The following is a 57,247-nucleotide window of genomic DNA, read 5'->3' as shown; positions in this document are numbered from 1 at the left end:
GATGGTGCATGGAATTGCCTTGTCCCGGTCATCGCCTGCGTTTTTGGGGCGGTTGCCAGCGAGTGGGTAAAAAATCATACGGGAAAAGAACATAGTTGGAGGATCCGGGCCCTGTTGGCAGAGACACTGGTTTTGCTGGCAATAGGCTATGTGCCTGCGTCTGTGCCGGACAGCTGGGTCAATACGACTTTGTCGTTTGTTACGGGATTTCAGCTGTGCTTATTCCGTGTCAGTCGATGGGGTGCGCACAATACCACGATCTGTACAGGAAATCTGCGGTCGGTAGGACAGTTCCTATACGGTGCGTGCCGGGAGCGAAGCCGTGAAAACTGGATCCGGGCGATAGGCTACACGCTATTGGTGTCCGCTTTTGTATTGGGGGCGGCGGTGGGCGCACAAGCCTGTTTGCGGGCAGGTTCCCGGGCGGTCTTGGCCGGTGGCCTGCTGAGTGCGGTTTTGACAGGAGCTTTGGCCGGAGAGCGCATACATGTTACAATTACCTGCTACCCTGCGGTAGTAGAGGAAGGACAGTGACGGCGTTGAGGGATAAAACTGAGCTTTGGCTGCTTTGTGAGCAAAAACATTTGCTTTCCTGGACGCAAAATTATATCTGCTTACTGACACATGACGCTTTGTATATGTGTAAAAAGAGCAGAAAAATCAAACTGCGTTGGGAAAATCGGCAGGCAATTTTGAGTTTGGATCGGAAAACGTTTATGGAAGATCCCAGACTGAGAGTTTATCGGCGGGAAGATGTGGAGGAATATAGTTTCTTTGTTTCTTATAATGAACGGGAACCGGATATAACGCCCATAGATGAAGCGGAAAAATATGCGACGATCTCATTCCGGGATAAAGCGTCTGGGAAAAAGATTACGCTGCGCTGCGCGTGTGAGATACAAGAGATGGAGCGAGCAGCAAACCGGATTTTTGCCGAGTGATCAGGCCATAGCTTTTTCCTTTGGCCCGGCAATAAAAAGTCAAGGGGGACGGAGCGCGAGGCTTCCGTCCCCCTATAGTTATTTCTTGCTGAAGGTATCGCACCATGGCCGCAGGACACACTTTTCACAGTAGGGTACCCGGGCCGTACACACGGCCCGGCCGTGGAGCACCAGCCGGTGGCAGAAATCATTGGATTCCTCACCGGGAAGCACCTTGCGCAGCTGCTGCTCCACCTTGCCCGGATCCTTGGTGCCATCGGTGAGGCCCAGCCGCCCGGATATGCGGATGCAGTGGGTGTCGGCGATGACCACCCCGGGGGTGTTGTATACGTCCCCTAAAATGAGGTTGGCCGTCTTCCGCCCCACGCCGGGCAGCTTCAAAAGCTCCTCCATGGTGTCGGGAACCCGTCCGCCATAGTCCCGCAGGAGCATTTGCGCCGAACCCACAATGTCCTTGGCCTTGGCCCGGAAGAACCCGCAGGAGTGGATCAGCTCCTCCACCTCCCGCACCTCTGCGTCAGCGAAGCTTTCCAAAGTGGGGAAGCGGGCAAAGAGGGCGGGGGTGACCTGGTTGACCCGCTCATCGGTGCACTGGGCGGACAGCCGCACCGAGAACAAAAGCTCGTAGGGCTTGGGATATTGAAGGGAGCAGATGCCCTCCGGATACTCCTTTTTTAATGCCTCGACAATAAGGGCGGCGCGTTCTTTTTTTCTCATGACCTGATCTCCCCTTGAAAAATCGGTGAAAATATTGTATCATAGAAAATCGAAAAATGCGACAGGAAAATACCACAAGGGGGAAAGAATTATGCTGAAAGAGATGATGGACTACATCGCCGCCCGGGATCCCGAGCTTGGAGAGGCTGTAAAGGCTGAGTACGCCCGACAGCAGCGCAACATCGAGCTGATTGCCTCGGAGAACTTCACCAGTCCGGCGGTGATGCTGGCCCAGGGCAGCGTGCTGACCAATAAGTACGCCGAGGGCTATCCCGGCAAGCGCTACTATGGCGGCTGCCAGTGTGTGGACGTGGCGGAGGAGCTGGCCCGAACCCGGGCGAAGGCGCTTTTCGGCGCCGATCATGCAAATGTCCAGCCCCACTCCGGAGCCCAGGCCAACTACGCCGTCTACGCCGCCCTGTGTACCCCCGGTGATACGGTGCTGGGCATGGATCTCAGCAATGGCGGCCACCTGACCCACGGCTCCCCCGTAAACTTCTCCGGCAAGAACTACCGCATGGTCTTCTACGGCGTGGGAGAGGACGGCCGCATCGACTACGACAAGGTTCGCCAGATCGCCAAAAAGGAAAAGCCTAAAATGATCATCGCCGGGGCCTCCGCCTATCCCCGGATCATCGACTTCAAGACCTTTGCCGACATCGCCCACGAGGTGGGGGCGTATCTCTTTGTGGATATGGCCCATATCGCCGGTTTGGTGGCGGCGGGGCTCCATCCGAATCCCGTGCCCTACGCCGATGTGGTCTCCACCACCACCCACAAGACCCTTCGGGGGCCCCGGGGCGGTATGATCCTCTGCAAGGAGGAGCACGCCAAGAAGATCGACTCCGCCATCTTCCCCGGCAGCCAGGGCGGCCCGCTGGAGCACGTCATCGCCGCCAAGGCCGTCGCCCTCGGGGAGGCGCTGAAGCCGGAGTTCAAGACCTACCAGGAGCAGATCGTGAAAAACGCCTCCGCCCTGGCCAACGCCCTGCTCTCTGAGGGATTCGACCTGGTTTCCGGGGGCACGGACAACCACCTGATGCTGCTGGATCTGCGGCGCATGGGACTCACCGGTAAGGAGCTGGAGCGGCGGCTGGATGAAGTGCATATCACCGCCAACAAAAACGCCGTTCCCAACGACCCGGAGAAGCCCTTTGTCACCAGCGGCGTGCGCCTGGGTACGCCCGCCGTCACCAGCCGAGGCTTTCAGGAGCCGGAGATGGCGGTCATTGCCCAGTGCATTGCCCTGGCCGCCAAGGACTTTGACGCCAAGGCCGACGAGATCCGCTCCATGGTGGCCGCCCTCACCGCCAAGTACCCTCTTTACGAGGGCTGAGCGGGGAAAAACCACCTTTACAATCTATCGAACGTATGTTAGAATGGGGAGGAAATTTTCCTCCCCATTCTTGCCTTTGGAGGTGAAAGCCATGGCATACCGCCCCTTAGCGGACGAAATACGCCCTGAAACGTTGGATGAAGTGGTAGGCCAGAAGCATATCCTGGGGCAGGGAGGTCTTCTCCGGCGGATCATCGAGACCGGAGATATCCCCAACCTCATCTTCTACGGCCCCTCCGGTACGGGGAAGACCACGGTAGCCAACATCATCGCCAAACGCACCAACCGGGCCCTGCGGCGGCTCAACGCCACCACTGCGTCCCTGTCTGATGTGAAGGAGATCATCGGCCAGGTGGGCACTCTTCTGGCCCCTGAGGGGGTGCTGCTGTACCTGGATGAGATCCAGTACTTCAATAAAAAACAGCAGCAATCTCTTCTGGAGGTCATTGAACGGGGAGATGTGACCCTGATCGCCTCCACCACGGAAAATCCGTACTTCTACGTCTACAATGCCGTCCTATCCCGTTCCAGTGTTTTTGAGTTCAAGCCCCTCACCGCCGACGATTTGAAGCCCGCTGTGGAGCGGGGCTTTCGCCTGATGTCGGAGCGGCTGGGCGCCAAGGCCAAGCTGGAGGAGGGGGTGATAGACCACCTGGCGGTGGCCTGCGGCGGAGATTGCCGCAAAGCCATGAACGCCGTGGAGCTGCTGATGAACTCCGCGCCCAGGAAGGGAAAGACCCTCACCGTCACCTTGCCCGACGCTCAGACGGTGGCCCAGCGCTCCGCCATGCGTTACGACAGGGAGGGGGACGACCACTACGATATCGCCTCCGCCCTTATGAAGTCTCTTCGGGGTTCCGACCCGGACGCCGCCCTCCATTACCTGGCCCGGCTTTTGGAGGCGGGGGATATGATCACCGCCATCCGGCGGCTGCTCTGCTCAGCCAGCGAGGATGTGGGCATGGCCTACCCCCAGGCGGTGGCTATCGTGAAGGCCTGTGTGGACAGCGCGCTGCAGCTGGGCCTTCCCGAGGCGCAGCTTCCCTTGGCCCAGGCCGCTATTTTACTGGCCACAGCGCCCAAGTCCAATTCGGTGGTGGAGGCCATCGGCGCCGCCCGGGCGGACGTGAAGGCGGGGAAGATCGGGGACTATCCCCGCCATCTGCAGAATGTCCACGCAGACTCGGCGGGGATGGAGCGGGAGCAGGGCTATCTCTACCCCCACAGCTTCCCCGGCCACTGGGTGGCCCAGCAGTACCTGCCGGATCAGCTTGTGGGGACGCGGTACTACTTCTATGGCGATAACAAGACGGAGCAGGCCGCCAAGCAGTATTGGGACAAGATCAAGGGGGAGGAAGGCTGAGTCAGGCCGCATCCCCGGAAGAAAAAAGCGAGAGGAGCGCGTCAAATGAAGCAGCAGAGAAGCGTTGGTATGTGTATCGTCCTGTCCATCATCACCTGCGGTATCTATGGTCTCTATTGGGTGTACTGCATCCACAATGATGTTCAGGAGGTCAGCGGCTATCCCATGGGCGTGGACGGAGGCATGGTCATCCTGCTGACGATCATTACCTGTGGGATCTATGGCCTATATTGGAACTATAAGATGGGCCAGATCCTGGATGAGGCCCGGGGCACTCCCGGCGGCACCCAGGGGATCCTCTACCTGGTGCTCGGCCTTTTCGGGCTGGACATCATCTCCCTTGCCCTTATGCAGAGCGAGCTGAACAAATTCCAGGGCTATGGCGGCCTCTGAGGCACGGCTGAGGCGCCTGCTGGCCTGGCTGACGGCGCTTCTGCTTTTGGGCCTGGGGTATGCCTGGGCAATGGCGCGCCTGGGGGTGGGACTGCCCTGCCCCTTTTACCGCTTGACAGGCTTGCTCTGCCCCGGCTGCGGGGTGTCCCGGCTGTGCATTGCCCTTCTCCGGGGAGACTGGGCCGGGGCTTGGGCGGCCAATCCCGCCCTCTGTCTGGCGTTGCCGCCGGTGGCCGTGCTGCTGGCCTGGCGGGGGATAGGCTATGTGAAGGGGAGAGGGCCCGCCCGTTGGGAGGATCGAGCCTGGCTGACCCTGGCCATCTTGCTGGTGATCTTCGGCGTAGTCCGCAATTTGTGAAAAAACAGGCCCGGAAGCGTTTGGATGCTTCCGGGCCTGTTTGTCATTGGAACACAGTCTCGCCGCCGGCTTTCAGGCATCCCGCCGGGGCGTACTGCCAGCGCTCCAGCCGCCCCTGGGTGATAAAATACCGGGGCGGCTCCGGGAGCGGTTTGTCGGGGAGAGGGTCGATGACTAGCAGCTTCAGCTTCATCCGCTCCGGCAGGATGGACTTGATGTAGACCGACACCCGGCCGCCCTCCCGCAGCCCCTCCTTACATTCCGCCAGGCCCGAGAGGTTGGCAGTCAGCTCCACAAAGGCGCCGTAATCCTTGATGCCCCGCACATATCCCGGCACTGTCATCCCCGGGCGGAACAGGGCGGCGTTTTCCTCCCAGGTGCCCAGCAGCTCTCGGTGGGTGAGGAGCACCCTGTGCTGGGCTTTGTCAACGCCCAGCACCGCGGCGTAGATCTCCTGGCCCAGGGTCAGCCGCTGATTTGCGTGGGCGATACGGGAGACGGAGAGCCGCTCTACTCCGATCATGGAGGGGACGCCGCACCCGATGTCCACGAAGGCGCCAAAGGGTTCCAGATGGGTCACTGTGGCGGGGACGACCAGCCCCGGCTCCCAGGCCTCCAAAACGTGCGCCATCGCCAGCTCCTGGGCCCGCCGCCGGGAGAGGAGGAGGCCGGGCTCCGCTTTGGAAGTCTCCACGGCCTGAACTGTAAAGGAAATCGCCTTCCCGACCTTGGATAAAATAGCGATATCACGGGTCGTGCCCTCAGCAATTCCTAGGGCCGCCTCTTCCCGTGGAATACGGCCTGTGAAGGGGCCGACCCTTACTAAAAGATCATGATTTTCGTCACTGAGAAGGGCGATCCCCTCCAGGATCGTCTCTTCCTCCATGGCCTGGCGCAGGCCCTGCAGCGTCCCGCAAAGAGCCTTGTTCTCCTCTGTCTCCAGCAGCCGGCCCTCCGGGAGAAATCGCCTCGTCAATTTCACCAAATCCTTTCCGCTGTTGCCCTGTAATTTTCTGGATGAGATATGATATGCAAAGGGACAAGAGGAATTGACAGGGAGAAAAAGGGCACCTATAATGAGGATAACTGAACAAAAAGGGGAGAAGCGGTCATGGACATCCGTGTGGGCGACCGACTGGAACTGAAAAAGCCCCATCCCTGTGGAAGCCGGGAATGGCAGGTGCTCCGCGTGGGTATGGATTTCAAGCTTCGCTGCGTCCAGTGCGGGCACGAGCTTATGATCCCCCGGGCCAAGGCGGAAAAGAACGTGAAGAAGATCATACGGACGGAGGCGGAAGGATGAAAGAATTGTGGAGTGAGCGCTGCCGGGGCCTGACCCCCTATATTCCCGGCGAGCAGCCCAAGGACGGCGGGCACTATATCAAGCTCAACACCAACGAGAATCCCTATCCCCCTTCGCCTATGGCGGTAAAGGCCATTCGGGAGGCTGCCGGCGACGGCTCTCTGCGCCTCTATCCCGACCCTGCCTGCACCCAGCTGCGCCGGGCCATTGCCCAGTCTTTGGACGTCAGGCCGGAGCAGGTCTTTGTGGGCAATGGTTCCGATGAGGTGCTCTCCCTGGCCTTCCCGGCCTTTTTCGATCCTGACCGCCCCATCCGCTTTGCCGATGTGACCTACTCCTTCTATCCCGTCTTCGCGGACTTCTACGGCATCCCCTATGAGGAGATCCCCCTGGACGAGAACTTCTCTCTCCCTGTGGAGCCCTTCCTGGCCCCCTGTGGCGGCGTCGTCCTGGCCAACCCCAACGCCCCCACGGGCCGGGAGCTGGATGAGACCGCCCTGCGCGCCATCATTGAAGCCCACAGTGACCGGGTGGTGCTGGTGGATGAGGCCTACATAGATTTTGGCGCCTACTCCGCCGTGAAGCTGGTCAGCCGCTATCCCAACCTGCTGGTGGTGCGTACCCTCTCCAAGGGCCGCTCGCTGGCCGGGCTCCGGGTGGGCTTCGCCATTGGCGGCGAGGGACTTATCGCCGCGCTCAATACGGTGAAGGATTCCTTCAATTCCTATCCCGTAGACCGGCTGGCCCAGGCCGGGGCCATCGGCGCGATAGAGGATGTGGCCTACTTTCAGTGCACCGCAAACAAGATCATCACCACCCGCGCGTATACTGCCAATGAACTGGAACGCATGGGCTTCCACGTATGCGATTCGGCGGCCAATTTCCTTTTTGTCAGCCATGACAAGGTGCCCGCCAAGAAGCTGCTGGACGGCCTTCGGGAGAGGGGGATCCTGGTGCGCTGGTGGAACAAGCCCCGAATTTCCAATTACCTTCGTATCACCATTGGCACCGATGAGGAGATGAAAACCCTCTGTGCCGTTTTGCGGGAGCTTTTGCGGGAAGACCTGTCATAAACCGGCGCCGATTCCATTCAAGTTCCCCGGAGCGCAGCGCTCCGGGGAATTTTTGCGTCTTCGGGAAAAAACATTTGTAAAAATTCTGCGTCTCCCCCTATGCAAAATTGGAAATCTATATTAAAATAGGAGCGATGAACCACACCATTATCAAAGGGGGCGCGGATATGGCAAAACCGGCATATCACAGAGTTCTGCTGAAGATCAGCGGGGAGGCCCTGGCAGGGGAAGTGGGCCGCGGGCTGGACTTCGACGTCATCGGCCGGGTCAGTCAGGTCATCAAAAAATGTATTGCCCAAGGCGTTCAGGTGGGCGTCGTGGTGGGCGGCGGCAACTTCTGGCGCGGCCTGAAGGACGGCGGCGACCGGATGGAGCGCACCCGGGCCGACCACATGGGTATGCTGGCCACCACCCTTAACTGCCTGGCCGTGGCCGATGTGCTGGAACAGAACGGCGTGGAGGTGCGGGTGCAGACCGCCATCGAGATGCGCTCCATTGCCGAGCCCTACATCCGCTCCCGGGCCATTCGGCACCTGGAGAAGGGGCGGGTGGTCATCTTTGGCTGCGGTACCGGCAATCCCTTCTTCTCCACAGATACCGCCGCAGTGCTTCGGGCGGCTGAGATCGACGCCGACGTGATCCTTCTGGCCAAGAACATCGACGGTGTTTACTCCGCCGATCCCAAGAAGGACGCCGCCGCGGTGAAGTTTGAGGCCATCACTTACGACGAGGTGCTCTCCAGGCACCTGCAGGTCATGGATTCTACTGCCACCAGCCTCTCTATGGACAACAAGATCCCCGTCCTTCTCTTCGCCCTGAAAGACCCGGAGAATATCTACCGGGCGGTGATGGGAGAAAAGATCGGCACTGTCATTCGGGAGTAAAAGCACCCATAAAGTACAATGATCGGATTAAGGAAAGGAAGGCTTATCATGCAGGAATTCAATCAGGAATATGACGCCAAAATGCAAAAGACCATGGATGTGGTCATGAGCGACTTCGCCTCCGTCCGGGCCGGCCGGGCCAACGCTGCCGTTCTGGACAAAATCGCCGTGGACTATTACGGCACGCCCACCCCCATCCAGCAGGTGGCCACTATCTCTTCCCCCGACCCCCGGAGCCTGATGATCCAGCCCTGGGATACGACGCTGCTGAAAGTCATTGAGAAGGCCATTCAGACCTCCGACTTGGGTATCAACCCTCAGAACGACGGCAAGGTCATCCGCCTTCTCTTCCCCCAGCTTACCGAGGAGCGCCGCAAGGAGCTGACCAAGCAGGTGAAGAAGTATGCGGAGAACGGCAAGGTTGCGGTGCGCAATATCCGCCGAGACGCCATGGATAAGCTGAAGGCGGAGGAGAAGAAGGGCGAGATGACCGAGGATGACCGGAAGCTCTGCGAAAAGGAGCTTCAGGAGCTGACCGACAAGTACTGCAAGCAGCTGGACGAGATGAGCGCCAAGAAGGAAAAGGAGCTCATGGCCGTTTAAGTTTTGGTTTCCCGCCGGCTCTCCGGCGGGAGATCCTTTGCCTTTGGAAGGGGGGCTTTGCCGTGCCTCTGTTCGGAAAAAAGACTGAGGCCAAGGTGGATTTCAGCCGCCTGCCCCGGCATATCGCCATCATCATGGACGGCAACGGCCGCTGGGCAAAGGCCCGCGGCCTGCCCCGGACGGCGGGCCACGCCGCCGGTGCGGAGACCTTTCGCACCATCGCCACCTATTGCCGGGACATCGGCATCGAGTACCTCACCGTCTACGCCTTTTCCACCGAGAACTGGAAACGTCCGGCGGAGGAGGTCTCTGCCATTATGGGCCTTTTGAAGAAATATCTTTTGGAGGCTGTCCGGGATATGGAGAAGGAGAAGGTGCGCTTTACCTTCTTTGGCGACCTGACCCAGCTGCCGGCGGAGCTGCGGGAGCTGTGTCGGACAGTGCAGCGCGACTCCGGCCGCTTTGAGGGCTGCCAGGTGAACATCTGCGTCAACTACGGTGGCCGGGACGAGCTTGTCCGGGCCGCGCGGGCCTTTGCCGCCGACTGCGCCGCAGGCCAGAAAAAGCCGGAGGAGTTGACACAGGAGGATTTCTCCCGGTATCTCTGGTCTTCCGGCCTTCCCGATCCGGAGCTGGTGATCCGCCCCGGCGGGGAGGAGCGCACATCCAACTTTCTTTTGTGGCAGTCGGCTTATTCCGAGTTCTATTTTACCGACGTGAACTGGCCCGATTTCAGCAAAGAGGAGCTTCGCAAGGCGCTGGCGGCCTATCAGGGCCGCTCCCGCCGTTTTGGAGGGATTTGATTTGTTCAAACGAGTCATGGTAGCGGTGGTCTTCATCCCGCTGATCCTGCTCATCGTCTATGCTCTGCCGGAGGTGGCCGTCTCCCTTGCCCTGGCGGTGGTCTGCGCCATCGCCGTATACGAGGCTCTGTGCGCGACGAACTTCCTCAAGCATACCCGCATTGCGGCCTATTCCATCGCGCTGGGCGCGCTGATCCCCCTGTGGGAGTACAGCGGCGCCAGGGCGGAGTACGCTCTGGCGGGGCTTTTCGTCTATGTGACCCTCCTTTTCGCGGAAGCCATATACAGCCGCAATACCCTGGGCCTGGAGCGGCTGGGTGGAGCCTTCTTTTTGACGGTGTTCATCCCCTGGTTCCTCAGCTCCCTGGTGCGGCTGCGGCTGCGTGGGGACTGGCAGATGACCATTCTGCTTCCCTTTGTGGTGGCGTTTCTCTCTGACGCCTGCGCCCTCTTTGCCGGGCTGCTCTTCGGCAAGCACAAGCTGGCCCCTGACCTCTCGCCCAAAAAGACGGTGGAGGGCGCGGTGGGCGGCCTTGTGGGGGCGGTGGTCTGCACCATGGCCTACGGCCTTCTTTGGGAGAAAGGCTTTGGCCTTGACCGCAGTGTCAACTATGCCCTTTTGGCCCTCTATGGCGCCGTGGGCAGCGTCGTCTCCCAGCTGGGCGACCTGTCCTTCTCCTGTATCAAGCGGGAGTACGGTATCAAGGACTTCGGCAATATCCTCCCCGGCCACGGAGGCATTTTGGATCGCTTTGACAGCGTCATCTTCTGCGCCCCGCTGATCGAGCTGCTTCTGCGTCTTCTGCCTATCCTGAAATAAGATAAGGTGATCCCATGAAAAAGACCGTCTCCCTCCTGGGCTCTACCGGCTCCATCGGCCGGCAGTCCCTGGAGGTCATAGAAGCACTGGGCCTCCAAGTTTCCGCACTGACGGCGAACCGCAGTGTGGAGCTGTTGGAGGCCCAGTGCCGCAAATATAAGCCCCGGCTGGCCGTCTGCATGGATGCCGCGGCCGCCAAGACCCTGCGGGTCAAGCTGGCGGATACCGGCGTGAAGGTGGCCGAGGGGATGGAGGGCCTTGTAGCGGCCGCCACGCAGGACGAGGCCGATATCGTACTCACTGCGGTTATGGGCATGGTGGGCCTGCGCCCCACGCTGGCGGCGCTGGAGCAGGGGAGAAGGGTAGCCCTGGCCAACAAGGAGACCCTGGTCTGTGCCGGAGAGCTGGTGATGGACACCGCTCGCCGCTGCGGGGCTGAGATCATCCCTGTAGATTCAGAGCACTCCGCCCTGTTTCAGTGCCTGGAGGGCAACCGCGACCGGGGAGAAGTGAAACGCCTCATTCTAACCGCCTCCGGCGGGCCTTTTTTTGGAAAGACCAAAAAGGATCTGGAGGCCGTTACCCTTCAAGACGCCCTCAAGCACCCCAACTGGGCCATGGGGGCCAAGATCACCGTGGATTCCGCGACCATGATGAACAAGGGCCTGGAGGTCATCGAGGCTATGCGGCTCTACGGCATGTCCCTTGAAAAAATTTCTGTGGTGATCCACCGGGAGAGTATCATTCACTCTCTTGTGGAATACTGTGATAACGCCCTCCTGGCGCAGCTGGGCGCGCCGGATATGCGCCTGCCCATCCAGTACGCCCTGACCTATCCCCGGCGTGTCCCCGGCCCAGCGGAGACGCTGGATCTGTTCACCTGCCCCAACCTCACCTTTGCCCGGCCGGACTTGGAGACCTTCCCCTGCCTCGCCCTGGCCAGATCGGCGGCGGAGACGGGGGGCACCGCCACTGCCATCCTGAACGGTGCCAACGAGGCGGCGGTCTCGCTGTTTTTAAGCGAGAAGATCCCCTTTTTGTCCATTTTTGACCGGGTCTTGCAGGCCCTTGATACAGTCCCTGTGACGCAAAAACCTTCCCTGGAGGACATTCTGGCGGCGGATGCCGCCGCGCGCCGGGCCGTTCTTGGGGCATAGGACTTTTTGGTTGTGCAAGGCCGCGCTGTATTTGTCCAGGCCCGTGTGAAATATTGGCTCTGATTTTTGGAACGGAGGCCCGCTATGCTCTATATCCTCGCCGCTATCCTCATGTTCGGGATCCTCATCGCCCTCCATGAGTTTGGCCACTTTGCAGCCGCCAAGCTCTGCGGCGTCAAGGTCAATGAGTTTGCCATCGGGATGGGCCCGCTGCTTCTCCACCGACAGGGTGGGGAGACGGAGTACTCTCTTCGCGCCCTGCCCATCGGCGGCTTCTGTGCCATGGAGGGGGAAGAGGAGGGGATATCCGATGATCCCCGGGCCTTTCCAAACCGGTCCTGGTACCAGCGGCTCATCATCCTGCTGGCCGGAGTGTTTATGAACTTTTTGACCGGCTTTTTCATCATCCTGTGCTTTTTTCTGCCCCAGGAGCGATTCTCCACTCCCGTGGTGGCAGAGGTCAGCAGCCCCGCCGCCCAGGAGCTTTTGCTGCCGGGTGACCGCATTTTGACCGTGGACGGCCATGCCATCCATCTCACTGCGGACATCTCCCTTTTTATCGCCAGGGGCGGCGACGACCTGGTGGATCTGGAGATTCGCCGGGATGGAGAGCGGCTGGCACTGAAGAATTATCGGCTTGTCCGCAGCGGAAATGAGCTGCTGCTCGGCGTTCGGGTGAACACGGAGGCCAACAGTCCTTTGGTGCTGCTGAAAAACACCTGGTATCAGGCGGTGGACTACGTCCGCATGGTGTGGATGAGTTTAGGCGACCTGGTCACCGGCAGCGTGGGCTTCCGGGACATGTCCGGGGTGGTGGGCATCGTGGACATGGTGGGAGACATCGGAGAGAAAGGGGCCCAGGACGCCCAGGAGGACGGAAGATCCGCCTTTTTGGGGGCGATGACGGAGATCTTGTGGTTCGTGGCCTTTATCTCCATCAATCTCTCGGTGATGAATCTTCTGCCCATTCCGGCACTGGACGGAGGGCAGGTGCTGTTTATGGCCGTCAACGGCCTCCTGCTGGCCCTTCGGGGCCGGAAGCTGGAGCCCAAGTATCAGGGATGGGTCTCCGCGGCGGGCTTTGCCTGCCTTATGGCACTTATGCTGGCAGTGACCATCAGCGACATTTTGAAACAATTTGGGATGTAGGCTGTGCGCGGCCTGCCGTTTTCAAGGAGTATGGGAACATGACGAGACAAATTAGGGTCGGAGACGTCCCCATTGGCGGGGGCGCGCCGGTCACCATCCAATCCATGTGCAATACCCCCACCCAGGACGTGGAGGCCACCGTGGCCCAGATCAAGGGCCTGGAACACGCCGGGTGTGAGATCATCCGGGTGGCTGTGCCCGATATGGCCGCCGCCCAGGCGGTGGGGGAGATCAGAAGCGCCATCTCCATCCCCCTGGTGGTGGACATCCACTTTGATTATAAGCTGGCGCTGGCATGTGTGGCCCAGGGCTGCGACGCGGTGCGTATCAATCCCGGCAACATCGGCGCCCGTGACCGGGTGGCCGCGGTGGCCGGGGCCTGCAAGGAGCGGGGCATCCCCATCCGCATCGGCGTCAACGGCGGCTCGCTGGAAAAGCCCCTGCTGGAAAAGTATGGCGGCGTGACGGCGCAGGCCCTGGTGGACAGCGCCTTTGGCCATATCAGGCTTTTGGAGGATTGCGGCTTCGAGGATATCTGCGTCTCTCTCAAGTCCTCCTCCGTGCCCATCACCATGGCTGCCTACAAGCTGATGAGCGAGAAATGCGACTATCCCTTACATATCGGCGTGACCGAGACGGGAACGCCCAAAATGGGGATCCTGAAGTCCGCCGTGGGCATCGGGGGTCTGCTGGCCCTGGGCATCGGGGATACCATCCGGGTGTCCCTCTCCGCCGACCCGGTGGAGGAGGTCTATGCCGCCCGGGATATTTTGAAGGCCGCCGGCGCGCGCCGGGAGGGCCCGGAGCTCATCTCCTGCCCCACCTGCGGCCGCACCCGCATCGACCTCATCGGTCTGGCCAACGAGGTGGAAAAGCGGCTGACGGGAGTGGACAAGCCCATCACCGTGGCCGTGATGGGCTGTGTGGTCAACGGCCCCGGCGAGGCCAGCGCCGCCGATGTGGGCATCGCCGGCGGCGTGGGGGAGGGCCTTCTCTTCCAACGGGGGCAGATCGTGAAGAAGGTGCCCCGGGAACAGCTGGTGGAGGAGCTGTTCCGCCTGATCGATACGCTCTGACTGGCCGGAGAGGGCCGAAGGGGAGCGAAGGGATGAATTTTAGGGCGCGCGAGGCCCTTTTACCAAGGAGTTTGAGAGCATGGCACAGGAATTCCCCTCATTTTTGAAATTGTTCAGTGCCTACCGTCCGGAGCGGGACGTGCTGGTGCAGGTGGTGAATTGGCGGGTGGAGAAGGCGGTGGTGGACAAGGCCGCCCGCACCATTCGCATCAAGGCCAACTGTGACCGGCCGGTCTTCCACGAGCTGAGCCAGCGGGTGCAGGCTGAGCTGGCCGCCGCCTATGGTGTGGCCAAGGTGGAGCTGGAGCTGCTGTGGGAGGAAAGCGCCGGAGGAGAACCTTCCGCGGCAGAGGAGCAGCCCCCCCTGCCGGAGCCTCCGCCGGAGGAGCTGCCCACGCCGGAGCCGCCCGCGGAGGAGACAGAGGGCATGGACGCCTTCCAGCGTACCGAGGCCATTCGCCGCCAGACCCTGGCGGCTCTGCGCAAGTCCTCCTCCGGCAAGGGAGGAGAGAAGAAGGGCTCCGGCAAGAGCGGGGGCAAGCTCATCTATGGCCGCCGGGAGATCAAGGGCGAAGCGGTGGAGATGAGAAATCTTAACCTGGATATGGGCGCCGTCATCGTCAAGGGAGACGTGTTCTTCGTCAACCACCGGGAGCTGAAAAAGCGTGGAGCCTGGGTGGTGAGCTTCGACATTACCGACTACACCGGCTCCATCCGGATCAACAAATTCTGTCTGGCGGAGGAGGCAAAGAGCCTGGTCAATGGCGTGCGGGAGGGGCAGACCCTTGTCATTCAGGGCAAGATCAACTACGATAGCTACCTCAAGGACATGGTGCTGGAGCCCTATGCCGTTATGGAGACCAAAAAGGAGAAACGGGTGGACTCCGCCGGCTGGGAAAAGCGGGTGGAGCTCCACCTCCATACCACCATGTCCGCTATGGACGCCCTCACCCCCACCAAGGCGGCGGTGAAACGGGCAGAGGACTGGGGGCATCGGGCCATTGCCATCACCGACCACGGGGTGGCCCAGTCCTTCCCTGAGGCTTGGCACGCTGCCAAGGATATCAAGGTGCTCTATGGCGTTGAGGCCTATTTCCTCAACGATGTGGACGACCGGGTGGCGATACACGGAGCACCCAAACAGGATTTCCGAGGAGAGATCGTCTGCTTTGATATTGAAACCACGGGCCTGAGCAAGCGGGATGACGTCATCATCGAAATCGGCGCGGTGGTGCTTCGAAACGGGGAGGTCTGCGAGCGGTTCAACACCTTCGTAAGCCCTGAGCGCACTCTGCCCCGGGAGATCGTAGAGCTCACCGGCATTACCGATAAGATGCTCATTGGAGCCCCCAGTCAGGAGGAGGCGGTGAACGCCTTTTTGGACTTTGCCGGAAACCGGCCGCTGGCGGCCCACAACGCCGAATTCGATATGGGCTTCATCGCCGCTGCCTGCCAGCGGATGGGGCGGGAGCTGCCAAACCCGTGGATCGACTCCCTCATCCTGGCCCAGAACCTGCTGCCCGACCTGTCTAAGCATAAACTGGATGCGGTGGCCGACCGGCTGAACCTGCCTATGTTCAACCACCACCGGGCCAGCGACGACGCCGCCACGGTGGGTTATATGCTGCCGCCCTTCTTCCAGATGCTCCGCGACATGGGCGTACATACCCTTCAGGATATCAACCCCGCCATGACCGCCCTGCGGGGCAAGGGAAAGGCCAAGCGTCAGCCCAAGCACCTCATCGTCATCGCCAAGAATCAGCTGGGCCTGCGCAATCTCTACCGGCTCATCTCCGATTCCTTCCTCAAGCACTATAAGCGCTATCCCATCATGCCCAAAAGCGAGATCGAGAAGTACCGGGAGGGGCTCATCCTGGGCTCCGCCTGCGAGGCGGGAGAGCTCTACACCGCGGTGAGCCAGGGAAAGGACTGGGAGGAGCTCAAGCGCATCGCCTCCTGGTACGATTTTCTGGAGATCCAGCCCATCTGCAACAATCTCTTCCTCCTTCAGCCCGACAAGCGCACCGGCCGGCCGGTGGCCAACACCATCGAGGATCTGAAGGAATTCAACCGCACCATCCTGGCCCTGGGCAAGGAACTGGACAAGCCGGTGTGCGCCACGGGAGACGTCCACTTTCTGGATCCGGAGGAGGAGGCCTACCGCCACATCCTGCTGGATACGAAGGGCTTTGAGGACTGTGACAAGCCGCTGCCCATCTATTTCAAGACCACCAATGAGATGCTGGAGGAGTTCGCCTATCTGGGCACCGAGGACTGCCGCCGGGTGGTCATTCGCGACCCCAATATGATCGCAGACTGGTGTGAACGCATCGATCCCCTGCCCCAGGGACTGTTTGCCCCCAAGCTGGAAAATTCCGCCCAGGAGTTGGAAAAGCTGGTCTATGACAAGGCTCACAAGCTGTATGGGGAGGAACTTCCCCAGGTGGTGCAGGCCCGTATCGACCTGGAGCTGCCCGGTATTATCCGGCGCAAGTACGACGTCATCTATATGTCCGCCCAGAAGCTGGTGCAGAATTCCCTGGAGCACGGCTACCTGGTGGGCTCCCGTGGTTCGGTAGGCTCCTCCATTGTGGCGTTCCTCTCCGGCATCACGGAGGTCAACTCACTGCCCGCCCACTACCGCTGTCCCAAGTGTAAGCACGTCGACTTTGATTTCGGCAGAGTCAATCACTACGGCTGCGGCACGGATATGCCCGACGCGGTGTGCCCGGTGTGCGGCACGCCCTATGTGAAGGATGGATTTGACATCCCCTTTGAGACCTTCCTGGGCTTTTCCGGCGAGAAAGTGCCCGATATCGACCTGAACTTTTCCGGCGAATATCAGGCCAAGGCCCACCGGTATACCTTTGAACTGTTTGGGGACAGCCACGTCTTCCGGGCGGGCACCATCGGCACCGTGGCGGAGAAGACCGCCTATGGCTATGTAAAAAAGTACATGGAAAAGCGGGAAATGCACGCCACGGGGGCGGAGGAGAACCGGCTGGCTCTGGGCTGTACCGGGGTCAAGCGCACCACGGGCCAGCACCCCGGCGGCATGGTGGTCATTCCCCAGGACAGGGAGATCTATGACTTCTGCCCCGTTCAGCACCCCGCCGACGACCCCAACACCGACATCATCACCACCCATTTTGAATACCACTCTATGGAGTCCAATTTGCTGAAGCTGGATATGCTGGGCCACGATGACCCCACCATGATCCGCATGCTGGAGGATCTGACGGGGGTCAACGCCCGGACGGATATCTCTCTGGACGACGCGGACACCATGAGCCTGTTTACCTCCTCGGAGAAGCTGGGGTATGTGGACGACCCTGTTTTGGGGCCGACGGGGGCTGTGGCCATCCCGGAGTTCAATACCCGCTTTACCCGGCAGATGCTGGTGGACACCCAGCCCCAGGACTTTAACACCCTGGTTCGGCTCTCCGGCTTTTCCCACGGCACCGACGTGTGGGCGGGCAACGCCAGGGATCTGATCCTGGACGGCACCGCCACAGTTCTGGAGACGGTGGGCTGCCGTGACGACATCATGCTCTATCTGATCCAATGCGGAATGGAGCCGAAGGTGGCCTTTAAGATCATGGAGGCGGTACGAAAGGGCAAGGTAAAGAAGAACGGCTTTGAACCGGGTTGGGCGGAGGATATGCGGGCGCACAATGTGCCGGATTGGTACATCGACTCCCTGGCCAAGATCGGTTACCTCTTCCCCAAGGCCCATGCGGTGGCCTACGTGATGATGGCCTTCCGCATCGCCTGGTTCAAGGTGCACCGGCCTCTGGCCTTCTATGCCGCGTTCTTCTCCATTCGGGCCAAGGCCTTCGACGCCACCATTATGTGCCGGGGGATGGAGACGGTGAAGGAGAATATGAAGCGCATTAAGGCCAAGATGGACGAGAAGAAGGCCACCGCCGTGGAGGAGGATACCTACACGACGCTGGAGGTCGTTTATGAGTTCTACCTGCGGGGCTTCAAATTCCAGACGGTAGACCTATACCGGTCGGGGGCGGTGGAATTCGTGATAGAGGGAGAGGATACCCTGCTCCCGCCCTTCACCTCTATTCCCGGCCTGGGAGAGACGGCGGCCCAATCCATTGTGGAGCAGCGGGTGGGGAAGGAATTTGTGTCCGTTGAGGAATTTTCCGACGCCTGCCCCAAGGTCTCCAAGACCCATATCGAACAGCTCAAGGCGGCCGGCGCCTTTGACGAGATGCCGGAGACCAGTCAGATCATGCTGTTTTGAGATAAAAACGGACAAGCTGTGAAAACATGAGAACGGAGAGAAATTATGCTGGATACTGCGCAGGAGCTGAGATTTTGCAAGGCCAGGAGAAAGGTCATCGAGGGGGAGTTCCTCCACTTGAATCCGGAGCAGCGGCGGGCGGTGCTCTCTACCGAGGGGCCGCTGCTGCTTCTGGCGGGGGCGGGGAGCGGAAAGACCACCGTGCTCATCCACCGGGTGGCCAATCTCATCAAATACGGAAAGGGCTCCGACTGCGATATGGCTCCGGATCAGGTTACCGAGGAGGATCTGGCCTTTTTGGAGGGCTATGCCGCCCAGCCTTCAGAGCAGGGGAGGGCCCGGGCGGAGGCGCTGTGCCGCTATGAGCCTGCCGCTCCCTGGTCGATTTTGGCCATCACCTTTACCAACAAGGCCGCCGGAGAGCTGAAGGAGCGGCTTTCCAGGATGCTGGGCGCCTCGGCGGGCGATGTGTGGGCGTCTACCTTCCACTCCTGCTGCGCCCGTATCCTGCGGCGGGATATCGATAAGCTGGGGTATTCTACCTCCTTTACCATCTATGACACCGCTGACTCGGAGCGGGTGGTGAAGGATGTGATCAAATCCCTGAACATCGACGACAAGGCATTTCCGCCCAAGACCGTGCTGGGGTACATCTCCCGGGCCAAGGACGCTATGCAGCTGGCCCCGGATTACGCCGCCCAGTGCGCCAAGATGGGCGACCGGAGACTCATGCGCATGGCGGAGATCTACACCGAGTATGAAAAACGGCTCAAGGCCGCCGACGCGCTGGACTTTGACGATCTGATCCTGCGCACGGTGCTCCTCCTCCGTCAGGACGAGGGGGTGCGAAGCTATTACCAGCGGAAGTTCCGTTATGTGCTGGTGGACGAGTATCAGGACACCAACAATCTGCAATACCAGCTCTCCTCACTGCTGGCGGGAGGCTATGAGAATCTTTGCGTGGTGGGCGACGACGACCAGTCCATCTACCGGTTCCGGGGGGCTACCATTGAGAACATCCTCTCCTTTGAGAAGGAGTATCCCGCCTGCCGCACCATCCGGCTGGAGCAGAACTACCGCTCCACTCAGAACATCCTGGAGGCGGCCAATAAGGTCATTCAGAACAACCAGGGCCGCAAGGGTAAGGAGCTGTGGACGGAAAAAGGGGCGGGGGACAAGCTCCAGCTGTACACCGCCATGGATCAGGATGATGAGGCCCGGTATGTGGCGGCGGAGATCTTATCGGGCTACTCCGGGGGGCGGCACTGGAAGGACTTCGCCGTCCTCTACCGGATGAACGCCCAGTCCCGCGAGCTGGAAATGGCCTTCAAGCGCAACGGCGTGCCCTACCGCATCATCGGCGGCACCCGGTTCTTTGACCGGGCGGAGGTGAAGGATATGCTCTCCTACCTCTGCGTGGTGAATAATCCCGGCGATGACCTGCGCCTGCAGCGCATCATCAACAATCCCCCCCGGGGAATCGGTCAAAAGACCATCGATACCGCCCAGGCCCTGGCCGTTCAATATGGCCGCTCTTTGTGGGAGATCATCTCGGAGGCCAGGCAGTACCCAGACCTTCAGAAGGCGGCGGGGAAGCTGGCCGCCTTCTGCGAGCTCATTCGCAAGCTGCAGGAGCAGGCGGAGGAGCTGGAGCTCACCGATTTCTACGACGTAGTGTGCGCTGACAGCGGCTATGCCATCGCCCTGGAGGCCAAGGACACGGTGGAGGATCGCACCCGGCTGGAGAACGTGCGAGAGGTAAAGTCCTCTATCCAGAGCTATCTGGACAACGCCGTCGAGCCGTCTCTGGCGGGCTTTTTGGATGAGATCGCCCTCTACACCGACCTGGATAACCACGATCCCAATGAGGAGAGCGTGGTGATGATGACCATGCACTCGGCCAAGGGACTGGAGTTCCCCGTGGTCTTTGTGGTGGGGGTAGAGGAGGGGATCTTCCCCGGTATCCGCTCCATTGGCGACCCTGAGGAGATGGAGGAGGAGCGGCGGCTGTGCTATGTGGCGATGACCCGGGCCAAGGAGCGGCTGTACATGACCAGCGCCCATCAGCGGATGCTCTACGGCCGCACCTCTGCCAACCTGCCCTCCCGCTTTTTGGGAGAGATCCCGGAGGAGCGGGTGGAGCGCTCGGGAAGGAGTCCCATGAGCGCCGGGGCCTGGCAGGTGGAGGAGCGCACCGGCGTCAGACGGAGCTTTGGCTACGACCAGTGGGAGGAGGACGAGGCGGACAGCTTTTCGCCCCCTTACGGCGGCAGGAGCTATGAACGCCGGGACGTCAGCGACCGGAAGATCGGCGGCTGGGCCCAGAGCGGCCGCACCCCCGCTGCGCCCCGAAAGCCCGCGCCCAAGCGGAAGATCGTCCGGGCGGCCCAGCCGCCCCTGCCCGACTTCCACAAGGGGGAGATGGTGCTGCACAAGGCCTTTGGCAAGGGCATGATCCTCACCCTGACCCCCATGGGGGGTGACGCCCTGATCGAGGTGGCCTTCGACAATGTGGGCACCAAGAAGCTGATGCTTCGCTCGGCGGAGCAGTACATGGAAAAGCTGTAAAATGAAGGAACGCTCTTCCCGGGGGAAGAGCGTTCCTGTAACGGTTCACAGAAGCTCGGTGAGACTCTTTACCGCCAGATGACAGCTTTTTCGGATGTCCTCCCACTGTTTGGCGTAAAAATCGTCGTAGACGCCCACCACTTGGAAGCCCACAGAGGCAGCGGCAGCACAGTTGTGGGGGGCGTCCTCCAGAAGGACGCAGCCTTGACAGGGTACGGCGAACCGCTCTGCCGCCATGCGGTAGACCTGGGGATCCCGTTTTTCCAGACCCGCCTCCTGGGCGAAGAAGAGGCCGCAGAAATACCGCTCCAGTCCGTGCCGCTCCACCGCCGCCATGGCCAGGGCGGGCAGACCGGCGGTGAGAAGGGCCATGGGGCGGCCCTCTGCCTGGAGCTTATCCAACAGCTCACGCGCCCCGGACTTTAGGGGGATCGTATGGGCGTAAGCATTCCTGGCCATGGCCTGCCACTCATCCATGATGGTTTGGGGATCGTCGGGGAGATGGTAGTATTCCTTGGTAAACTGGGCGGCCACAGGGAAGATGGAGTGGCCCACCACATATTGGTATTCCTCCGTTACCTGAAGGCCCCGGCGGCCCAGAAAGTCGTGATCCACCTGGAGCCACACCCCGTTGGAGTCGATCAGAGTGCCGTCCAGGTCGAAGAAGATCATGTCAGGCGTCATAAATAGAACCTCCAGGGAAAATCTACGGCCTCCTCGGCGTAGTCGATGCCGATACGCTTGCTGACGTGAATGGATTTGGGCCTTTCTCCGACATCCACAACATAAAGCGCATCCCCCAGCAGAGAAAGGCCGTTCTGCTCTTTTGTAAGGGAAAGGGCTTTACAGAGCTTGCCGGGGCCATTGAGGAAATTTTTCCTTTGATAGAAGGACATTTCCGCCGGCGTACAGTGAAAACGCCTGACAGACATGATCCGCTCGTCGCTCTCACTTACCGCTTCGCCGGCCCGGAGGAGGACGGCGGCGGGCTCGTTTTCCGCCTCGGTGACAAAGTTGAGACAGTGGTACATGCCGTAAATGAGGTAGATATAGGCCGTCCCCGGCGGGGCGAAGAGGGTCTCGGTACGCTTGGTGCGTTTATAGTTGTAGGCGTGGCAGGCCTTGTCCACCCGGCCGATGTAAGCCTCGGTCTCGGTGATGCGCAGAGCGGTGGGGACACCGTCTATGACCCGGATCAGGTGTTTTCCCAGCAGTTCCCGTGCCACCACAAGGGTGTCCCGGGCATAGAAGTCCTGTGTGAGCTTGTCCACATTTTCACCCCACTTCGTCTATTATGATATCATATTCAAGGAGTTGTGACAATGGTCAGTGAAACAATGATGCGCCGGCTGGCAAAGCCTATGCTGTTCGCGGCGGCCCTTATCTGGGGCTCCTCCTTCTTCATGATGAAGGGGGCGGTAGACGTGATCCCCACCTTCTTTCTCCTTGCCCTCCGTTTTACCGGAGGAGCCGTCCTGCTGGGGCTTTTCTGCTGGAAGAAATGGAGGGGATTTACCGGGGATTACCTGTGGAGAGGAGCTGTCATAGGCGGCTTTCTCTTTGCCGCCTATTCCGTTCAGACCTTTGGCCTGACCCAGACCACCCCGTCCAAAAGCGCCTTTCTGACCTCGGTCTACTGCGTGCTCGTCCCCTTTCTCCACTGGCTGGTGATGAAGCGGCGGCCGGACATATATAATCTTTTGGCGGCGGTTCTCTGTGTGGCCGGGGTGGGGCTGGTGTCCCTGAACGAGGGCTTTTCCATCACTGTGGGCGATATGCTGACGCTGGCGGCGGCGGTTCTCTTTGCCGGACATATCGTGGCGGTGGCGAAGGTGTCGCCGGACAGGGACATCTATCTGCTGACCACGCTCCAGTTTGCCTTTGCGGCCCTCTATTCCTGGATCGGCGGGTTTTTGTTCCAGGAGATGCCCCCGGCCTCGGTCATTGACGGGGATCTCCTGCTCCAGTTGGGGTACTTCATCGTCATGTGCACCACTGTGGCCCTGCTGTTTCAAAATGTGGGCCAGGTCTGGTCTGACCCGGCCTCAGCGGCTATTATCCTCTCTCTGGAGTCGGTGTTCGGCGTGCTCTTTTCCGTGGTCTTCTATCACGACCCGGTGACGGCGCGGCTGTTGGCGGGCTTTTCCCTCATTTTTGTGGCCGTAGTGTGCTCGGAGACCAAGCTGAGCTTTCTTCGCAGGAACAAAGGGACGGAAGGGAAGGCTTGACTTTTCTTGGGAAATTGCGTATACTACCAGTCAAAGGCAATGATGGGGAGGAGTACGCCCCGGGGAAAGCGGAGAGAGGAGCCGGACGGTGCAAGGCTTCATGACCCCGGTGCGGAAGGTCGCCTTGGAGCCGCGGCGCCGAATGGGAGAGTAGGCGCTGCCGTTTCCCGCGTTAGGGGAGAATGAGCGCAAATTCAGGTGGTACCGCGGAGAGCTTCTTCGCCCTGAGACCGAACGGTCTCGGGGCGTTTTTATTTTCGTAAAGGAGGCGCGTGCAATGGATTTTGAAGTGAAGACCGTGCTGGACGCGAAGACGCTGGTAGATTATCAGAAAATTGCGGGGAGGACAGTGCTGAAGAAAAAGACGGTTTTGACCCGGGGGGCTCTTTTCCTGGCGGGGCTGCTGGGTCTGACCATCTGCGCCATCGGCGTGGCCACCTCGGGGGCCAATGCCACCGTGATGCTGGGTACTCTGCTCAGCGGCCTGTGCGTAGCCTTGGGGGCGGTGTGGTATAATTACACCACCTGGCGGGTGAGCCGGAAGACCCCCAGCGGCCTGGAGCAGACGTTCTTTTTCAGTGAAGAGAACCTGGTGGCCGCTGCCGGGGAGCGGCGGGTGGTGCACGGCTACAGAGACTTTGTCTCCCTGGCGGAGAGTGGAGAGTACTTTGTCCTCTTTCTGAACGTCAGATCGGGGTACATCCTGCCTAAAAGTGGATTTTTAAAGGGAACGCCGGAGCGGTTCGGCGCCTTTATTGAGGAAAAGACGGGGAGAACGCTTGCCCCGGCAAAACTGTAAGGAGGAAGAGGAAATGGGAAAGGAACTGCCGAAGGCCTATGAGCCCCAAGAGGTGGAGGGCCGTATTTATGAGATGTGGGAGAAGGGCGGATGCTTCCAGGGCCACCGGGATCCGGACAAGAAGCCCTTTACCATCGTCATGCCGCCCCCCAACGTGACGGGCCAGCTCCACATGGGCCACGCCATGGACTGCACCCTTCAGGACATCCTGACCCGCTTCAAGCGGATGGAGGGCTATGCCGCCCTTTGGGTCCCCGGCGCCGACCACGCGGGCATCGCCACCCAGATCAAGGTGGAGGAGGCCCTGCGGGAGAACGAGGGGCTCAGCCGCTACGACCTGGGCCGGGAGAAGTTCCTGGAACGGGTGTGGGAGTGGAAGCACAAGTACGGGGCCCGCATCGTGGAGCAGCAGAAGAAGCTGGGCGTGTCCTGCGACTGGGATCGGGCCCGGTTCACCATGGACGAGGGCCTTTCCAAGGCGGTGCGGCATGTGTTCGTCTCTCTCTACGAGAAGGGGCTGATCTACAAGGGTTCCCGCATCATCAACTGGTGTCCCCACTGCGTCACCGCGCTGTCTGACGCGGAGGTGGAGTATAAGGACAAGCCCGGCAACCTGTGGCATATCCGCTATCCCATCCAGGGAGAGAAGGACAAGTACGTCATCGTGGCCACCACCCGGCCGGAGACCATGCTGGGCGACACCGGCGTGGCGGTGAATCCCAATGACGAGCGGTACCGGGACATGGTGGGCAAAAAGTGCATCCTGCCCCTGGTGGGCCGGGAGATGCCCATTGTGGCGGATGAGTACGTGGACGTGGAGTTCGGCACCGGCTGCGTGAAGATGACCCCCGCCCACGACCCCAATGATTTTGAGGTGGGCCTGCGCCACAATCTGGAGACCATCCGGGTGCTGGACGACAATGGAAAAGTGGTAGAGGGGTACGGCAAATACTCCGGCATGGATCGCTACGAGGCCCGGAAGGCCATCGTGGCAGACCTGGAGGCGGGCGGCTATCTCGTCAAGGTGGAGGAGCACCAGCACAACGTGGGCACCTGCTACCGCTGCCACAGCGACGTGGAGCCCCTCATCTCCGCCCAGTGGTTCGTGAAGATGGAACCCCTGGCCAAGGAGGCCCTGCGGGTGGTCAGGGAAGGGGAGACCAAGTTTGTCCCCGACCGGTTTTCCAAGACCTATATCAACTGGATGGAAAACGTGCGGGACTGGTGCATTTCCCGTCAGCTCTGGTGGGGCCACCGCATCCCCGCCTGGACTTGCGATGAATGCGGCAAGCTCACCGTCTCCGAGACTGATCCCACCCAGTGCTGCCACTGCCACAGCCACAACATCCACCAGGAGGAGGACGTGCTGGACACCTGGTTCTCCTCCGCCCTGTGGCCCTTCTCCACCCTGGGCTGGCCCGAGCAGACGGAGGATCTCAAATACTTCTATCCCACCGACGTGCTGGTCACCGGCTACGACATCATCTTTTTCTGGGTGGCCCGGATGATCTTCTCCGGCTGTGCGCACACGGGGAAGGCTCCCTTCCACACCGTGCTCATCCACGGCCTGGTGCGGGACGACAAGGGCAGGAAGATGTCCAAGAGTCTGGGCAACGGCGTGGATCCCCTGGTGGTGGCGGAGCAGTACGGTGCCGACGCCCTGCGCTTCAACCTGGTCACTGGGAATTCCCCCGGCAACGATATGCGCTTCCTGCCGGAGCGGTGCGAGGCCATGCGGAACTTTGCCAACAAGATCTGGAACGCCAGCCGTTTTGTACAGATGAACCTGACCATCGGCAAAGTGGCGCTTCCCCGGGAGCTGACCATGGAGGACAAGTGGATCCTCTCCAAGCTCAACGCCCTCATTCCTGCCGTCACGGAGAATATGGACAGCTATGAGCTGGGTGTGGCGGCCCAGAAGGTCTACGATTTCATCTGGGACGACTATTGCGATTGGTATATCGAGTTCACCAAGTCCCGGCTCCAGGGGGAGGACGAGAGCGCCAAGGAGCAGGCCCAGCAGGTGCTGTGCTATGTGCTCACCGAAATGCTCAAGCTCCTCCATCCCTTCATGCCCTTCATCACCGAGGAGATCTGGCAGTCCCTGCCCCACGAGGGGGATTACCTGATGCTTCAAAAGTGGCCGGAGGCGAAGAAGGAGCTGGATTTCCCCGCCGAGGAGAAGGCCGTCGACCTCATCATCGAGGCCACCCGGGCCATTCGGGGCAAGCGCTCCGAGCTCAACGTGCCCCCCTCCAAGAAGGCCCATCTGACCATTGCCACCGCCGAGACTGCCGTCTTCGAGCAGGGTGCGCCCCTTCTCAAACGGCTGGCCTGGGCCAGCGACGTGACCGTGACCGCCGTGGCTGAGGCCGCCGGCAGCGATGAGATGCGCAAGCAGGGCATGGTGGAGGTGGTCACCTTTGCCGCCCGCATCTTCATGCCCCTGGCGGAGCTGGTGGATCTGGCCGAGGAAAAAAAGCGCCTGGAGAAGGAACTGGCAGCCCGAAAGAACGAGCTCGCCGGCCTGGAGAGCCGCCTGAATAACCCCAGCTTTGTCAGCAAGGCCCCCGCCCAGGTGGTGGAGGGACAGCGTTCCCGGGCGGAGGAGCTCCGGGGCCTCATTGCCAGGCTGGAGGAGTCTGTGGCCTCTCTGGGGTAAAGGCTGTTGCCACATTGTGACATTTTGTCATAAAGTTGTAGTTGCGCTTTGGGTTCCAGGCGGATAAAATAGTGTACAAGATGCGGCCCTGCTGCATGAAGCCGACCCGTTCGCCCAAAGGAGGGGCGTTGCCCATGAAGAAGATACTGGCGCTGTTGACCGCCGCCCTTGTGATAGGGCTGAGCGGCTGTGGGGAGAACCCTGAGACGGCGACTCCGCCTGTCACAGAACCCCCTGCGCTGAGTTCTGCTCCGGCAGTCACGGCTAAGCCCGACCCAGCTCCCACACCCACCGCCACACCTGTGACGCCTCTGGAGACGGAGCGTCCCACCCCGACGATCATACCTGCCCCTGTGGCCACTCCAAAGCCCACGCAGAGCGTTTCCACCCGACCGCCGGTTCCTACTCCCACCCCTGAGCCGTCGGCAGAACCCAGCCCGGAGCCCACCCCGTCCCCGGAGCCCAGGCTGGACGACGAGACGGTACTGGCCGCCTATCGGGAGGCGGCGGAGGTGTTCGGCTGGTTCGCCGGATACCGGGAGCCTGAGCTTGACATTGCAGATCAGATCACCATACTGGCGGAGGAGCGGGGAGGAGAGGTGACGCTTTACCGGGTCACCAGCCCCGGCCTGAACAGCATGGACGAGCTGCGGGCCTATTTGAAGACCCTGTTTTCCGACGAGATCGTGGATGCGCTTTTGAAAAACGGATCCGCCATGTTTGCCGATGGCCCGGAAGGCGGACTGTATACCTCGGGAAGCGGGAGAGGCAGCGATATTACGAAGGGCGGTGTTGTCCTCTCTGTCCTCTGGCCCTCGGAGGGGAATGACGCCCTGTGCGCCGTCCAGGCGGAGGCGGAGCTGCTGGACTGGCCTGAGGGGGCTGCGGAGCCGGTGGTCACCGGCACCCAGCTCTATGAGTTCCCTTACCAAAAAGTGGGGGATAAATGGGTCTTTACCCAGTTCGTATCCATATTCTGACAGAAAAAGCGGAATAGACAGGCTATAATCGCAGTATACCAATTTTTGGTATACTGCGATTTTTATTGTCTAACGAAAGAGAGGGAGCCATATGCCGGTACAATGTGAGGAAGTTGGGCGGGTGCTCACCGCCAGCGTATCCGGTGAGGTGGATCACCATGCCGCGAAGGCGTTGATGAGTGAGCTTGGCCGCCGGGTAGACGCCGCTCTGCCGGGCCGGCTGGAGCTGGATATGAGGGGCGTGACCTTCATGGATTCCTCTGGCATCGCCGTGGTGCTGCGCGCCTGGAAGCGGATGCGCCAGCTGGGGGGAAGCATGACCCTGCGCGCTGTGCCGCCGCAGGCGGCCAAGGTGCTCAAGGCGGCGGGAGTGGACAAGCTCATCGCCTGGGATGAATAAGGAGGAGATACATATGAAGCCGGTCAATGAAGCGAAAGTGACATTTTTGAGCCGCAGCGCCAACGAGGGCTTTGCCCGGACGGCGGCAGCCTGCTTTGCCGCCCAGTTAGATCCTACCCTGGATGAGGTCAACGATATCAAGACCGCCGTCAGTGAGGCGGTGACCAACTGTATCGTCCATGCCTATCCGGAGGCCCTGGGGCTGGTGACTCTGCGTCTGCGGCTGTTCGAGGATAACACGCTGGAGATCGTGGTAAAGGATTCCGGGGTGGGCATCTCTGATGTGGAAAAGGCGAGAAAGCCGCTGTTTACTACCGGCGGGGATGAGCGCTCCGGTATGGGCTTCACCATTATGGAGAGCTTTATGGATCGGCTGAAGGTGCGCTCTGTGCCGGGGAAGGGCACCACTGTGACCATGCGCCGCCGCATTTCCCGGCGGCTCCAGGCTTGAGCGGGTCGGCCCTGTCACTGCTGGAAGCTGCCCGGGAGGGAGACAACGGCGCCTGTACCCAGCTGCTGGAGGAGAACTCCGGCCTGGTATGGAGCGTGTGCCGCCGGTACTTCGGCCGGGGAGTAGACCCGGAAGATCTTTACCAGTTGGGGTGCCTGGGCTTCGTGAAGGCGGTGCGGGGCTTTGATCCCGGCTTTGGCTGTCAGTTTTCCACCTACGCCGTGCCCAAGATCGCCGGGGAGATCCGCCGGTTCCTCCGGGACGATGGAGCGGTGAAGGTGAGCCGGGGCCTTCGGGAGCGGGGCGGCAGCATCCGCCAGGCCAGGGATCGGCTCCAAAGCGCCCTGGGGCGGGAGCCCACTCTCTCCGAGTTGGGGATGGAGACAGGGCTGGAGCCGGAGGAGATCGCCGCGGCTGAGACCGCCAACGCCCCCGTGTCCTCCCTCCAAATGGATCTGGGAGACGGCCTCACCCTGGAACAGCTCATGGGGGACGAGGGCATGGAGGAGGGCGTGCTGGAGAAGCTGGCCCTGCGGGAGGCGGTGGCCGCTCTGCCGGAGCGGGAGAAGCAGGTGGTGGCGCTGCGGTATTTCCGGGGTCTTACCCAGGACAAGACCGCCAAGATCCTGGGGGTCAGCCAGGTGCAGGTCTCCCGCATCGAGCGCAAAGCGGTGGCCCGGCTGCGGGAGCTATTGGAATAGGATTTCTTGGAAAAAGGGAACCTGCGGGTTCCCTTTTTCGTCTATAATATGGTATAATACCAGAGACAAAACCACACAAAAGAGGGAGCTGGTCTCCGTGAAGGAAATTTTATATATCGTAGTGCCCTGCTACAACGAGGAGGAGGTGCTGCCCGAGACCTCCAAACGTCTGAAGGAAAAGGTGACGGGCCTGATCCAGGCGGGGAAGGTGAGCGAGCACAGCCGCATCCTCTTTGTCAATGACGGCTCCAGGGACAGGACTTGGGAGCTGATCTCTGCCCTCCACAGGGATGATCCCATCTTTTCCGGGGTGGATCTGACCCGGAACCGGGGCCATCAGAATGCCCTGCTGGCGGGACTCATGACCGCGAAGGACAAATGCGACATGGCCATCTCCATGGACGCCGACCTTCAGGACGACGTGGATGCGGTGGATCGGATGGTGGAGGAGTACTATGCCGGATGCGACATCGTCTACGGCGTCCGCTCATCCCGGAAGAAGGACACCTTCTTTAAGCGGTTTACCGCCGAGGGGTTTTACCGGATGATGGATCTGATGGGGGCGGAGACGGTGTTCAACCACGCCGACTACCGGCTCATGTCGCGCCGGGCCCTGGAGGGCCTCAGTCAGTTCAAGGAGGTCAACCTCTTCCTCCGGGGCATGGTGCCCATGGTGGGTTACCGCGCCGGGACGGTGGAGTATGAGCGGGGGGAGCGGTTCGCGGGGGAGAGCAAGTACCCCCTGAAAAAGATGCTCGCCTTCGCCATGGAGGGGATCACCAGCCTGTCCACCAAGCCCCTGAAAATGATCACGGCTCTGGGTTTCCTTATTTTTGCAGTGAGCATCGTCATGCTCATTACCTTCATCGTCAAGTGGGCCATGGGCCTCACGGTGGCGGGGTGGGCCAGCGTCATCTGTTCGGTGTGGGCCATCGGCGGCCTTATTTTGCTCTCTTTGGGGGTCATTGGGGAGTATATCGGCAAGATCTATCTGGAGACCAAGGGCCGGCCCCGGTTCCTGATTCGGGAGGTGCTGGACGATGAGGGATAAGCTTCTGCATAACAGCTTTTTTCGCTTTCTGCTGGTAGGGGTGGGCAACACCCTGGTGTCCATGGCCATTGAGCTGTCCCTTTATAATCTGGTTCTTTATGATATGGGCAGGACGGGGCCTGTGCTGTCCTCCGCCGCGGGATTTTTGGTGGGAGCGGTGATGAGCTTTTTCCTCAACCGCCACTTTACCTTCCACTCGGAGGAGGAGCTGGGCCGTTCAGCGGTGAAGTTTGCCATCAATGTGGCTGTTCTCTGGGCGGTGACCCATCCGCTGCTTCAGCCCTGGCTGGCCGAGAGGCTCCAAGCGGTGTTTGTGGAGAAGTGGGCCAACAGTGTCTCGCTGGTGGTGTGCATGGGCCTTTACACTGTGCTCAATTATTTTGGGCAGCGGTTCTTTGCCTTTCGGAGAGACGGAAAGCAGGCAGGAAAAGAGGATAAAACAGATCATGCGGAATAACGGAAAACGGAGGATCTGAAATGAAAAAGGGGATTTTGACCGGCCTGTTCGCCCTGCTGCTGTGCGTCTGCCTCTGTCCGGCCTTTGCTGCGGAGAGGGAGCCGGAGTACTATTGGTACCTGGAAAACGCCGGAGGCGGGAGCTATTTGGAGACTGCCGGGCAGACGGGAGGCTTTTTCCTTTCTCTGGATGGCGGCGGAAGCTATGCCGAACTGCCTGAGGTACGCGCGGCGGCCCAGCGGCTGGGGCTGGTGTTCGACGCGGCGGTCTATCCCCTGGATAATGGCGGGCTTCGGGTAGAGGCCCGGGATATCTGGAGCACCAAGGCCGCCTTCTCCAAGGACTACTCCGCCGGGGAGCTGGCAAAGGCCATGGAAAGAGCCGTGCCCACCCCGGTGCGGGTGCTGTGCACCAACGGGACGGTGACAGTGGGGGTGCGGGAAGCGAAGAACATGTATAACGGCGACTGGAGCCAGGGCAACTACTACGGCTGGGCCGAGTACGGCAACGAGCAGCAGCTGGTGTGGTCTTCGGACGGAGTGACCTGGAACCGCTGTGAGCCTTACGACCTGTGGGCGGTCACCGCCGGCGAGTGGAACGGCAGCGAGTTCCGGGTCGCCGCCGGGGCTGACCAGATGGTCTCCGCCGATGGCATTCACTGGGCCAAGGGGGAGCCGATAGAGTGGCGCCTGGCCAAGTCCCCATACGCCTGTGAGCTGGGGCCCTACCATTTTGAGCTGGTGGGTACGGAGGTCTACCTGATGGGCCAGTCCGTGGACACCGGGGTGCTGCTGCCCCACATGGGCGACCTGTTCCGTGGCACGGGGGTGGCGATAGGCGAGCTCCAGGCCTGGTACGGCCCCAACGACACGGTGATGCTGGCGACCTATGACCTGTTGGGGAGGGCCTATGTGATGCCCTATCCCATCTCCTCTCTGGACTGGTGCCTGGAAAATCTCAGCGTGAAGTTCCGGGAGATCGAGCCCCTGGCCGATAACGGCACGGTGGCGCTGGGCCTGAGCGCCCATCGGGTCTATCTCCTCAATCAGTCCGACGCCCAGCTTTTGCGGCGGGATACCGCCGGGAGCGGAGAATGGACGTGGGTGGAAAACGTGCCCTGGAGCAGCGGCATACAGATCCTTCCCTACAATGGCAAGACCTTCCTGGTTAAGGATACAAAGACCCTGGAGCTGTGGGCCTCGGAGGACGGCCTCTCCTGGCGGGAGGTGGAGGGCCTTCGGCCAGAGATGCCCACCGGTGGCTACAACTACGTGGACTACGCCTTTGCCTGGGCAGGGGAGGGGTATCTCTTCTGCCGGGAGGCGGCGGAGGCCCGCCACGGCATGATGGGCATGAGCGGCGGACAGTGGTACGAGGGCAACACGAAGGTCTATCTTCTGGATGAGGACTTCCGGAGCGTCAGGGAGTACGACTTCGGCCGGCTGGTGGAGGGCGTAGGGTATCAGGACGGCGTCTATTATGCCTAGGTGGCCAATTCCGACGGAACCACATACCAGGGGATCACCCATTATCACAGCGACGAGAGCGGGGAGTACCACATTTATGACCAGGGGATGTTCAACCCGGAGCTTGCTTCCACTCTCTACCGCTCCACGGACATGACGCACTGGGAGAACTGCGGGATGACGGCGGAGCTGGAGCAGCTCATACAGATTCGGAAATAAGTACAAAAAGAAGCCCGGAACCATGTGGTTCCGGGCCTCTTTTGATTGATGTAGGGTTATCGGTTGGAGGTGGGCTCCAGCTGCTTTTCCGAGGCGGCTACCACTACGGAACAGGCGATGTCGCCAGTGATGTTCACGCAGGTACGGGCCATATCCAGGATGCGGTCAATGCCCAGCACCATGCCCATGGCCAGACCCTCGGCGGGCAGGCCCACGGAGGAGAGAACCATGGTCAGCATCACCGCGCCCGCGCCGGGGACGCCGGCGGTGCCGATGGAGGCCAGGGTGCAGGTGAGGATGATGGTCAGCTGCTGGCTCAGGGTAAGGCTCACGCCGTAGGCGTTGGCGATGAACAGCGCGCATACGCCCTGGTAGATGGCGGTGCCGTCCATGTTGATGGTGGCGCCCAGGGGGAGCACGAAGGAGCGCACCGACTGGGGCACGCCCATACGCTCGCTGGATTCCATGGAGAAGGGAATGGTGGCCGCAGAGGAGGCGGAGGAGAAGGCGAAGACCATGGCGGGAGCGGCCTCCTTGAAGAAGCGGACGGGGCTGATGTGGGCAAATCCGCCCACAGTGGCGGAATAGACCACCACGGCGTGGAAGATACAGGCGCCGTAGACCGAGAGGATGAGGCCCAGCATGGGAAGAAGGCTCTTGGGGCCGTTCACCGCCACCACGGGACACACCAGGGCAAATACGGCGATGGGGGCCAGCTTCATAATGGAGCTGGTGAGAGCATACATGGCCTCCGCCAGGGAGTTGACACCGTCCTGGAGGGGCTTGCCCTTCTCGCCGCACATCAGGATGCCGACGCCCAGGGCGATGGCGAAGAAGATGATCTGGAGCATATTGCCCTTAGCCAGCGCGTCGATGGGGTTGGTGGGGACGATGTTCAGCAGAGTATCTACCACGCTCTGAGGCTCGCTGGCGGAGAGGGCCTCCATTTCAAAGGCCAGATTCCGGCCCACGGGGAAGAGGTTGGCGCACACCAGACCGATGGTGACGGCCAAGGCGGTAGTACACAGGTAGTACAGGATGGTCTTGCCCCCCAGACGGCCCAGAGAGCGGGCGTCATTGAGGCCGCAGGTGCCCACCACGATAGAGGCGAACACCAGGGGCACGACCACCATCTTAATGAGGTTCAGGAACAGGGTGCCAAAGGGCTTGATCCAGGTATTTGCGATCTCGGCGGGGAGGAACAAGCCGACGACAATGCCGATGGCCAGGCCGATGAGGATCTTGATCGACAGGTTCAGCTTCTTTTTTTGCATGATGAAACCTCCTTAATTTCAAAACGCTGGAAATATCATACTATATCTTTATATAAAAAGAAAGATATTTCTTCACAAAATTCAATTAGGACTGTTCGATGGAAAAAGAGTGTGATACAATGAGAGGAAAGGAGGGAGAACATGGAGCAGACCCCAGCCAAGCATATCCTGACCCGGAACAAGTCCACCGCCTGGTTCGGCACCGACCACACTATGAATCTGTATCGGGGCTGCAGCCACGGCTGCATCTACTGCGACAGCCGTAGTGAATGTTATGGAGACGAGACGTTTAACACCGTGAAGGAAAAATCGGGGGCCTTGGAGCTGCTGCGCAACGAACTGCGGCGGAAGATCCGACCGGCGTTTATCGGCATGGGCTCCATGTCCGATCCCTATAACCCATTTGAGAAAGAGCTTCAATTGACCAGGCGGGCGCTGATGCTCATTCATGCCTATGAGTGCGGCGTAGCGGTATGTACCAAGTCCGATCTGATTTTGCGGGACGCCGACCTATATACCGATATCCGGCAGCGGGCGCCGGTAATCTGCAAGCTGACGGTGACCACGGTGGACGAGGGCCTGGCGGCTATACTGGAGCCTGGGGCTCCCAGTCCTTCCGCCCGATTGAAGGCCATAGCGGGCTTGTCCCAAAGCGGGATATTTGCGGGGGCGGTGTTCATGCCGGTGCTGCCCTTTTTGACCGACAGCGTGGAGAACGTGCTGGCGGTGGTGGACGCTGTGGCTGATGCGGGAGGAAGGTTCATCTATCCGGCCTTCGGCATGACCCTGCGAGACCGGCAGAAGGCATATTATTACCAACAGCTTGACCAGAGCTTTCCGGGGCTGCGTCAGCGGTATGAAAAGCAATATGGGGAGCGGTACGAATGTCCCAGCCCAAGGGCCAGGGAGCTCTGGGCGGCCTTTTCGCGGCGGTGTAAAGAGCGGGGAGTGTTCTATGAGATGAGGAGGATCGTTTCAGCGGCGAAGGGGCCCTATGACACCCAGCTGACCTTTTTCGATATGTAGCGGGGACGGCGTTAGCCGTCTCCGCTTTGCTGTCAGCTCAGGGCCTCTACAGCGTTGGCGCAGACAAAATAGATCCGCTCCAGCTCTTCGCTGGCCAGCACCAGCACGGAACCGATGGAGCCCAGGACAGTGACGTTCTGAAGCACCAGGGGGCCGGCGGTGAGCGTGGCGGTGCGGCTCAAGTTGCGGGTGGCCAGCTCGGAGAGGATACCGGAGGCACAGCAGCAGTCGTCGCAGTCGCAGTGGGCCTGACATACGCCGCAGGCGCCGGTGCAGCCTCCCTCAGTCTGGATGGCCCGGCGAATGGCCCGCACCGCCCGGCGGTAAACGGTCTCACCGTCCGCCTCATCGGCGGTGGCAAGCTGGAAGGCCACAGCCTTGATAGAGCAGAGGCTAAGCTGGCTTACGGTCTCCAGGGCGAGGCCGGCCTGGTCGGGGACGGCGAAATAGGCGGTGCCATCCACATCCAGCAGATCGCAGTTACAGGGCGCGAACCGGCGCAGAGAGGCTGCGGGAGTACCGATGTTGTCGGTGTCGGCGCCGGGGATGGTGAGGGAACTGCCCAAGGCCAGGGAGTCGGTGAGGAAGAAAAAGGCGTCAAAATCTACCAGGGAACCTATGGTCTCGCCGCACAGAAGCTGAAGGGCCTCTGCCATAGAGGCTTTGCAGCAGCAGGTGGGATCAGGGTCAGGATCGGTCTGGCCGCACCCGCAGCCGCAGTCAGAGGCATTCAAAGCGCAGGCGGGGAACAGCTCCTCTGCCGTCACAGCTGCCGCCTCCTCATCACAGCCGCAGCCGGCGTGATAGCGGCGCATATAAGTCTCAGGGGTCATAGGATCAACACTCCAATCTCATAGTCGGGAAGGCCCGATAGAGCCGCCCAAGCCATTGTATGGCGCACAGGGGAGAGGGGTGAAGGGAGAAGATTTATGAAGGAATTTTTAATTTATCCCGATTTCCCTTGCTTCTGTGGTAAAAAGAGGATAGAATGAAGGCGTATCTTAAAAAACAGGAGGGAAGATCCCATGGCTTTATTTGACAACCTGGACAGCATCAAGGATCGGGCAATAGACCTGGCGCAGACCGGTGTGGCTAAGTCCAAGCAGCTGGCGGAGATCGCCAAGCTGAAGACCGCCAACCTGGGTGAGGAGGACGCCATTCGGAAGGCATACATCGAGATCGGCAAGCTCTATTACGCGGAGCGGGGCATGGCCCCCGAGGCGGCTTATGAGGCCCTGTGCCAGAAGATCACCGCCGCCAAGGTGAACATTGAGGAGAACAAGAGCCGCATGGAGGAGATCAAGAGCGAGGGCAACATCGTGGACGCCGAGACCGTCTCCGTGGAGGACGCTGTGGTGACGCCCCCTGTGGTGGAATCCACCGCCCCTGTGGAGCCTCTGGCTGAAGACAAGAAGCCTGAGGAATAAGACCGGGAGAATCAAGAGCCCTGACGCCAATAGGCGTCAGGGCTCTTTTTCAGTGTGGGAATGAAAAAAGCGCCGCCCGTTCAGGCGGCGCTTTGACAACAAATTTAGAAAATACGGCGACCGTAGACGAACACCCGGCTGTAGTAGCTGGAATAGAGGCTGTCATACTGGACGCAGTAGCTGTTGGTAGAGGCGTGGATGAACTGCCCGCCGCCCACATAGATGCCCACATGGGATACAGGAGTGGACACCCGACCGTTGTCAAAGAAGACCAGGTCGCCGGGCTGGAGCTCATCGAAGGAGACCGACACGCCGTTGCTCAGCTGGGCGGAGGCGGTGCGGTTGAGGGTGTAGCCAAAGTGGCCATACACATACTTGGTAAAGCCGGAGCAGTCGAAGCTGTTGGGGCCGTTGCCGCCCCAGACATAGGGACGGCCCAGGAACTGGGCGGCGTAATCCACCACCTGCTGGCCCAGGCTGCCGCCGGACTGGAGGCCCTGGCCGTCGCCCCGGGAGCCGGCGGAGTCCTTACAGGTAATCATATATTCACTGGAGACATAGCCGGTGTAGCCCTTGGCGGTCTCGATCTTATACCAGCCGTTGTCGATGCCGGTGATGGTGACGACAGCGCCGTTATAGAGGGAGATGACCTGGTCGTAGTCGGTGCCGGGGCCGAAGCGGACATTCAGAGTGGCGCCGTCGGTACGGACAAGGCCGTAGCCGATGGGGACATCAGACTGGGTGACCACGTCCAGATACTCCGCGGACATATAGCCCTCCACGGTCTGGTAATCCACCTTGTACCAACCCTCGGCGGCCTCTTCCAGAACGACCACCTGATCGCCCTTGGAGGCGGTGGCCAGAATGGAGGCGTCGGTGCTGGCCTGGTCGCGCATGCGCAGCGCGTCCACGTTGACGGTGCCGACGCCCAGACTGGCGGCGGAGGCGCCCACCACGCAGAGGGCGGAGAGAGCAAAGGTCATAAATGCAGTTCTCAGGAGCTTTCCGGTGAGAGGCATTGGAATCGACATCCTTTCTGTCTCTGTTCTTTCGTAGTAGGAGCCTTATTTGCCGGCCAGAGCCCGCTCCAGCCAGACCGCGCCCACATCCATGGCGTCGTAGAGGTTTTGCTTTTCGCTTTTCTTTACCACCCGATCCCTGCTTTTCAGGTCGGGGTCGGTGAGTTGGAGCTGAACGGAGACCTTGGTGGCCACGTCCAGATCCCCTTCCTTTTCAGAGGAGAGGATCTGAAGGGCGATGATGTATTTGTCGGCCATGCTGCCGTAATAGATGAGGTTATCCTTCCTGCGAAGGGGGTGGCCCTTATAGGTCAGGGGGATGTCCTTCTTCTGATCTGCCATGGAACTTCCTCCTTTGTTACAAAACGGTTTCAAATCTTGTTACCAAATTGTAACACCTTGATACCGATTTGTCAACACGGGGCGGCGAGAAAAAAGGAGAAATATTTTCCAATGATAGGTGCACTCCGGGGGAAAAACGTGTATACTGGAGGAAATGGAGGTGGGAAGCGTGGAGCTTGGGTGGAATATCATAGCCACCGCAGTCTTTTTGGCCGCGGCGGGGGCTTTGACGCTGCGCTGGGCGGCCCAGTGCGGAGCCGGATTGCCGGAGCCTTTCTCCACGCCGCTGCCCCGGCGGCAGGGGGCGGCGCCCTCCCGGGAGACCCTGGGAAAGCTCTTTTTGACGGCGCTGCTGTTTCGGTGCGCCGTGGCGCTGGGAAGTCTCATCCTTTATAATATGTTGTCCGGGGAGACGGTGGCCCTGCGTGATCTGCCGGAGCTGTGGTGCCGCTGGGACGCGCCCCACTATGTGAAGTTGGCGGAGCTGGGTTACGGTGGCTATATCGAGGACGGAAAACCTCTGTTCCTGGTCTTTTTTCCCCTCTATGTCTGGATCGTCCGGGCGGTGCGGCTCCTGGTTGGACACACCGCTCTGGCGGGCATGCTGGTGAGCTTTTTCTGCTTTGCCTGGGGGAGCGTCTATCTCTACCGGCTGGGCGCGGAGGAATATGGAGCGCGGATCGCCCGGCGGGCCGTGGGCCTTCTCTGGTTTTTTCCCTTCGCCTTCTTTTTTGGCGGCATTATGACGGAGAGCCTGTTCTTCCTCACCACTGCGGCGGGGCTCTATCACATTCGCCGCCACCAGTGGGGAAGGGCGGGGCTGTGGGGGATCCTGGCGGCCATGACCCGGATGCAGGGGGTTATTCTCATTGGGGCCGCAATGGCAGAACTGTGCAACACCGTAAAGCCCTTCTCCTTGTCGGAAAGAGAGCAAAAACAGGTGTTTTGGGCCATCGGGCGGAAACTGCCGATGATATGTATGCCGGTGCTGGGGAGCCTGATCTATTTTGCCCTGAATTTTTACATTGCCGACAATCCATTTACCTTTACAGAAATGCAGCGGCATTGGAGCCAGGGATTTATGTGGTTTCCCAAGGTGCTGGTCTATCTGGCCCGAAATGCGCTGACCTGGCCCGCGATCACCACCCGGTGGGAGATGTGGATCCCGGAGCTGATACTGTTCCCGATTTTTGCTCTTTTGCTGTGGCGGAGCTGGAAGAAGCACCGGAGCATGCTCACGCTCTATGCCTTTGTCTATTTTATTCTCAACTACTGCCTGTCCTGGCTGCTCAGCGCGGGCCGGTACCTCTCCTGCGCTCTGCCCTGCTTCCTATTTGCCGCCGACGAGCTGGAGGAGAAGCCGAAACTGACCGGAGCGCTGATGGCCGTAATGGGGCTTTTGCAATGCTGGTTTCTCTATCACTATCTCTGTTGGGGCCAGGTCATGTGAGAGAAGACAAAAAATGCCCGACAGGACTTTGTCCTGCCGGGCGTTTTTTGCTGTCTATGCCGGCTCGCGTGGCCAGAGGGAGGAGAGAAGCGCGGCGGTGACAAAGACGAGGGCGAAGAGCATGAGAAGGCCCTCCAAAAGCTGTGTCCAGGTCAGACCGAAGAAGCTCAAGGTCATGATATACCGCTTCATCAGGTATGCATGATAGCCGCCCAGCGAGGCGAGCTCAGCGCCCGCGGCCCCGGGAACCAGGGCGGGCCAAACACAGGCCAGGACGCAAAGCAGGACGCCGCCCAGGAAAAAATAGCGCTCGTGCATATAGGGCAGGAAGAAGGGGATGCCCAGGCTCAGGGCCGCTCCCGCCAGGGCGAGAGCGGAATTATCCGCCGTATTTCGGCGGATAAAGAGGACGATGAGCACTCCTGCCATAAAGAGAAAGGCCAGCAGGATGGCAGCTCTGGGGGCCCACTGGGGGAACTGGATCCGGTAGGGGAAGAGGGTAAAGACGGAGGGGGAATTGTAGTTGAGGGTCTGCCAGCCCACGCTGTCGCTGGCCTGGGAGAGGTAGACACGCAAAATATCGCCCGCCGGCTTTCCGAAGGCCATGGCCGGAAGCATAGTTAAAACGAAGACGGCGGGGAAGACGGGGACGTCTCGCAGCTTCATTCGGCCGGTGAACCAGAAAGCGGCCCAGAGGGGGATGAGAAAAATGGCCTGGAGCTTAAAGGAGAAGGCCAGTGCCAGCAGAGCCAAAGAGGCCCTGGGCCTGTCTTCCAGCGCGGCGGCCAGAGCGTGGACGCACAGGGCGGCCCAGACGCTGTCGCACTGTCCCCAGCAGGCGCCGTTGAGGATCACCGTGGGCAGCAAAAGCAGGAGGGTGAAGGCAAAGAGAGGGGCGGCGTCGTCCCCGGTGAGCGCCTTGGCCAGCCGAAAACCGCCCCAGGCGAGGAGCACGTCGAAAAGGATGGAGAAGAGCTTGATGAGGTAAAGGTCGGACATGGGGAGATAGGAGATGAGAGCCAGAAGGTAGAGGTAGGGTACGTTGTAGTTGCCCACAGGATCTTTCAGGGCCAGAAGACCGCCGTTTTGACGGAAATGCTCCACCCACTGGGAGAGAAAGTCCTGATAATCCAAGGTGGCATGAGGGAGGAGAAGGGCCCGGAGAAGCAGCGCGAGGCCGATGGGCAGAAGCATGACCGCCGCAGTATGGCCGTCGCAGCCCTCCCGGAAGAGGAGGTAAACGGCCAGAGCGCCCAGCGCCAGAAAGCACAGGGGGAGGAGCAGCTTGCCCAGGGCGCTGCCTCCCAGACCATAGCAGCGTACCAGGGCCAGCGCGGTCAGCAGCAGGCCCAGACGGGAGGCGGGTCTCGCCTGATGGGTGGACATGGACGGTCACCTCGTGTCATGAAAATATCAATAAAAAAATCTGGATTTCTCCAGATCAAAAAGCGAAAAGGCTATTGACTTTACATAAATTTCATGGTACACTAAAACGCTATTATCTATAAGGACATAGTATGTCCCTTTCAAATCTCGTGATGCAAGTGTACCATACCGACCTGTTCTTTGCAAGGGAGATAGGGCACAAACTGACAACCTTGCCGGGCGTTTCAAAATCGGAAAAGGTTGGGAAATTGTGAGATTTGACGGCAAACAACCGGACACACGGGGGAGAAAAGAGGCCGAAAAAGGCGTTTCTCCACTGAAAAACCAAAAAAACGAGGTGTGATTTCTACATGGTAAAGGACGTCTACTACGGCAAAACACTCCGTAAGAGCTTCGCCCGCCATCAGGAGCCCCTGGAGATGCCCAACCTCCTGGAGATCCAGAAGAACTCCTACCGCTGGTTCCTGGAAAAGGGGCTGCGGGAGGTGTTCCGCGATGTGGCGGCCATCACCGACTACGCCGGGAATCTGGAGCTGTCCTTCATCGACTACACCATGGATGAGGCTCCCAAGTATGACGTAGATGAGTGCAAGGCACGGGACGCCACCTACGCCGCCCCCATCAAGGTGCGGGTACGGCTGCGCAATAAGGAGACCGAGGAGATCAAGGAGCAGGAGATCTTCATGGGTGACTTCCCCCTGATGACCAAGGCCGGTACTTTTGTCATCAACGGCGCGGAGCGCGTCATCGTCTCTCAGATCGTCCGCTCTCCCGGTATCTACTATGCCAAGAATGCGGATAAGGCGGAGAATCTGACCTACGCCACCACGGTGATCCCCTACCGGGGCGCCTGGCTGGAGTATGAGACCGACCTCAGCGACGTGTTCTGGGTGCGCATCGACAAGAACCGGAAGATCCCCATCACATGCCTGATCCGGGCGGTGGGCCCCCGCACTGACGGGGAGATCCTGGAGATGTTCGGGGAGGATCCCCGCATCGTGGCTACCATGGAGAAGGACACCTGCAAGACCTATGAGGAGGCTATGCTGGAGATCTACCGCAAGCTCCGCCCCGGCGAGCCGCCCACGGTGGATTCCGCCGAGAGCCTCATCAACGCCCTGTTTTTCGACGCCCGGCGTTACGACCTGTCCGCTGTGGGCCGCTATAAGTTCAACAAGAAGCTGGCCCTGGCCCCCCGCATCGTAGGCCAGACCCTGGCCCAGCCCGTGCCCGATCCCGCCACCGGTGAAATTTTGGCCGAGGCGGGGGAGACCCTGACCCATGACCGGGCCTGGGAGCTTCAGAGCAAGGGCGTCAACGAGGTGGTGCTGGACGTGGAGGGCGCCAGCGTGAAGGTGTTCTCCAACCACATGGTGGACATGGCCTCCCTGGTCTCCTTTGACCCTGAGGAGTGCGGCGTCATTGAGAGCGTGCGGGAGAGCGTGCTGATGGATCTCATCAAGCAGGCCGGCGGCGACCAGGAGGCCCTGAAGGAACTGGTGGCCGACCACATGGACGACCTGGTGCCCAAGCACATCATTGTGGACGACATCATGGCCTCCATCAACTACCTCAACTGCCTGGCCTTCGGCGTGGGCAGCCCCGACGATATCGACCATCTGGGCAACCGCCGTCTGCGCTGCGTGGGCGAGCTGCTCCAGAACCAGTTCCGCATCGGCTTCAGCCGGATGGAGCGGGTGATCCGGGAGCGGATGACCATTCAGGATCTGGACATCGTCACCCCCCAGAGCCTCATCAATATCCGGCCCGTCACCGCCGCCATCAAGGAGTTCTTCGGCTCCTCACCTCTGAGCCAGTTCATGGATCAGACCAACCCCCTGGCGGAGCTGACCCACAAGCGCCGTGTCTCCGCTCTGGGCCCCGGCGGCCTGAGCCGCGACCGGGCCTCCTTCGACGTCCGGGATATCCACTATTCCCACTATGGCCGTCTGTGCCCCATTGAGACGCCCGAAGGCCCCAATATTGGCCTGATCTCCTACCTGGCCTCCTATGCCAAGGTAAACCGTTACGGCTTTATCGAGACGCCTTACCGGAAGATCGACAAGGCCACCGGCAAGGTCACCGAAGAGGTGGTCTACATGACCGCCGATGTGGAAGATCCCTATAATGTGGCTCAGGCCACCGAGCCGGTGGACGAGAACGGCTGCCTGGTCAATGAGCGCATTACCTGCCGGCACCGCAACGAGATCATCAGCGTAGACCGCAGCCAGGTGGACTATATCGACGTCAGCCCCAAGATGATGGTGTCCATCGCCACCGCCATGATCCCCTTCCTGGAAAACGACGACGCCAACCGCGCCCTGATGGGCGCCAACATGCAGCGGCAGGCCGTGCCTCTGCTCACCACCGAGGCGCCCATCGTGGCCACCGGACAGGAGTATAAGAACTGCATCGACTCCGAGGTGGTCATCCTGGCGGAGGACGACGGCGAGGTCACCCGGGTCAGCGCCGACTATATTACCATCCGCTACGACGACGGCCGGGTGGTGGATCACAAGCTGACCAAGTTCATGCGCTCCAACCACACCACCTGTATCAACCAGCGGCCCATCGTCAATGTGGGGCAGCGGGTGGTGAAGGGGGAGGTCATCGTGGATGGCCCCTCCACCTCCAACGGCGAGATCGCCCTGGGCAAGAACATCCTCATGGGCTTCATGACCTGGGAGGGCTACAACTACGAGGACGCCATCCTCCTCAACGAGCGGATGGTGAAGGACGACGTGTTCACCTCCATCCACATCGAGGAGTACGAGACCGAGGCCCGGGACACCAAGCTGGGCCCTGAGGAGATCACCCGGGACATCCCCAACGTGGGCGAGGACGCCCTGAAGGATCTGGACGAGCGCGGCATCATCCGGGTGGGCGCCGAGGTGCACCCCGGCGACATCCTGGTGGGCAAGGTCACCCCCAAGGGCGAGACCGACCTGACCGCAGAGGAGCGGCTGCTCCGGGCCATCTTTGGCGAGAAGGCCCGGGAGGTTCGTGACACCTCCCTGAAAGTGCCCCACGGCGAGAGCGGCATCATCGTCAATGTGGATGTATTCACCCGGGAGAACGGCGACGAGCTCAATCCTGGCGTGAATCAGGTGGTGCGTATCTACATCGCGCAGAAGCGGAAGATCTCTGTGGGCGATAAGATGGCCGGCCGCCACGGCAACAAGGGCGTGGTCTCCCGCATCCTGCCCCAGGAGGATATGCCCTTCCTGCCCGACGGTACGCCGCTGGACATCGTTCTGAACCCCCTGGGCGTGCCCTCCCGTATGAACATCGGACAGGTGCTGGAAGTCCACCTTGGCTATGCCGCCAAGACCCTGGGCTGGAAGGTGGCCACCCCCATCTTCAACGGCGCCAACGAAAGCGACATTCAGGCGCTTCTGAAGCAGGCCGGCTTGGCCGAGGACGGCAAGAGCGATATGTACGACGGCCGTACCGGTGAGAAGTTTGACAACCGGGTCACCACCGGCTATGTCTACTTCCTCAAGCTCCACCACCTGGTAGACGATAAGATCCATGCCCGCTCCACCGGCCCCTACTCTCTGGTCACCCAGCAGCCCTTGGGCGGCAAGGCCCAGTTCGGCGGCCAGCGGTTTGGCGAGATGGAAATGTGGGCCCTGGAGGCCTACGGCGCGGCCTATACCCTTCGGGAGATGCTCACCGTCAAGTCCGACGACGTCACCGGCCGTGTGAAGACCTACGAGGCCATCGTAAAGGGCCACAACGTGCCCTCTCCCGGCGTGCCCGAGGCCTTTAAGGTGCTGGTCAAGGAGCTCCAGGCCCTGTGCCTGGACGTACAGGTGCTGGATCGTGCCGGTGAGGTCATCGAGCTGAAGGAAGACGATGAGGACACCTATCCCCCCGATCGTGTCCGGGAGGATGACGACTTCTATCAGTACCGGGACGAGAACGAGTTCGCCGCCGCCGGCTACACCCTCAAGGAGAACAGCGACGAGGACGATCTGGTGATCGCCGACGAGGCTGACGATGAGGACGAGGATCTCGCCGACAGCATGGACGGCGAATTCGAGGACGAGGAATAAGAAAGGGAGGACGAGAATATGAGCTACGCTGAGTTTGACGCGATCCGTATTGGTATGGCCTCCCCGGAGCAGATCCTGGAATGGTCTCACGGCGAAGTGAAGAAGCCCGAGACCATCAACTACCGCACCCTGAAGCCGGAGCGGGACGGCCTGTTCTGCGAGCGCATCTTTGGCCCCACCAAGGACTGGGAGTGCCACTGCGGCAAGTATAAGAAGATCCGCTATAAGGGCAAGGTCTGTGACCGCTGCGGCGTGGAGGTCACCCGTGCCAAGGTGCGCCGGGAACGGATGGGGCATATCACCCTGGCCGCTCCTGTGAGCCATATCTGGTATTTTAAGGGCATCCCCTCCCGGATGGGCCTGCTGCTGGACATCAGCCCCCGGATCCTGGAGAAGGTGCTGTATTTCGCCGCCTATATCGTCACCGATCCCGGCTACACCCCCCTGGCCAAGAACCAGATCCTGTCCGAGAAAGAATATCAGGATATGCGGGAGAAGTATGAGGACGACTTTGAGGCCGGCATGGGCGCCGAGGCCGTGAAGAAGCTTCTCCAGCAGGTGGATCTGGAGGAGTTGAGCGTTTCCCTCCGGGCTGAGCTGAAGGAGGCCAGCGGCCAGAAGAAGGCGCGTATCGTCAAGCGGCTGGAGGTGGTGGACGCCTTCCGCATTTCCGGCAACAAGCCGGAGTGGATGGTCATTGACGTTCTGCCTGTCATCCCACCGGAGATCCGTCCCATGGTGCAGCTGGACGGCGGCCGGTTTGCCACCAGCGACCTCAACGACCTCTACCGCCGGGTCATCAACCGGAATAACCGCCTGAAGCGCCTGATCCAGCTCAATGCCCCTGATATCATCGTGCGCAACGAAAAGCGGATGCTCCAGGAGGCGGTGGACGCCCTCATCGACAATGGCCGCCGCGGCCGGGCTGTGGTGGGCGCCAACAACCGGGCGCTGAAGTCTTTGAGCGATATGCTCAAGGGTAAGCAGGGCCGGTTCCGCCAGAACCTGCTGGGCAAGCGCGTGGACTATTCTGGCCGAAGCGTCATCGTGGTGGGGCCTGAGCTGAAGATCTATCAGTGCGGCCTGCCCAAGGAGATGGCTGTGGAGCTGTTCCGCCCCTTCGTGATGAAGAAGCTGGTAGAGGACGGCACCGCCAACAACATCAAGTCCGCCAAGAAGAAGGTGGATAAGGGCGACCCCAAGGTCTGGGACGCGCTGGAGTTTGTCATCAAGGATCACCCGGTGATGCTCAACCGGGCCCCCACACTTCACCGCCTGGGTATCCAGGCCTTCGAGCCGGTGCTGGTGGAGGGCCGGGCCATCAAGCTCCATCCTCTGGTGTGTACCGCCTTCAACGCCGACTTCGACGGCGACCAGATGGCCGTTCACGTTCCCCTGTCCGCCGAGGCCCAGACCGAGGCCCGGCTGCTGATGCTCTCTGCCAACAACCTGCTGCGGCCCCAGGACGGCGGCCCCGTCACCGTGCCCACCCAGGACATGGTGCTGGGCTCCTACTATCTGACGTATGTCAAGTATCCCGACCATGCCGCGGAGGACACCTATGAGGACGTGGCCGCAGTCAAGGCTGCCCTCAAGGCAAAGAAGATCACTGAGGACAGCTATATTTGGGTGAAGAAGCCCGGCGATCCGGACGACATTCCCACCTATGCCGGCATTTGTGCAGAGACGCCCAAGGGCGAGCTGCCCCGGGAGGTGCTCCACACCTTCTCCAGTGAGGCGGAGGCCCGGCTGGCCTATGACGAGGGGGCGCTGGATCTCCATGAGCCCATCCTGGTGCGCCGCTACGCCACCGTGAACGGGGAGGAGCGCCACAAGCTGGTGCGCACCACCGTGGGCCGGCTTATTTTCAATGAGGGCATCCCCCAGGATCTGGGCTTTGTTGACCGCACCGATCCGGAGCAGGTCTTTGAGCCGGAGATCAACTTCATGGTGGGCAAGAAGCAGCTGGGCAAGATCATCGACTATTGCATCAGCAAGCACGGCTTTACCGAGTCCGCCGGTGTGCTGGACACCATCAAGTCCAAAGGCTATCACTATTCCACTCTGGGCTCGCTGACTGTCTCCATCTACGACATGACGGTGCCGCCGACCAAGAAGCAGATGATCGCGGATACGGAGCAGGAGATCGTGAAGATCGAGCGGCAGTACCGCCGGGGCTTTATCACCAATGACGAGCGTTACCGTCTGGTGGTGCAGGCCTGGGAGAAGACCACCAAGGATGTGGCCGACGCCCTGATGGACAACTTGGACCGCTACAACCCCATCTGGATGATGGCGGATTCCGGCGCCCGTGGTTCTATTGCCCAGATCCGTCAGCTGGCCGGCATGCGCGGCCTGATGGCCGATACGGCGGGCCGTACCATCGAGATCCCTGTCAAGGCCAACTTCCGCGAGGGCCTTTCCGTTCTGGAGTACTTCATCTCCGCCAGAGGCGCCCGGAAGGGTCTGGCCGATACCGCTCTGCGTACCGCCGACTCGGGCTATCTGACCCGCCGTCTGGTGGACGTGTCCCAGGAGGTCATCATTCGGGAGCACGACTGTGGCACCCACGATGGCATCGTAGTCAGTGAGATCAGCGAGAACGGCCAGGTCATTGAGACCTTCGGCGAGCGGCTCAATGGCCGCTATCCTGTGGAGGATGTGGTGGATCCCAAGACCGGCGAGTTGCTGGTGAGCCACGACACCATGATGACGGCCGCCACCGCCGACCTGCTGGAGGCCCACGGTATCCACGAGGTGAAGATCCGCTCGGTGTTGACCTGTGAGTCCCGCACCGGCGTGTGTACCAAGTGCTACGGCGTGAACCTGGCCGTGGGCGAGCCTGTGGGCGAGGGCGAGACGGTGGGCATCATCGCCGCTCAGTCCATCGGCGAGCCGGGCACGCAGCTGACCATGCGTACCTTCCACACCGGCGGTGTTGCCGGCGGTGATATTACCCAGGGTCTTCCCCGTGTGGAGGAGCTCTTCGAGTCCCGCAGGCCCAAGAAAATGGCCCAGCTGGCGGAGATCTCCGGCAAGGTCACCGTGGAGGAGGCCAAGAAGGGCGGCAGCGTATACGACGTCACCATCGTGGCCGACGACGGAGAGACCGTCACCTATGCGCTGCCTCATTCCGCGGGTGTGCGGGTGAAGACCGGCGACGTGGTGGAGAAGGGCATGGCCCTCACCGACGGCGCCCTCTATCCTCAGGACGTGCTCCGCATCCGGGGCATCCACGCTGTTTACGACTACCTGATCCAGGAAGTCCAGAAGCCTTACCGGCAGCAGGGCGTGGATATCAACGACAAGCATATCGAGGTCATTGCCCGTCAGATGATGCGTAAGGTGCGGGTGGAGGATGCCGGGGACTCCGAGCTGCTCTCCGGTTCTACCATCGAGTTGGTAGAGTATCTGGATGCCAAGGCGGCAGTCCAGGCCCGCATCGACGCGGGGGAGAAGGGCGAGAACGGGCTGGATCTGGTTCTGCCGGAGGCTTCCCGGTTGCTGCTGGGCATCACCAAGGCCTCTCTGGCCACCGACTCCTTCCTGTCCGCCGCCTCCTTCCAGGAGACCACCAAGGTGCTCACTGAGGCGGCGATCAAGGGCAAGGTGGATCACCTGCTGGGCTTGAAAGAGAACGTGATCATCGGCAAACTGATCCCCGCCGGCTCCGGCCTGTCCCAGTACCGCCAGTACGACAAGGTGGAGGATCCCGTGGTCGCCAGCGAGGAGGAGGCCGCTCCGGAGTACGTTCCGACGGAAGTCTCAGTCGCGGTGGATGCCGGGGACGCCGACACAGAATAAAGGGAAATAAAAAGGGCCCCGCTTCCCAGGAAGCGGGGCTCTGTTTTAGCCTGGGTCGGCTCGGTTTCGGTCGTAGACCAGTTCCGCAAATTGTCCGTACCGTTTTGTTTCTTTCAGAAGGAAGCGCTTCAGTGCTTCCTTCTGGGTGAATAGGGGGATCCCCGCACCCAACAGCACAGGGGCGATCTGAAGGATAAGGTGATCGACCATATCGTGATCCAGCAGGGGCGCCAATATGGTGTTCCCGCCAACGATCCAAATATTTTTATCCGGATCCTGTGCCTTTACAAACTCAACTACATCGGCATTCACGGGAAGGTAGCCGGGCTGCGTGAGCTGGCTGGAATGGGTGAAGACAAAATTCTGAGTGGAGGGATAAAAGCCTTCGGCGCCCTCCGCCTTTTCTATCTCACGGAAGGTTCGCCGTCCCATGATGGTGATATCCATCTTGCGGTAGAATTCGTCATAATCTGTCTCCTCTGAGGAGCCGCTCTGGTGAAGCCAGTCCAAACCATGGTTTTTGTCGGCTAAATAGCCGTCCATGGTGATGCAGCCGTAAAAATAGACGCTCATTTCGGTCATCCTCCTGTTCTGATATGGCCTTGTGGGATGGGAAAGGGGCTGGGTATGCCCGGAGGGTATCGGCTGCCACTAAACGCGCTTTGCTCATTAAGAGGCAGTAGTTCGACCTCCCAAGAGGTTCTTGTCCGGCCAAACAGTCGTCAAAAAAAGACACCCGAAAGGGTGTCTTTTCTTTTTGGTACGCCCGGAGGGACTCGAACCCCCAACATTCAGAACCGGAATCTGACGCTCTATCCAATTGAACTACGGGCGCTTATGAAAGGCGCTTGATTATTATAGCAAATTGCACCTTAATTGTAAAGAGTTCCTCTCCAATTTTTTTAAAAAAGTCGGGAAACAAAGCGGGACGGCGTGAGCCGTCCCGGAGTAACGCGCCCTATGGCGCGGAAGTTTTGGTCTGTGCCCCCATGGGCGGCGATTGCCACCCATGGGGGACAGCGTTTTGAGAGAGAAAGGAAAAGAGAGGAGGTTCTGGTGCTTTGTGCTGTCTGTCCTGACGAGTATAGGATACCACTTCCCAAAGAAAAGTGATGGACAGTTTTAGAACTTCCCGTGAATAATCTGTGAACGTTTCAGGTTAGCCCCTGCCGAATTTGGTAGAGGGAGGACAGAACCAGCCAGTTTTGGGGGAATTCCCGCATCAGGTTCCAATAGCCGGCGCCCTCCAGACCGTATTCCGGAATGAGGGAGAGCTTGGCCTGAATACTTCGGGCGTCCTCAAACCATACCTCGTGTTCGACGCCGTTTTCGTCGGTATAGCGGAACCAGGGGGATTGGGCGCGCTCGTCATATTGGATGGCCACGCCGTAGCGGCGGGCCAGCGCGATTGCCTGCTGGCTGGAGATGGAGGTGGCCTTTGTCTGCCCCTGGATAAAGGGGAGGGGCCAGTCGTAGCCGTAGTTGGGGATCCCCAGCCAGATCTTGCCCGCGGGGATCTCGGTGAGGGCGTATTCCACCACCTGGCGCACGTTGGGTAAGGGAGCCACTGCCATGGGAGGGCCGTAGGTATAGCCCCACTCGTAGGTCATGAGCAGTACTTTGTTGACCGCGGTGCCGATGGCGGCAAAGTCGTGGCCTTCGTATAGAGCACCCCGCTGGGTGGAGGAGGTTTTGGGGGCCAGGGCGGCAATGACCGGATAGCCCAGAGAGTTGAGCCGCCGTGTAAGTGTGCCCAGGAAGGCGGCATACTGTGCCGCGTCTTCCGGGAAGACATACTCGAAGTCCACATCCAGACCGCTGTAGCCCTTTTCCCGGAGGGTGGCGATGACGTTGACGATCAGACGATCCTGAAGCTCTGGATCGTTAAGAAGCAGATGAGCCAATTCATTGGAGAAGCCGCCCTCCTCAGTAAGGGTGGACAGGTGCATGAGCGAGGCCACGGAAAAGCTCCGGGCGGCGGCGATGAGCCGCTCGTCCCTGGGTTCTACCGGAGCTCCCTCGGGGGTGAAGCCGTAGGTAAAGGGCGTCAGATAGGTCAGATAAGGCAGGGCGGCGCGGAGGAGAGCGTCGCTGATATGCGGGTAGGCGTAGGCATTTACGGAAATGAGCGGCCCCGGCTCCTGTCGGTAGGAGATGACCAGGGTCTCCCCGGGCCAGATGTTTTCCTGGCCGATGAGGATGGGATTATTCTGAAAGAGCTGGCGCAGGCTCACACCGTACTGCTGGGCGATGGCGAAGAGGGTCTGGCCGGGGAGGACGGTGTGGGTGACCTGGGGGAAACGGATGACCAGAGCCTGGCCGGTGACCAGATTTTGGGGCTGCTCCAGGCCGTTGTCCAGGGAGATCTGGGACATGGGGACACCATATTCCAAAGCGATGGAGTAGAGGGTATCCCCCGGCGTTACCACATGGATGACCATGGCCTTATACCAGCGTGACGAAGTCGCCGTAAGCCCAGCCCACTATGCCCTCGTAGCGCACCACATACCAGTTCTGATACTGGTTGAGAATGGTCAGCTGGGCCCCATTGGGTGCCTGTGTCACCACGTAGGAGGCCACATTGGGTTTATCCCTGAGATTCAGGCTGCCCCAGTTCACGTCTACCACACCCTCCCGGGCCGGGACAGGGGAGAGGAAGGGAATGCCGAAAAATTCCGTCAGGGACAGGACGATGCTTCGGGCGGAGGTCTCAATGTTGTTTTTGATCCAGACTGCGTCGTCCACATTATCATGGTAGCCCAGCTCAATGAAGACTGAGGGAGCCCGGGGCTGGGTGACTTCGCCGATGGTGGTGGAGGGCTCGGCACGAACGTCGTTGGGCAGAGGGTAGATCTCCTTCAGGCCGTCCGCCACTAAGGTGGCCGCCCGCTGGCCGGAGGTGCTGCCGGGGTAATAGAAGACGATAATGCCGCGCTTCTGGCCGTAGAGGCCCTCGGGGGCGGCGTTGGAATGAAGCGCCAGGTGAAGATCATAACTGCCCTGATTGGAGGCGCGGATGGAGGAAGCGGCGGTCATCTGGGGCGTGTTGCGGGTATAGCGGATGCCGGAGGCGTTGAGGTAGGGGACAATGGCATCGGCCAGACGGTTCATCCACTCTTCCTCTGTGCCTCCGTTGACATAGAAATTTTTCTCTTGGGTGGAGGGTGAGAGATAGATCATGGGCATACAGATACCTCCTTTTTGCCCATCCTATGCACCCGAAGGGAACGGGGTGCGGCGCATAGGACAAGGCGACAGCGCCATATCCTTACAAAAAGGAGGGTGAGCCATGGATACCAGAGTGGGGGAGCTGCGCTGTAAGGAGGTCATCAATGTCACCGATGGCAGCCGTTACGGCTATGTAGGGGATGCGGAGGTGGATCTGGAGACGGGGCAGATCCGCGCCCTTATCGTCCCCGGACGGCTGCGGTTATTTGGATTGCTGGGCAGAGAGGCGGAGCGGGTGTTCCCCTGGTCGGCAGTCCGGCGGTTCGGAGAGGACATCATTCTGGTGGAGGCAGAGACCCCTCACCTGCCGCCTCGGCGGGGAAGACACTAAATGAGCCGGAAAATCTTGCGTATCTGGGTAAGAACCGTTATAATGTAAAAAGTGCAAAAATACCTTTTCAGCAGGAGGAACTGCCCATGTGCGGCATCGTTGGTTTTATCGGCAAGGAGGAGGCGGGCCCCATCCTTTTGGACGGCCTGTCCCGTTTGGAATACCGGGGCTATGACTCGGCGGGCCTGGCCATCTACGGACAGGAACAGGGCCTTCAGGTGGCCAAGGCGAAGGGCCGGCTCAAGGTGCTCTCCGACCTCACCCAGGGGGGAGAGACCATCCACGGCACCGTGGGCCTGGGGCACACCCGCTGGGCCACCCACGGGGAGCCCTCTGATGTGAACTCGCATCCCCAGGTCTCCGGAGACGGGCGCTTCGCCGTGGTACATAACGGCATCATCGAAAACTATGTGGAGATCAAGGAGTTCTTGGAGCGGCAGGGCGTGAAGTTCATCTCCCAGACCGATACGGAGGTGGTGGCACAGCTTCTGGAGCACTACTACGAGGGCGACCTGCTGGACGCGGTGATGAAGGTGCTCCACCGCATCGATGGGGCCTATGCTTTCGGCATCATCTGCGCCGACTGCCCGGACAAGCTGGTGGCGGTGCGCAAGGACAGCCCCCTGATCCTGGGTCATGGAGAGGGCTTTAACCTCTTGGCCAGCGATGTGACCGCCGTCATCAAGTACACCCGTGAGGTGAGCTATCTGGACGACGGGGAGGTGGCGGTGCTCACCACCGACGGCATCCAGGTCTACGACGGCTATCTTCAGCCTGTGGAGAAGGAGCTGTGCCATGTAGACTGGGAGATCTCCGCCGCTGAAAAAGGCGGGTATGAGCACTTTATGGCCAAGGAGATCATGGAGCAGCCCGAGGCCTTCCGCAAGACCGTGTTCCCCCGGCTTAAAGAAGGCAAAGTGGTGTTGGACGATCTGAGCTTTGACGCCGAATACCTGCGCCGGATGGATAAGCTCTATGTTATCGCCTGCGGCTCCTCCTATCATGTGGGCATGGCGGCGAAATACAACCTGGAAAAGCTGCTGCGCAAGCCGGTGGAGGTGACACTGGCCTCCGAGTTCCGCTACTGTGACCCCATCGTCACGGAAAACACGCTGGTTCTGGTCATCAGCCAGTCCGGCGAGACCATCGACACCCTGGCCGCCATGCGGGAGGCGAGAAGGCTGGGGGCCAGGGTGCTGTCCATCGTCAATGTGGTAGGCTCTACCATCGCCCGGGAATCCGATGATGTGATCTACACCTGGGCAGGGCCGGAGATCGCCGTGGCCACGACAAAGGCATACTCTACCCAGCTGGCGGTGACCTATCTCATCGGCCTCTATTTTGCCGATCTGCTGGGCACCATCACAAAGACGGAGTATGATGAGCTGGTCTCGGAGCTTCTGCTGCTGCCCACCAAGCTGGAGGCGGTGCTGGAACAGCGGGAGCGGATCCAATACATGGCATCCCTCTATTTTAACCACCCCTCCATCTTTTTCATCGGCCGCAATCTGGATTACGCTGTGGGCATGGAGGGCTCCCTGAAGCTGAAGGAGATCTCCTACATCCACTCCGAGGCCTATGCCGCCGGAGAGCTGAAGCACGGCACCATCTCTCTGATCGAGCCGGGCACTCTGGTGGTGGCCCTGGCCAGCTACAGCCCCCTCTTTGAGAAGCTCATGAGCAACGTGGTGGAGGTAAAAAGCCGGGGCGCCGATGTGCTGGGACTGACTGTGGAGAGCAGGGAAGAGGCCATGGCCAAAACGGTGGATCACACCATTGTGGTGCCGGACACTCACCCCATGCTCCTGCCCAGTCTGGACGTGCTTCCTCTTCAGCTCTTCGCCTATTATGTGGCGCTCCAGCGGGGGTGTGACATTGACAAGCCCAGAAACTTGGCCAAATCGGTCACCGTGGAATAAGAGAAAGACCTGGAAAAGTTTTCAGAAAAACAAGAAATCCCTCTTGACACAGGGAGGCAATATATGGTATTCTTAGGACATAAACAGGAATAATTACTGTTTAATGAAGCTGAGGTATAAAAATTTTAGGAGGTATTGTTGATATGAAATGGGTTTGTTCTGTTTGCGGCTATGTTTATGAGGGGCCCGAGGCTCCCGAGATCTGCCCTCTGTGCAAGGCGCCCAGAGAGAAGTTCGTGAAGCAGGCCGGTGAGCGGACTTGGGCCGCTGAGCATGTGGTCGGCGTAGCCAAGGGTGCTCCCGAGGATATCATCCAGGGCCTGCGGGAGAACTTCCAGGGCGAGTGCAGCGAGGTCGGTATGTATCTGGCCATGGCCCGTGTGGCCCACCGCGAGGGCTATCCCGAGATTGGCCTGTACTGGGAAAAGGCCGCCTATGAGGAGGCCGAGCACGCCGCCAAGTTTGCCGAGCTGCTGGGCGAGGTGGTGACCGACTCCACCAAGAAGAACCTGGAGATGCGGGTGGACGCTGAGTGCGGCGCCACCGAGGGCAAGATGGCCATTGCCAAGAAGGCCAAGGAGCTGGGCCTGGACGCCATCCACGACACCGTCCACGAGATGGCCCGGGACGAGGCCCGCCACGGCAAGGCTTTTGAGGGCCTGCTGAAGCGTTACTTCGGCTAAACCACCACCTTTGAGCGAAAAAAGAGATGGAACAGGAAATGACCTGTTCCATCTCCTTTTTTGTCTCCTGCCGGGAGAAAAGGGACTTGAAAAGGGCAGAGGCTTTTGATAAAGTATGTAGGCGGTCATTTGATAAATAGAGAAGGGGGACTGACATGAAGGCATCCACCCGGGCCACGTTGATGGCTCTGACGGGATACAGCATATGGGGTTTTAGCTTTTTGTTCTCCAAGCTGGCCATGGGATCGGCGAGCCCTCTTGTGATGCTGGCCGTTCGCTTCGCGGTGTCCTTTTTGACGCTGAACCTGCTGGCGCTGTCAGGGAAAGTGAATTTTCATCTGCGGGGAAAGCCTTTGGGCCCGCTTCTGCTGCTGGGTTTCGTCCAGCCGGTACTGTATTTCATTTGCGAGACCTACGGTATCGCCCTGACCTCGTCCTCCTTTGCGGGGGTGATGATCGGCCTGGTGCCGGTGGTGGGGCTGGTGTTCGGCCGCCTGTTTTTGAAGGAGAGCTGTACCCTCCGGCAGGTGATCTGCGCGGTGGCCTCCATTGCGGGCGTAATGATGACGACGGTGGGCGGACTGGGGAATATCTCTCTGCCGGGGACACTGATCCTGATGGGAGCCGTGCTGTGCGCGGCGCTTTTCAACACCATCAGCCGGAGCATTTCCCAGCAATTTTCCGCCTTTGAGCGCACCTATGTGATGTTTGCCCTGGGCAGCGTGGTCTATGTCATCATCGCGGTGGCGGAAAACCGCCGGGATCTGTCCGTGTTTGCCGCCGCCTTGTCCTCCCCGGGCTTCCTTATCGCGGTATTCTACCTGTCGGTGCTCTCCTCGGTGGTCGGCTTCCTGCTGATCAATTCCGCTGTGAGTGAACTGAGCGTAGGTAAGATCTGTATTTTCAATAATTTTGTCACCGTGATCTCTGTGCTGGCCGGCATCTTCATTATGAAGGATTCCTTTACAGCCCTTCAGCTGCTTGGCATTGTCATCATTATTCTGAGTGTAGTGGGCGTATCCTACCAAAAGAGCATGCCGGCCCCGGCAGAGAAGGAATAAAAAAGCGGCGTTTCTTTCCGAAACGCCGCTTTTTCTTTTATTGAATATGCTCGTGGTTGTTGATGTGCTCCATGCAGTAGCAGTAATAGCCGCTGCACTTGGAGCAGTAGCGGAATTCCATGTCGGGAAACTCGGTGTCCGTTTTGCCGCAGACGGCACATTTGTGAATGTAGCCCTTTTGCTGGTAGGCGGTCTTGGCGGCCTTCTTAAAATCCACAGTCTGTTTGGCGTGCTGGTGCTGGAAGCGCTGCTTGCGGTAGTTGGCCGCGTCGCTGATAGTTCCCCAGAAGAAGAGGAAGAAGTTGAGAATGGCCACCACTGGCAGGAGCGCACCCACAATGTTCAGATGGAGCAGATTCAGAAGAATGGAGCCGCCGAAGAGGGCCGCGTCCACCCAGGCCAGCCACTTGATCTTGATGGGAATAATAAAGAACAGCAGCACCTGCATGTCCGGGTACAGAACGGCAAAGGCAAAGAACATAGACAGGTTCAGGTAGGTGGCGCTGGCATATCCGGCCACCAGACCGAAGATGATATTGAGCACGACGCCCATGAGATAGAAGCAATTGAAATATGGGGTGCCCCATTCCCGCTCCAAAGAGGAGCCGATCCACCAGTAGAAGTAGAGGGAGAGAACGAAGTTGAGGGGACGGGCGCTGAGAGGCTCAAAGACAAAGGTGAGCAGCCGCCAGATCTGGCCGTGAAAGATGGCGTAGGAGCTGAAGCCGATCAGGTTGGAGGCCATATAGCCGCTGAACATATCCAGCAGGTAAACGATGGCCGTTCCAACGACAATGACATTCATCAGATTGGGGATACCGAAGCGGGGGTGCTCCCGGCAGAAACGGTAGATACGATTCTCAATGGCGCGCAAGGCATGACCCTCCTCGTGTGATACCGGATAAAAAAGATTGTACCCGCTTTGGCAGAAAAAGTAAAGGCAGAAAGTATGAACATTTTGTATAGGCCGGCTCTTTTCCGTTTTTTCATGGCGCCAAGGCTTGACAAGAAAAAGCCATATGGATATAATAGTGACACAATTCAATAGCGCCTTATCAAGAGTGGTGGAGGGAACGGCCCGATGAAGCCCGGCAACCTGCGGCAGCGCAAGGTGCCAAATCCGGCGAGGAATCGAAAGATGAGGACGGGTCAGCCTGTGCTCTGTCGGTTTCGACAGGGCGCTTTTGTTTGTAAAAAACAAAAGAAAGGGAAGAATAGCATGGCAAAGCGGCTTTTTACATCTGAATCGGTAACGGAGGGGCACCCGGATAAGGTCTGCGACCAGATCTCCGACGCGGTGCTGGACGACATCCTTGCCCATGACCCTACGGCCCATGTGGCCTGTGAGACCTTTACCACCACCGGCATGGTTACAGTAATGGGGGAGATCACCACCTCCCACTACACCGATATTCCCGCCATTGCCCGGCGCACCATCGAGGGGATCGGTTACACCAATCCGGACTACGGCTTTGATTACCGCTCCTGCGCGGTGATGACCTCCATTGACGAGCAGTCCCCCGATATTGCCATGGGAGTCAACAAGTCCTTTGAGCGGCAGAACGGCGGAGAGGATGAGGCTGACCTGATGGGGGCCGGAGATCAGGGCATGATGTTTGGCTACGCCTGCGGCGAGACGCCCGAGCTGATGCCCGCGCCCATCTCCATGGCGCACCAGCTCTGCCGCCGGCTTGCGGCGGTTCGAAAGGCCGGGGAGCTTCCCTGGCTCCGTCCCGACGGCAAGAGTCAGGTGACGGTGGAGTATGACGAGGCGGGGAAAGTCCTGCGCTGTCCCGCCATTGTGGTTTCTACCCAGCATGACCCGGACGTTCATCTGAAAGATCTGCGGGAGGCGGTGGTGGAGACCATCATCAAGCCCGTCATCCCCGCAGCCTATATCACTGCCGACACAAAGTTCTATGTCAATCCCACCGGACGGTTCGTGGTGGGCGGCCCTGTGGGGGACACCGGCCTCACCGGCCGGAAGATTATCGTGGATACCTACGGCGGCAGCGCCGCCCAC

At 60.1% G+C, this 57,247-nt stretch carries 51 protein-coding genes, 1 tRNA gene, 1 riboswitch and 1 other annotated feature (1 of these 54 cut by a window edge); of the genes, 38 read left to right on the top strand and 14 right to left on the bottom strand.

Annotated features, from left to right (window positions below; translation table 11 throughout):
- Both NFR87_RS04195 and NFR87_RS04190 read left to right on the top strand, forming a co-directional pair.
- On the top strand, positions 1–534 hold the 3' portion of the coding sequence (locus NFR87_RS04195; RefSeq protein ID WP_251446830.1) for a YoaK family protein. Its footprint begins 171 nt before the window's first position; only the last 534 of its 705 coding nucleotides appear in the window; its start codon lies beyond the left edge, outside the window; the stop codon is at positions 532–534.
- Positions 531–941 (top strand): hypothetical protein, encoded by a 411-nt coding sequence (locus tag NFR87_RS04190; protein ID WP_251446827.1) that lies wholly within the window; start codon positions 531–533, stop codon positions 939–941. Before NFR87_RS04195 ends, NFR87_RS04190 begins: the two co-directional genes overlap by 4 nt.
- A gap of 78 nt (positions 942–1,019) precedes the next feature.
- Here the strand turns inward: NFR87_RS04190 and nth are convergent, their stop codons facing one another.
- Complete coding sequence (gene nth, locus NFR87_RS04185; RefSeq protein ID WP_251446824.1) at positions 1,020–1,658, bottom strand: endonuclease III; 639 nt, start codon at positions 1,656–1,658, stop codon at positions 1,020–1,022.
- A gap of 91 nt (positions 1,659–1,749) precedes the next feature.
- Here nth and NFR87_RS04180 point away from each other — a divergent pair, with 91 nt between their 5' ends.
- The 4 genes from NFR87_RS04180 (at position 1,750) to NFR87_RS04165 (ending at position 5,108) form a co-directional block, all read left to right on the top strand.
- Entirely contained in the window at positions 1,750–2,994 is a 1,245-nt protein-coding gene (locus NFR87_RS04180) for a serine hydroxymethyltransferase (protein ID WP_277613125.1), read from the top strand.
- A gap of 91 nt (positions 2,995–3,085) precedes the next feature.
- On the top strand, positions 3,086–4,357 hold the full coding sequence (locus NFR87_RS04175; protein WP_251446821.1) for a replication-associated recombination protein A: 1,272 nt from the start codon (positions 3,086–3,088) through the stop codon (positions 4,355–4,357).
- Between the two features lie 45 nt (positions 4,358–4,402).
- Positions 4,403–4,750: a DUF4234 domain-containing protein gene (locus NFR87_RS04170; protein WP_251446818.1), complete on the top strand. Its 348-nt coding sequence runs from the start codon at positions 4,403–4,405 to the stop codon at positions 4,748–4,750.
- A complete protein-coding gene (locus NFR87_RS04165; RefSeq protein ID WP_251446815.1) occupies positions 4,737–5,108 on the top strand; it encodes a DUF2752 domain-containing protein in 372 nt (123 codons plus the stop codon). Before NFR87_RS04170 ends, NFR87_RS04165 begins: the two co-directional genes overlap by 14 nt.
- A 43-nt stretch (positions 5,109–5,151) precedes the next feature.
- On the opposite strand, the gene NFR87_RS04160 is transcribed toward NFR87_RS04165, so the two are convergent.
- The gene (locus NFR87_RS04160; protein WP_338147032.1) at positions 5,152–6,090 is read right to left on the bottom strand and encodes a S1 RNA-binding domain-containing protein; all 939 of its coding nucleotides are present in this window, start codon (positions 6,088–6,090) and stop codon (positions 5,152–5,154) included.
- Positions 6,091–6,219: 129 nt separating this feature from the next.
- Between NFR87_RS04160 and NFR87_RS04155 the strand changes: the two genes are divergently transcribed.
- From NFR87_RS04155 to NFR87_RS04105, 11 genes are all read left to right on the top strand, one after another.
- Positions 6,220–6,411 carry a DUF951 domain-containing protein gene (locus NFR87_RS04155; protein ID WP_251446809.1) on the top strand — a complete coding sequence of 64 codons (192 nt, stop codon included), beginning with the start codon at positions 6,220–6,222 and terminating at the stop codon, positions 6,409–6,411.
- On the top strand, positions 6,408–7,484 hold the full coding sequence (gene hisC / locus NFR87_RS04150) for a histidinol-phosphate transaminase (protein ID WP_251446806.1): 1,077 nt from the start codon (positions 6,408–6,410) through the stop codon (positions 7,482–7,484). Before NFR87_RS04155 ends, hisC begins: the two co-directional genes overlap by 4 nt.
- Positions 7,485–7,651: 167 nt before the next feature.
- Positions 7,652–8,368, top strand: a complete 717-nt coding sequence (gene pyrH / locus NFR87_RS04145; protein ID WP_251446803.1) for a UMP kinase — start codon at positions 7,652–7,654, stop codon at positions 8,366–8,368.
- 48 nt (positions 8,369–8,416) lie between these two features.
- The gene (gene frr / locus NFR87_RS04140; RefSeq protein WP_251446800.1) at positions 8,417–8,971 is read left to right on the top strand and encodes a ribosome recycling factor; all 555 of its coding nucleotides are present in this window, start codon (positions 8,417–8,419) and stop codon (positions 8,969–8,971) included.
- Between the two features lie 62 nt (positions 8,972–9,033).
- Complete coding sequence (locus tag NFR87_RS04135; RefSeq protein WP_277613124.1) at positions 9,034–9,774, top strand: isoprenyl transferase; 741 nt, start codon at positions 9,034–9,036, stop codon at positions 9,772–9,774.
- 1 nt (position 9,775) lies between these two features.
- A complete protein-coding gene (locus tag NFR87_RS04130; protein WP_251446797.1) occupies positions 9,776–10,594 on the top strand; it encodes a phosphatidate cytidylyltransferase in 819 nt (272 codons plus the stop codon).
- 14 nt (positions 10,595–10,608) lie between these two features.
- Complete coding sequence (locus tag NFR87_RS04125) at positions 10,609–11,751, top strand: 1-deoxy-D-xylulose-5-phosphate reductoisomerase (RefSeq protein WP_251446794.1); 1,143 nt, start codon at positions 10,609–10,611, stop codon at positions 11,749–11,751.
- Between the two features lie 84 nt (positions 11,752–11,835).
- Positions 11,836–12,900: a M50 family metallopeptidase gene (locus NFR87_RS04120; protein ID WP_251446791.1), complete on the top strand. Its 1,065-nt coding sequence runs from the start codon at positions 11,836–11,838 to the stop codon at positions 12,898–12,900.
- 38 nt (positions 12,901–12,938) lie between these two features.
- A complete protein-coding gene (gene ispG, locus NFR87_RS04115; protein ID WP_251446788.1) occupies positions 12,939–13,976 on the top strand; it encodes a flavodoxin-dependent (E)-4-hydroxy-3-methylbut-2-enyl-diphosphate synthase in 1,038 nt (345 codons plus the stop codon).
- Between the two features lie 79 nt (positions 13,977–14,055).
- The gene (locus tag NFR87_RS04110; protein WP_251446785.1) at positions 14,056–18,234 is read left to right on the top strand and encodes a PolC-type DNA polymerase III; all 4,179 of its coding nucleotides are present in this window, start codon (positions 14,056–14,058) and stop codon (positions 18,232–18,234) included.
- Between the two features lie 45 nt (positions 18,235–18,279).
- Positions 18,280–20,802, top strand: coding sequence for an ATP-dependent helicase (locus tag NFR87_RS04105; protein WP_251446782.1), 2,523 nt, complete (start codon positions 18,280–18,282; stop codon positions 20,800–20,802).
- Between the two features lie 45 nt (positions 20,803–20,847).
- Here NFR87_RS04105 and NFR87_RS04100 read toward each other — a convergent pair whose 3' ends face one another.
- Together NFR87_RS04100 and NFR87_RS04095 are read right to left on the bottom strand one after the other, a co-directional pair.
- On the bottom strand, positions 20,848–21,486 hold the full coding sequence (locus NFR87_RS04100) for an HAD family hydrolase (RefSeq protein WP_251446778.1): 639 nt from the start codon (positions 21,484–21,486) through the stop codon (positions 20,848–20,850).
- The gene (locus tag NFR87_RS04095) at positions 21,483–22,073 is read right to left on the bottom strand and encodes a DNA-3-methyladenine glycosylase (RefSeq protein ID WP_251446775.1); all 591 of its coding nucleotides are present in this window, start codon (positions 22,071–22,073) and stop codon (positions 21,483–21,485) included. The genes NFR87_RS04100 and NFR87_RS04095 overlap by 4 nt, the downstream gene beginning before the upstream one ends.
- 51 nt (positions 22,074–22,124) lie before the next feature.
- On the opposite strand from NFR87_RS04095, the gene NFR87_RS04090 reads away from it, so the two are divergent.
- The 11 genes from NFR87_RS04090 to NFR87_RS04040 all read left to right on the top strand — a co-directional run bounded on the left by NFR87_RS04090 (position 22,125) and on the right by NFR87_RS04040 (position 32,216).
- Positions 22,125–23,030, top strand: coding sequence for a DMT family transporter (locus NFR87_RS04090; RefSeq protein WP_251446772.1), 906 nt, complete (start codon positions 22,125–22,127; stop codon positions 23,028–23,030).
- A gap of 30 nt (positions 23,031–23,060) precedes the next feature.
- Positions 23,061–23,260 (top strand) — a binding site (T-box leader).
- Positions 23,261–23,307: 47 nt separating this feature from the next.
- Positions 23,308–23,829 carry a YcxB family protein gene (locus tag NFR87_RS04085; protein WP_251446769.1) on the top strand — a complete coding sequence of 174 codons (522 nt, stop codon included), beginning with the start codon at positions 23,308–23,310 and terminating at the stop codon, positions 23,827–23,829.
- A gap of 13 nt (positions 23,830–23,842) precedes the next feature.
- Positions 23,843–26,491, top strand: a complete 2,649-nt coding sequence (locus NFR87_RS04080; protein WP_251446766.1) for a valine--tRNA ligase — start codon at positions 23,843–23,845, stop codon at positions 26,489–26,491.
- A 134-nt stretch (positions 26,492–26,625) separates the two neighbouring features.
- Positions 26,626–27,471 (top strand): acid shock protein, encoded by an 846-nt coding sequence (locus tag NFR87_RS04075; protein WP_251446763.1) that lies wholly within the window; start codon positions 26,626–26,628, stop codon positions 27,469–27,471.
- A 91-nt stretch (positions 27,472–27,562) separates the two neighbouring features.
- Positions 27,563–27,871 carry an STAS domain-containing protein gene (locus NFR87_RS04070; RefSeq protein WP_251446759.1) on the top strand — a complete coding sequence of 103 codons (309 nt, stop codon included), beginning with the start codon at positions 27,563–27,565 and terminating at the stop codon, positions 27,869–27,871.
- A gap of 13 nt (positions 27,872–27,884) precedes the next feature.
- Positions 27,885–28,322, top strand: coding sequence for an anti-sigma F factor (gene spoIIAB / locus NFR87_RS04065; protein ID WP_251446755.1), 438 nt, complete (start codon positions 27,885–27,887; stop codon positions 28,320–28,322).
- The gene (locus NFR87_RS04060; RefSeq protein ID WP_251446751.1) at positions 28,319–29,023 is read left to right on the top strand and encodes a sigma-70 family RNA polymerase sigma factor; all 705 of its coding nucleotides are present in this window, start codon (positions 28,319–28,321) and stop codon (positions 29,021–29,023) included. Before spoIIAB ends, NFR87_RS04060 begins: the two co-directional genes overlap by 4 nt.
- Before the next feature lie 97 nt (positions 29,024–29,120).
- Complete coding sequence (locus NFR87_RS04055; RefSeq protein WP_251446748.1) at positions 29,121–30,074, top strand: glycosyltransferase family 2 protein; 954 nt, start codon at positions 29,121–29,123, stop codon at positions 30,072–30,074.
- A complete protein-coding gene (locus tag NFR87_RS04050; RefSeq protein ID WP_251446745.1) occupies positions 30,064–30,531 on the top strand; it encodes a GtrA family protein in 468 nt (155 codons plus the stop codon). The genes NFR87_RS04055 and NFR87_RS04050 overlap by 11 nt, the downstream gene beginning before the upstream one ends.
- A 20-nt stretch (positions 30,532–30,551) precedes the next feature.
- Positions 30,552–32,018 carry a hypothetical protein gene (locus NFR87_RS04045; RefSeq protein ID WP_251446743.1) on the top strand — a complete coding sequence of 489 codons (1,467 nt, stop codon included), beginning with the start codon at positions 30,552–30,554 and terminating at the stop codon, positions 32,016–32,018.
- Entirely contained in the window at positions 32,019–32,216 is a 198-nt protein-coding gene (locus tag NFR87_RS04040) for a hypothetical protein (protein ID WP_251446740.1), read from the top strand.
- Between the two features lie 56 nt (positions 32,217–32,272).
- Here NFR87_RS04040 and NFR87_RS04035 read toward each other — a convergent pair whose 3' ends face one another.
- Positions 32,273–33,490, bottom strand: a complete 1,218-nt coding sequence (locus NFR87_RS04035) for a dicarboxylate/amino acid:cation symporter (protein ID WP_251446737.1) — start codon at positions 33,488–33,490, stop codon at positions 32,273–32,275.
- 141 nt (positions 33,491–33,631) lie between these two features.
- Here NFR87_RS04035 and NFR87_RS04030 point away from each other — a divergent pair, with 141 nt between their 5' ends.
- A complete protein-coding gene (locus NFR87_RS04030; RefSeq protein WP_251446734.1) occupies positions 33,632–34,516 on the top strand; it encodes an SPL family radical SAM protein in 885 nt (294 codons plus the stop codon).
- Positions 34,517–34,548: 32 nt separating this feature from the next.
- On the opposite strand, the gene NFR87_RS04025 is transcribed toward NFR87_RS04030, so the two are convergent.
- Positions 34,549–35,349: a CotA family spore coat protein gene (locus NFR87_RS04025; protein WP_251446731.1), complete on the bottom strand. Its 801-nt coding sequence runs from the start codon at positions 35,347–35,349 to the stop codon at positions 34,549–34,551.
- Between the two features lie 192 nt (positions 35,350–35,541).
- Here NFR87_RS04025 and NFR87_RS04020 point away from each other — a divergent pair, with 192 nt between their 5' ends.
- Positions 35,542–35,943 (top strand): serine proteinase, encoded by a 402-nt coding sequence (locus NFR87_RS04020; protein ID WP_251446729.1) that lies wholly within the window; start codon positions 35,542–35,544, stop codon positions 35,941–35,943.
- Between the two features lie 104 nt (positions 35,944–36,047).
- Here the strand turns inward: NFR87_RS04020 and NFR87_RS04015 are convergent, their stop codons facing one another.
- Together NFR87_RS04015 and NFR87_RS04010 are read right to left on the bottom strand one after the other, a co-directional pair.
- Positions 36,048–36,926 carry a C40 family peptidase gene (locus NFR87_RS04015; protein ID WP_251446726.1) on the bottom strand — a complete coding sequence of 293 codons (879 nt, stop codon included), beginning with the start codon at positions 36,924–36,926 and terminating at the stop codon, positions 36,048–36,050.
- A gap of 81 nt (positions 36,927–37,007) precedes the next feature.
- Positions 37,008–37,304, bottom strand: a complete 297-nt coding sequence (locus tag NFR87_RS04010; protein WP_251446723.1) for a hypothetical protein — start codon at positions 37,302–37,304, stop codon at positions 37,008–37,010.
- Between the two features lie 169 nt (positions 37,305–37,473).
- Between NFR87_RS04010 and NFR87_RS04005 the strand changes: the two genes are divergently transcribed.
- Positions 37,474–38,754: a mannosyltransferase family protein gene (locus NFR87_RS04005; protein WP_251446720.1), complete on the top strand. Its 1,281-nt coding sequence runs from the start codon at positions 37,474–37,476 to the stop codon at positions 38,752–38,754.
- A 54-nt stretch (positions 38,755–38,808) separates the two neighbouring features.
- On the opposite strand, the gene NFR87_RS04000 is transcribed toward NFR87_RS04005, so the two are convergent.
- On the bottom strand, positions 38,809–40,140 hold the full coding sequence (locus NFR87_RS04000) for a glycosyltransferase 87 family protein (RefSeq protein WP_251446717.1): 1,332 nt from the start codon (positions 40,138–40,140) through the stop codon (positions 38,809–38,811).
- A gap of 350 nt (positions 40,141–40,490) precedes the next feature.
- On the opposite strand from NFR87_RS04000, the gene rpoB reads away from it, so the two are divergent.
- Positions 40,491–44,198, top strand: coding sequence for a DNA-directed RNA polymerase subunit beta (gene rpoB, locus NFR87_RS03995; RefSeq protein WP_251446714.1), 3,708 nt, complete (start codon positions 40,491–40,493; stop codon positions 44,196–44,198).
- Between the two features lie 18 nt (positions 44,199–44,216).
- A complete protein-coding gene (rpoC, locus tag NFR87_RS03990) occupies positions 44,217–48,002 on the top strand; it encodes a DNA-directed RNA polymerase subunit beta' (RefSeq protein ID WP_251446711.1) in 3,786 nt (1,261 codons plus the stop codon).
- A 45-nt stretch (positions 48,003–48,047) separates the two neighbouring features.
- Here the strand turns inward: rpoC and NFR87_RS03985 are convergent, their stop codons facing one another.
- The 4 genes from NFR87_RS03985 to NFR87_RS03970 form a co-directional block, all read right to left on the bottom strand.
- Positions 48,048–48,575, bottom strand: a complete 528-nt coding sequence (locus NFR87_RS03985; RefSeq protein ID WP_251446707.1) for a dihydrofolate reductase family protein — start codon at positions 48,573–48,575, stop codon at positions 48,048–48,050.
- A gap of 185 nt (positions 48,576–48,760) precedes the next feature.
- A tRNA-Arg gene (locus NFR87_RS03980) sits at positions 48,761–48,837 on the bottom strand.
- 319 nt (positions 48,838–49,156) lie between these two features.
- A complete protein-coding gene (locus NFR87_RS03975; RefSeq protein ID WP_251446703.1) occupies positions 49,157–50,443 on the bottom strand; it encodes a glycoside hydrolase family 18 protein in 1,287 nt (428 codons plus the stop codon).
- Positions 50,444–50,447: 4 nt separating this feature from the next.
- On the bottom strand, positions 50,448–51,188 hold the full coding sequence (locus tag NFR87_RS03970; protein WP_251446700.1) for an N-acetylmuramoyl-L-alanine amidase: 741 nt from the start codon (positions 51,186–51,188) through the stop codon (positions 50,448–50,450).
- Positions 51,189–51,291: 103 nt separating this feature from the next.
- Here NFR87_RS03970 and NFR87_RS03965 point away from each other — a divergent pair, with 103 nt between their 5' ends.
- The 4 genes from NFR87_RS03965 (at position 51,292) to NFR87_RS03950 (ending at position 55,224) form a co-directional block, all read left to right on the top strand.
- On the top strand, positions 51,292–51,561 hold the full coding sequence (locus NFR87_RS03965; protein WP_251446697.1) for a YlmC/YmxH family sporulation protein: 270 nt from the start codon (positions 51,292–51,294) through the stop codon (positions 51,559–51,561).
- An 86-nt stretch (positions 51,562–51,647) separates the two neighbouring features.
- Positions 51,648–53,480: a glutamine--fructose-6-phosphate transaminase (isomerizing) gene (gene glmS, locus NFR87_RS03960; RefSeq protein WP_251446694.1), complete on the top strand. Its 1,833-nt coding sequence runs from the start codon at positions 51,648–51,650 to the stop codon at positions 53,478–53,480.
- Positions 53,481–53,623: 143 nt separating this feature from the next.
- Positions 53,624–54,163 carry an NADH peroxidase gene (locus NFR87_RS03955; RefSeq protein ID WP_251446691.1) on the top strand — a complete coding sequence of 180 codons (540 nt, stop codon included), beginning with the start codon at positions 53,624–53,626 and terminating at the stop codon, positions 54,161–54,163.
- 155 nt (positions 54,164–54,318) lie between these two features.
- A complete protein-coding gene (locus NFR87_RS03950; protein ID WP_251446688.1) occupies positions 54,319–55,224 on the top strand; it encodes a DMT family transporter in 906 nt (301 codons plus the stop codon).
- Between the two features lie 37 nt (positions 55,225–55,261).
- Here the strand turns inward: NFR87_RS03950 and NFR87_RS03945 are convergent, their stop codons facing one another.
- Positions 55,262–56,098, bottom strand: a complete 837-nt coding sequence (locus NFR87_RS03945; RefSeq protein ID WP_251446685.1) for a rhomboid family intramembrane serine protease — start codon at positions 56,096–56,098, stop codon at positions 55,262–55,264.
- A gap of 175 nt (positions 56,099–56,273) precedes the next feature.
- A riboswitch (SAM riboswitch) is annotated at positions 56,274–56,369 on the top strand.
- A gap of 74 nt (positions 56,370–56,443) precedes the next feature.
- Between NFR87_RS03945 and metK the strand changes: the two genes are divergently transcribed.
- Positions 56,444–57,247: methionine adenosyltransferase (gene metK / locus NFR87_RS03940; RefSeq protein WP_251446682.1), on the top strand; the 804-nt coding region annotated here is incomplete at its 3' end.

This window comes from Vermiculatibacterium agrestimuris (assembly GCF_943193085.1).
GTDB lineage: Bacteria > Bacillota > Clostridia > Oscillospirales > Oscillospiraceae > Vermiculatibacterium > Vermiculatibacterium agrestimuris.
Note: the sequence above shows the minus strand (reverse complement) of the source record. Positions and strands in the feature narration are given on the sequence as shown.

What these genes read in the sequence shown, in the direction of transcription:
- NFR87_RS04075 (WP_251446763.1), top strand. Translation starts at nt 26,626, where the DNA reads ATGAAGAAGATACTGGCGCTGTTGACCGCCGCCCTTGTGATAGGGCTG.
- NFR87_RS04110 (WP_251446785.1), top strand. Translation starts at nt 14,056, where the DNA reads ATGGCACAGGAATTCCCCTCATTTTTGAAATTGTTCAGTGCCTACCGT.
- NFR87_RS04050 (WP_251446745.1), top strand. Translation starts at nt 30,064, where the DNA reads ATGAGGGATAAGCTTCTGCATAACAGCTTTTTTCGCTTTCTGCTGGTA.
- NFR87_RS04180 (WP_277613125.1), top strand. Translation starts at nt 1,750, where the DNA reads ATGCTGAAAGAGATGATGGACTACATCGCCGCCCGGGATCCCGAGCTT.
- frr (WP_251446800.1), top strand. Translation starts at nt 8,417, where the DNA reads ATGCAGGAATTCAATCAGGAATATGACGCCAAAATGCAAAAGACCATG.
- NFR87_RS03970 (WP_251446700.1), bottom strand. Translation starts at nt 51,188, where the DNA reads ATGCCCATGATCTATCTCTCACCCTCCACCCAAGAGAAAAATTTCTAT.
- hisC (WP_251446806.1), top strand. Translation starts at nt 6,408, where the DNA reads ATGAAAGAATTGTGGAGTGAGCGCTGCCGGGGCCTGACCCCCTATATT.
- NFR87_RS04155 (WP_251446809.1), top strand. Translation starts at nt 6,220, where the DNA reads ATGGACATCCGTGTGGGCGACCGACTGGAACTGAAAAAGCCCCATCCC.
- rpoB (WP_251446714.1), top strand. Translation starts at nt 40,491, where the DNA reads ATGGTAAAGGACGTCTACTACGGCAAAACACTCCGTAAGAGCTTCGCC.
- NFR87_RS04045 (WP_251446743.1), top strand. Translation starts at nt 30,552, where the DNA reads ATGAAAAAGGGGATTTTGACCGGCCTGTTCGCCCTGCTGCTGTGCGTC.
- nth (WP_251446824.1), bottom strand. Translation starts at nt 1,658, where the DNA reads ATGAGAAAAAAAGAACGCGCCGCCCTTATTGTCGAGGCATTAAAAAAG.
- NFR87_RS04080 (WP_251446766.1), top strand. Translation starts at nt 23,843, where the DNA reads ATGGGAAAGGAACTGCCGAAGGCCTATGAGCCCCAAGAGGTGGAGGGC.
- spoIIAB (WP_251446755.1), top strand. Translation starts at nt 27,885, where the DNA reads ATGAAGCCGGTCAATGAAGCGAAAGTGACATTTTTGAGCCGCAGCGCC.
- NFR87_RS04000 (WP_251446717.1), bottom strand. Translation starts at nt 40,140, where the DNA reads ATGTCCACCCATCAGGCGAGACCCGCCTCCCGTCTGGGCCTGCTGCTG.
- NFR87_RS04165 (WP_251446815.1), top strand. Translation starts at nt 4,737, where the DNA reads ATGGCGGCCTCTGAGGCACGGCTGAGGCGCCTGCTGGCCTGGCTGACG.
- NFR87_RS04100 (WP_251446778.1), bottom strand. Translation starts at nt 21,486, where the DNA reads ATGACGCCTGACATGATCTTCTTCGACCTGGACGGCACTCTGATCGAC.
- NFR87_RS03950 (WP_251446688.1), top strand. Translation starts at nt 54,319, where the DNA reads ATGAAGGCATCCACCCGGGCCACGTTGATGGCTCTGACGGGATACAGC.
- NFR87_RS03965 (WP_251446697.1), top strand. Translation starts at nt 51,292, where the DNA reads ATGGATACCAGAGTGGGGGAGCTGCGCTGTAAGGAGGTCATCAATGTC.
- NFR87_RS04010 (WP_251446723.1), bottom strand. Translation starts at nt 37,304, where the DNA reads ATGGCAGATCAGAAGAAGGACATCCCCCTGACCTATAAGGGCCACCCC.
- rpoC (WP_251446711.1), top strand. Translation starts at nt 44,217, where the DNA reads ATGAGCTACGCTGAGTTTGACGCGATCCGTATTGGTATGGCCTCCCCG.
- NFR87_RS03985 (WP_251446707.1), bottom strand. Translation starts at nt 48,575, where the DNA reads ATGAGCGTCTATTTTTACGGCTGCATCACCATGGACGGCTATTTAGCC.
- NFR87_RS03975 (WP_251446703.1), bottom strand. Translation starts at nt 50,443, where the DNA reads ATGGTCATCCATGTGGTAACGCCGGGGGATACCCTCTACTCCATCGCT.
- NFR87_RS04085 (WP_251446769.1), top strand. Translation starts at nt 23,308, where the DNA reads ATGGATTTTGAAGTGAAGACCGTGCTGGACGCGAAGACGCTGGTAGAT.
- NFR87_RS04175 (WP_251446821.1), top strand. Translation starts at nt 3,086, where the DNA reads ATGGCATACCGCCCCTTAGCGGACGAAATACGCCCTGAAACGTTGGAT.
- NFR87_RS04105 (WP_251446782.1), top strand. Translation starts at nt 18,280, where the DNA reads ATGCTGGATACTGCGCAGGAGCTGAGATTTTGCAAGGCCAGGAGAAAG.
- NFR87_RS04020 (WP_251446729.1), top strand. Translation starts at nt 35,542, where the DNA reads ATGGCTTTATTTGACAACCTGGACAGCATCAAGGATCGGGCAATAGAC.
- NFR87_RS04090 (WP_251446772.1), top strand. Translation starts at nt 22,125, where the DNA reads ATGGTCAGTGAAACAATGATGCGCCGGCTGGCAAAGCCTATGCTGTTC.
- pyrH (WP_251446803.1), top strand. Translation starts at nt 7,652, where the DNA reads ATGGCAAAACCGGCATATCACAGAGTTCTGCTGAAGATCAGCGGGGAG.
- NFR87_RS04125 (WP_251446794.1), top strand. Translation starts at nt 10,609, where the DNA reads ATGAAAAAGACCGTCTCCCTCCTGGGCTCTACCGGCTCCATCGGCCGG.
- glmS (WP_251446694.1), top strand. Translation starts at nt 51,648, where the DNA reads ATGTGCGGCATCGTTGGTTTTATCGGCAAGGAGGAGGCGGGCCCCATC.
- NFR87_RS04015 (WP_251446726.1), bottom strand. Translation starts at nt 36,926, where the DNA reads ATGACCTTTGCTCTCTCCGCCCTCTGCGTGGTGGGCGCCTCCGCCGCC.
- NFR87_RS04025 (WP_251446731.1), bottom strand. Translation starts at nt 35,349, where the DNA reads ATGACCCCTGAGACTTATATGCGCCGCTATCACGCCGGCTGCGGCTGT.
- NFR87_RS04030 (WP_251446734.1), top strand. Translation starts at nt 33,632, where the DNA reads ATGGAGCAGACCCCAGCCAAGCATATCCTGACCCGGAACAAGTCCACC.
- NFR87_RS04170 (WP_251446818.1), top strand. Translation starts at nt 4,403, where the DNA reads ATGAAGCAGCAGAGAAGCGTTGGTATGTGTATCGTCCTGTCCATCATC.
- NFR87_RS04120 (WP_251446791.1), top strand. Translation starts at nt 11,836, where the DNA reads ATGCTCTATATCCTCGCCGCTATCCTCATGTTCGGGATCCTCATCGCC.
- NFR87_RS04035 (WP_251446737.1), bottom strand. Translation starts at nt 33,490, where the DNA reads ATGCAAAAAAAGAAGCTGAACCTGTCGATCAAGATCCTCATCGGCCTG.
- ispG (WP_251446788.1), top strand. Translation starts at nt 12,939, where the DNA reads ATGACGAGACAAATTAGGGTCGGAGACGTCCCCATTGGCGGGGGCGCG.
- NFR87_RS03955 (WP_251446691.1), top strand. Translation starts at nt 53,624, where the DNA reads ATGAAATGGGTTTGTTCTGTTTGCGGCTATGTTTATGAGGGGCCCGAG.
- NFR87_RS04070 (WP_251446759.1), top strand. Translation starts at nt 27,563, where the DNA reads ATGCCGGTACAATGTGAGGAAGTTGGGCGGGTGCTCACCGCCAGCGTA.